52 protein-coding genes, 2 tRNA genes and 1 pseudogene (2 of these 55 cut by a window edge) are annotated in these 57,671 nt (G+C 47.6%); 23 read left to right on the forward strand and 32 right to left on the reverse strand.

All coding sequences use genetic code 11. The features are described from left to right. The 7 genes in view from CI959_RS00810 to CI959_RS21420 are tightly spaced (at most 49 nt apart) and all read left to right on the forward strand, a layout consistent with a single transcriptional unit that may run on beyond the window. Positions 1 to 633 carry the 3' portion of a TerY-C metal binding domain-containing protein gene (locus tag CI959_RS00810; RefSeq protein WP_032597359.1) on the forward strand. 414 nt of this gene lie to the left of the window's left edge, so only the last 633 of its 1,047 coding nucleotides appear in the window; its start codon lies beyond the left edge, outside the window; the stop codon is at positions 631 to 633. A gap of 2 nt (positions 634 to 635) precedes the next feature. Continuing rightward, positions 636 to 2,018 (forward strand): PP2C family serine/threonine-protein phosphatase, encoded by a 1,383-nt coding sequence (locus tag CI959_RS00815; RefSeq protein WP_004289460.1) that lies wholly within the window; start codon positions 636 to 638, stop codon positions 2,016 to 2,018. 12 nt (positions 2,019 to 2,030) lie between these two features. Next, entirely contained in the window at positions 2,031 to 3,509 is a 1,479-nt protein-coding gene (locus CI959_RS00820) for a helix-hairpin-helix domain-containing protein (protein ID WP_004289461.1), read from the forward strand. A 49-nt stretch (positions 3,510 to 3,558) separates the two neighbouring features. Further along, positions 3,559 to 3,879 (forward strand): hypothetical protein, encoded by a 321-nt coding sequence (locus CI959_RS00825; protein ID WP_004289462.1) that lies wholly within the window; start codon positions 3,559 to 3,561, stop codon positions 3,877 to 3,879. 46 nt (positions 3,880 to 3,925) lie between these two features. After that, positions 3,926 to 4,099, forward strand: a complete 174-nt coding sequence (locus tag CI959_RS21415) for a hypothetical protein (protein WP_004289463.1) — start codon at positions 3,926 to 3,928, stop codon at positions 4,097 to 4,099. 26 nt (positions 4,100 to 4,125) lie between these two features. Beyond that, a complete protein-coding gene (locus tag CI959_RS00830; RefSeq protein ID WP_004289464.1) occupies positions 4,126 to 6,816 on the forward strand; it encodes a calcium-translocating P-type ATPase, PMCA-type in 2,691 nt (896 codons plus the stop codon). A gap of 1 nt (position 6,817) precedes the next feature. Beyond that, positions 6,818 to 6,955, forward strand: a complete 138-nt coding sequence (locus tag CI959_RS21420) for a hypothetical protein (RefSeq protein WP_153882950.1) — start codon at positions 6,818 to 6,820, stop codon at positions 6,953 to 6,955. Positions 6,956 to 7,676: 721 nt separating this feature from the next. Here the strand turns inward: CI959_RS21420 and CI959_RS00835 are convergent. Together CI959_RS00835 and CI959_RS00840 are read right to left on the reverse strand one after the other, a co-directional pair. Further along, a pseudogene (locus CI959_RS00835) lies at positions 7,677 to 8,738 on the reverse strand (phage integrase SAM-like domain-containing protein); the annotation flags it as partial. A 31-nt stretch (positions 8,739 to 8,769) separates the two neighbouring features. Then, positions 8,770 to 9,993, reverse strand: coding sequence for a site-specific integrase (locus CI959_RS00840; protein WP_004289468.1), 1,224 nt, complete (start codon positions 9,991 to 9,993; stop codon positions 8,770 to 8,772). Positions 9,994 to 10,652: 659 nt separating this feature from the next. On the opposite strand from CI959_RS00840, the gene CI959_RS00845 reads away from it, so the two are divergent. The 4 genes from CI959_RS00845 to CI959_RS00860 are packed head-to-tail and all read left to right on the forward strand — an operon-like array spanning position 10,653 to position 14,711. After that, entirely contained in the window at positions 10,653 to 11,549 is an 897-nt protein-coding gene (locus CI959_RS00845) for a BatD family protein (RefSeq protein ID WP_004289470.1), read from the forward strand. 19 nt (positions 11,550 to 11,568) lie between these two features. After that, positions 11,569 to 12,282, forward strand: a complete 714-nt coding sequence (locus CI959_RS00850; protein ID WP_224200305.1) for a hypothetical protein — start codon at positions 11,569 to 11,571, stop codon at positions 12,280 to 12,282. Further along, complete coding sequence (locus CI959_RS00855) at positions 12,279 to 13,334, forward strand: SH3 domain-containing protein (RefSeq protein ID WP_004289472.1); 1,056 nt, start codon at positions 12,279 to 12,281, stop codon at positions 13,332 to 13,334. Before CI959_RS00850 ends, CI959_RS00855 begins: the two co-directional genes overlap by 4 nt. Positions 13,335 to 13,346: 12 nt before the next feature. Beyond that, positions 13,347 to 14,711: a WG repeat-containing protein gene (locus CI959_RS00860; protein ID WP_004289473.1), complete on the forward strand. Its 1,365-nt coding sequence runs from the start codon at positions 13,347 to 13,349 to the stop codon at positions 14,709 to 14,711. Positions 14,712 to 14,915: 204 nt separating this feature from the next. On the opposite strand, the gene CI959_RS00865 is transcribed toward CI959_RS00860, so the two are convergent. Beyond that, complete coding sequence (locus CI959_RS00865) at positions 14,916 to 15,830, reverse strand: hypothetical protein (RefSeq protein WP_004289474.1); 915 nt, start codon at positions 15,828 to 15,830, stop codon at positions 14,916 to 14,918. Positions 15,831 to 16,489: 659 nt separating this feature from the next. Here CI959_RS00865 and CI959_RS00875 point away from each other — a divergent pair. The 7 genes from CI959_RS00875 (at position 16,490) to CI959_RS00910 (ending at position 26,309) form a co-directional block, all read left to right on the forward strand. Next, entirely contained in the window at positions 16,490 to 17,149 is a 660-nt protein-coding gene (locus CI959_RS00875; RefSeq protein WP_004289476.1) for a recombinase family protein, read from the forward strand. A gap of 304 nt (positions 17,150 to 17,453) precedes the next feature. Further along, positions 17,454 to 18,716: a DUF3575 domain-containing protein gene (locus CI959_RS00885; protein WP_004289478.1), complete on the forward strand. Its 1,263-nt coding sequence runs from the start codon at positions 17,454 to 17,456 to the stop codon at positions 18,714 to 18,716. Further along, entirely contained in the window at positions 18,713 to 19,738 is a 1,026-nt protein-coding gene (locus tag CI959_RS00890) for a DUF5119 domain-containing protein (RefSeq protein WP_004289479.1), read from the forward strand. Before CI959_RS00885 ends, CI959_RS00890 begins: the two co-directional genes overlap by 4 nt. Before the next feature lie 85 nt (positions 19,739 to 19,823). After that, positions 19,824 to 20,918, forward strand: a complete 1,095-nt coding sequence (locus CI959_RS00895) for a fimbrillin family protein (protein ID WP_004289480.1) — start codon at positions 19,824 to 19,826, stop codon at positions 20,916 to 20,918. A gap of 271 nt (positions 20,919 to 21,189) precedes the next feature. Continuing rightward, a complete protein-coding gene (locus CI959_RS00900; RefSeq protein ID WP_224200307.1) occupies positions 21,190 to 22,170 on the forward strand; it encodes a fimbrillin family protein in 981 nt (326 codons plus the stop codon). 35 nt (positions 22,171 to 22,205) lie between these two features. Beyond that, positions 22,206 to 23,252 carry a FimB/Mfa2 family fimbrial subunit gene (locus tag CI959_RS00905; protein WP_004289482.1) on the forward strand — a complete coding sequence of 349 codons (1,047 nt, stop codon included), beginning with the start codon at positions 22,206 to 22,208 and terminating at the stop codon, positions 23,250 to 23,252. Between the two features lie 24 nt (positions 23,253 to 23,276). Next, positions 23,277 to 26,309, forward strand: a complete 3,033-nt coding sequence (locus CI959_RS00910) for a fimbrial protein (protein WP_224200308.1) — start codon at positions 23,277 to 23,279, stop codon at positions 26,307 to 26,309. A 295-nt stretch (positions 26,310 to 26,604) separates the two neighbouring features. Here the strand turns inward: CI959_RS00910 and CI959_RS00920 are convergent, their stop codons facing one another. The 7 genes from CI959_RS00920 to CI959_RS00955 all read right to left on the reverse strand — a co-directional run bounded on the left by CI959_RS00920 (position 26,605) and on the right by CI959_RS00955 (position 33,187). Beyond that, positions 26,605 to 28,095 (reverse strand): OmpA family protein, encoded by a 1,491-nt coding sequence (locus CI959_RS00920; RefSeq protein WP_004289485.1) that lies wholly within the window; start codon positions 28,093 to 28,095, stop codon positions 26,605 to 26,607. Between the two features lie 55 nt (positions 28,096 to 28,150). Continuing rightward, positions 28,151 to 29,608, reverse strand: coding sequence for a MobV family relaxase (gene mobV / locus CI959_RS00925; protein ID WP_004289486.1), 1,458 nt, complete (start codon positions 29,606 to 29,608; stop codon positions 28,151 to 28,153). Positions 29,609 to 29,829: 221 nt separating this feature from the next. Next, entirely contained in the window at positions 29,830 to 30,672 is an 843-nt protein-coding gene (locus CI959_RS00935; RefSeq protein ID WP_005777197.1) for a hypothetical protein, read from the reverse strand. A 2-nt stretch (positions 30,673 to 30,674) separates the two neighbouring features. Further along, positions 30,675 to 31,253, reverse strand: coding sequence for a hypothetical protein (locus CI959_RS00940; protein WP_005777186.1), 579 nt, complete (start codon positions 31,251 to 31,253; stop codon positions 30,675 to 30,677). Beyond that, the gene (locus tag CI959_RS00945; RefSeq protein ID WP_005777184.1) at positions 31,250 to 31,648 is read right to left on the reverse strand and encodes a hypothetical protein; all 399 of its coding nucleotides are present in this window, start codon (positions 31,646 to 31,648) and stop codon (positions 31,250 to 31,252) included. The genes CI959_RS00940 and CI959_RS00945 overlap by 4 nt, the downstream gene beginning before the upstream one ends. A gap of 10 nt (positions 31,649 to 31,658) precedes the next feature. Beyond that, positions 31,659 to 32,111: a hypothetical protein gene (locus tag CI959_RS00950; RefSeq protein ID WP_004289490.1), complete on the reverse strand. Its 453-nt coding sequence runs from the start codon at positions 32,109 to 32,111 to the stop codon at positions 31,659 to 31,661. Between the two features lie 26 nt (positions 32,112 to 32,137). Then, the gene (locus CI959_RS00955) at positions 32,138 to 33,187 is read right to left on the reverse strand and encodes a hypothetical protein (protein WP_004289491.1); all 1,050 of its coding nucleotides are present in this window, start codon (positions 33,185 to 33,187) and stop codon (positions 32,138 to 32,140) included. Positions 33,188 to 33,422: 235 nt separating this feature from the next. On the opposite strand from CI959_RS00955, the gene CI959_RS00960 reads away from it, so the two are divergent. After that, positions 33,423 to 34,055, forward strand: a complete 633-nt coding sequence (locus tag CI959_RS00960; protein ID WP_004289492.1) for a recombinase family protein — start codon at positions 33,423 to 33,425, stop codon at positions 34,053 to 34,055. 434 nt (positions 34,056 to 34,489) lie between these two features. Continuing rightward, entirely contained in the window at positions 34,490 to 34,771 is a 282-nt protein-coding gene (locus CI959_RS00965) for an HU family DNA-binding protein (RefSeq protein WP_005777181.1), read from the forward strand. Between the two features lie 181 nt (positions 34,772 to 34,952). On the opposite strand, the gene CI959_RS00970 is transcribed toward CI959_RS00965, so the two are convergent. The 10 genes from CI959_RS00970 to CI959_RS01030 form a co-directional block, all read right to left on the reverse strand. Beyond that, complete coding sequence (locus CI959_RS00970) at positions 34,953 to 35,267, reverse strand: hypothetical protein (protein WP_004289495.1); 315 nt, start codon at positions 35,265 to 35,267, stop codon at positions 34,953 to 34,955. 659 nt (positions 35,268 to 35,926) lie between these two features. Continuing rightward, positions 35,927 to 36,454, reverse strand: coding sequence for a hypothetical protein (locus CI959_RS00980; RefSeq protein WP_004289498.1), 528 nt, complete (start codon positions 36,452 to 36,454; stop codon positions 35,927 to 35,929). Between the two features lie 377 nt (positions 36,455 to 36,831). Then, positions 36,832 to 37,215 (reverse strand): single-stranded DNA-binding protein, encoded by a 384-nt coding sequence (locus tag CI959_RS00990; protein WP_004289499.1) that lies wholly within the window; start codon positions 37,213 to 37,215, stop codon positions 36,832 to 36,834. A 756-nt stretch (positions 37,216 to 37,971) separates the two neighbouring features. Then, a complete protein-coding gene (locus tag CI959_RS00995) occupies positions 37,972 to 38,205 on the reverse strand; it encodes a hypothetical protein (RefSeq protein WP_004289500.1) in 234 nt (77 codons plus the stop codon). A 36-nt stretch (positions 38,206 to 38,241) separates the two neighbouring features. Next, the gene (locus CI959_RS01000) at positions 38,242 to 38,529 is read right to left on the reverse strand and encodes an LPD11 domain-containing protein (RefSeq protein ID WP_004289501.1); all 288 of its coding nucleotides are present in this window, start codon (positions 38,527 to 38,529) and stop codon (positions 38,242 to 38,244) included. Positions 38,530 to 39,003: 474 nt separating this feature from the next. Continuing rightward, positions 39,004 to 39,261: a hypothetical protein gene (locus tag CI959_RS01010; RefSeq protein WP_004289503.1), complete on the reverse strand. Its 258-nt coding sequence runs from the start codon at positions 39,259 to 39,261 to the stop codon at positions 39,004 to 39,006. A gap of 4 nt (positions 39,262 to 39,265) precedes the next feature. Next, positions 39,266 to 39,562 (reverse strand): hypothetical protein, encoded by a 297-nt coding sequence (locus tag CI959_RS01015; RefSeq protein WP_004289504.1) that lies wholly within the window; start codon positions 39,560 to 39,562, stop codon positions 39,266 to 39,268. Positions 39,563 to 39,573: 11 nt separating this feature from the next. After that, positions 39,574 to 39,906 (reverse strand): hypothetical protein, encoded by a 333-nt coding sequence (locus CI959_RS01020; protein WP_005777168.1) that lies wholly within the window; start codon positions 39,904 to 39,906, stop codon positions 39,574 to 39,576. 14 nt (positions 39,907 to 39,920) lie between these two features. Then, complete coding sequence (locus CI959_RS01025) at positions 39,921 to 40,097, reverse strand: hypothetical protein (RefSeq protein ID WP_004289506.1); 177 nt, start codon at positions 40,095 to 40,097, stop codon at positions 39,921 to 39,923. 18 nt (positions 40,098 to 40,115) lie between these two features. After that, the gene (locus CI959_RS01030) at positions 40,116 to 40,409 is read right to left on the reverse strand and encodes a hypothetical protein (RefSeq protein WP_004289507.1); all 294 of its coding nucleotides are present in this window, start codon (positions 40,407 to 40,409) and stop codon (positions 40,116 to 40,118) included. A 789-nt stretch (positions 40,410 to 41,198) separates the two neighbouring features. On the opposite strand from CI959_RS01030, the gene CI959_RS01040 reads away from it, so the two are divergent. Both CI959_RS01040 and CI959_RS01045 read left to right on the forward strand, forming a co-directional pair. Then, positions 41,199 to 42,569 carry a YihY/virulence factor BrkB family protein gene (locus CI959_RS01040; RefSeq protein ID WP_005862013.1) on the forward strand — a complete coding sequence of 457 codons (1,371 nt, stop codon included), beginning with the start codon at positions 41,199 to 41,201 and terminating at the stop codon, positions 42,567 to 42,569. 25 nt (positions 42,570 to 42,594) lie between these two features. Then, positions 42,595 to 43,950, forward strand: a complete 1,356-nt coding sequence (locus CI959_RS01045; protein WP_008780858.1) for an MATE family efflux transporter — start codon at positions 42,595 to 42,597, stop codon at positions 43,948 to 43,950. Positions 43,951 to 44,047: 97 nt separating this feature from the next. On the opposite strand, the gene CI959_RS01050 is transcribed toward CI959_RS01045, so the two are convergent. From CI959_RS01050 to CI959_RS01070, 5 genes are all read right to left on the reverse strand, one after another. Further along, a tRNA-Met gene (locus CI959_RS01050) sits at positions 44,048 to 44,119 on the reverse strand. Between the two features lie 146 nt (positions 44,120 to 44,265). Continuing rightward, entirely contained in the window at positions 44,266 to 44,583 is a 318-nt protein-coding gene (locus tag CI959_RS01055; protein ID WP_005862009.1) for a chaperone modulator CbpM, read from the reverse strand. A 13-nt stretch (positions 44,584 to 44,596) separates the two neighbouring features. Further along, positions 44,597 to 45,511 carry a DnaJ C-terminal domain-containing protein gene (locus CI959_RS01060; protein WP_005862007.1) on the reverse strand — a complete coding sequence of 305 codons (915 nt, stop codon included), beginning with the start codon at positions 45,509 to 45,511 and terminating at the stop codon, positions 44,597 to 44,599. Positions 45,512 to 45,712: 201 nt separating this feature from the next. After that, positions 45,713 to 46,315: a riboflavin synthase gene (locus CI959_RS01065; RefSeq protein ID WP_005862004.1), complete on the reverse strand. Its 603-nt coding sequence runs from the start codon at positions 46,313 to 46,315 to the stop codon at positions 45,713 to 45,715. 119 nt (positions 46,316 to 46,434) lie between these two features. Further along, complete coding sequence (locus tag CI959_RS01070) at positions 46,435 to 47,460, reverse strand: DUF362 domain-containing protein (RefSeq protein WP_005862002.1); 1,026 nt, start codon at positions 47,458 to 47,460, stop codon at positions 46,435 to 46,437. 215 nt (positions 47,461 to 47,675) lie between these two features. Between CI959_RS01070 and CI959_RS01075 the strand changes: the two genes are divergently transcribed. After that, positions 47,676 to 48,725 (forward strand): linear amide C-N hydrolase, encoded by a 1,050-nt coding sequence (locus CI959_RS01075; protein ID WP_005862000.1) that lies wholly within the window; start codon positions 47,676 to 47,678, stop codon positions 48,723 to 48,725. Positions 48,726 to 48,834: 109 nt separating this feature from the next. On the opposite strand, the gene CI959_RS01080 is transcribed toward CI959_RS01075, so the two are convergent. From CI959_RS01080 to CI959_RS01115, 7 genes are all read right to left on the reverse strand, one after another. Continuing rightward, on the reverse strand, positions 48,835 to 51,162 hold the full coding sequence (locus CI959_RS01080; protein ID WP_057317611.1) for an ABC transporter permease: 2,328 nt from the start codon (positions 51,160 to 51,162) through the stop codon (positions 48,835 to 48,837). 31 nt (positions 51,163 to 51,193) lie between these two features. Next, complete coding sequence (locus tag CI959_RS01085) at positions 51,194 to 53,569, reverse strand: ABC transporter permease (RefSeq protein WP_057317610.1); 2,376 nt, start codon at positions 53,567 to 53,569, stop codon at positions 51,194 to 51,196. A gap of 12 nt (positions 53,570 to 53,581) precedes the next feature. Then, positions 53,582 to 54,832, reverse strand: a complete 1,251-nt coding sequence (locus CI959_RS01090; RefSeq protein ID WP_005861993.1) for an efflux RND transporter periplasmic adaptor subunit — start codon at positions 54,830 to 54,832, stop codon at positions 53,582 to 53,584. 47 nt (positions 54,833 to 54,879) lie between these two features. After that, positions 54,880 to 56,214: a TolC family protein gene (locus CI959_RS01095; RefSeq protein ID WP_057317609.1), complete on the reverse strand. Its 1,335-nt coding sequence runs from the start codon at positions 56,212 to 56,214 to the stop codon at positions 54,880 to 54,882. Positions 56,215 to 56,719: 505 nt separating this feature from the next. Next, a tRNA-Pro gene (locus CI959_RS01105) sits at positions 56,720 to 56,794 on the reverse strand. A 59-nt stretch (positions 56,795 to 56,853) separates the two neighbouring features. Next, entirely contained in the window at positions 56,854 to 57,594 is a 741-nt protein-coding gene (locus CI959_RS01110) for a murein L,D-transpeptidase catalytic domain family protein (RefSeq protein WP_005861989.1), read from the reverse strand. 34 nt (positions 57,595 to 57,628) lie between these two features. After that, positions 57,629 to 57,671: the end of a L,D-transpeptidase gene (locus tag CI959_RS01115; protein ID WP_057317608.1), read on the reverse strand. Its footprint extends 977 nt past the window's final position; only the last 43 of its 1,020 coding nucleotides appear in the window; its start codon lies off the right edge, out of view; the stop codon is at positions 57,629 to 57,631.

A 57,671-nucleotide genomic window follows, 5' to 3' on the forward strand; every position in this document is an offset into this window, starting at 1 on the left:
AATTTGGTTTGTATTTCAATCGGTGACAATACTGATACTAAAATGCTTGGAAAAATCTCAGACAATGTGTTGAGATTGAATGATACAGGGGAACAATCCTTCAAGGCCTTTTTCAAATGGGTTACGGCTTCAATCAAGTCAACAAGTGTTTCTGTTACCGATATGGGAACTGATGAAATCCAACTTGCTTCCACATCGGGAATTGACCTTGAAAAGGTGGATACGACTAAAGACTGCACTGTGGATGAGAACTTTGTCGTACTGCTCGGCAAATGTTCAAATACAAAAAAGGAATATCTTATCAAATACGCCAAGCGAGTAGGTAAAATACCCGGATTAGAGCAACTTGACGTAAAAGGAATAGACTACAAACTTGTGGGGGCTTATCCAATTGACGATAAGGCTTATGAAGAATTAAGCGATGGCAAGTCCAACCGCAACATCAACACCATGTCTTTGATAGGAGTACCCACTTGTCCTTGTTGTGGCAATCAATTCGGCGTAGTCGTATGCGAATGTGGCAACATTATGTGTTCAGACGGTCAAACTACCGCTTGTCCGTGGTGTGGAATGGAAGGCTCATTAGGAGCTATTGGTGATGGCGGTTTGGATATAACACGGGGAAGAGGTTGATTATGAACATAGAAAAAGCAATAGACCTCCTAAGCAATGGAGAATCTGATGAACGCATGAGTGGCTTCATCAAATATTATGCTAACAAGCTGTGGGCTGAATATAATGAATATCTTATGAATGAAATTGTTGTGATAGAGAACAAGGTAAAAGAACTGCCTATCGTTATACCTAATGCGTCTATCAGAAAGCCGTATAATGCGATTGTATCAATACCGTGCGAAGAAATGACCGACATAACATTATCAGGTCTCACAGAAGAAGTGCAAGGGCTTATAATTGAGAAGCAGGAGGATGGCAAATCTTTTAAGATAAGTGGAACTCCCAAAGAAAGCGGAACTTTTGATGTCACGTTAAGATACAAATATCGTGGTTTATCTGTTGAGCGTCCTTATCTGGAACGTATGTTACAAATTATCATCAATCCAGACCCAAGGGATTTATGGAAAGATATTCCTGTGCCCGAAGATATAGAGTATCCGAAAGATAATACGGCAAAAGAATATGTAAAAGTTGCTGCACTTTCCGATGGAACTCCGCAAAAAGATATTGTGGCTGCAAGCAAAAGAGGCCGTTCACATGCACAAGAAGGTAAGCCACGTGATGACGATTTCCGTTTGTATCATGACGAAAAAACGAATTGGTATGTCATTGCCGTGGCCGATGGAGCGGGGTCTGCACCCTATTCCCGTGAAGGTTCAAGAATAGCTTGCAATGTAGCAGTTGAGCATTGTAAAGAACAATTGGCTGATTCTGAAAATTTTGATGATGACATCAATCTCTATCATCTTGACCAAAAATCGGAAGCGGCAGGTAAAGCTATTAGTGCGGATATATACAAAATCGTAGGTAATGCCGCCTTAAAAGCGCATAAGGCAATAGCGGCAGAGGCTCAACCAAAAGGTCGCAAGACCAAGGAATACTCTACAACATTGTTACTGGCTATCTGCAAAAAATATGATTTTGGTTGGTTTGTTGCCTCATTCTGGGTCGGCGATGGGGCAATATGTCTTTACAACCAAGATAATGAAACTGCGATGATGCTCGGTATGCCTGATGAGGGTGAATATGCCGGGCAAACACGTTTCCTTACAATGCCTGAGATATTTTCGGATTCCAATAAATTCTACCAAAGAATGAATTGCCGGATTGTTCCGGACTTTACAGCTTTATTCCTTATGACGGATGGCGTTAGCGACCCCAAGTTTGAAACCGACGCTAATCTGAAGTCTTATGATAAGTGGAATGAATTATGGGCTGACCTTAAAGAGAATGGAGTGGAATTAACGGATGATAATGAGGAAGCTGCAAATCAGTTGTTGAATTGGTTGGACTTTTGGTCACCGGGAAACCATGACGATAGAACCATTGCAATATTGTATTAAACGTAAAGCATAATGGCAAATAAAATAACTCTGACAGCAAATGACGGAAGTATCGTTGAGTTTTATGATGAAATAAAAGCTCAAGGTGGGGTTAAGGATGTTTATTTTAGTCCTGACAAAACCTATGTTGTCGCTTTCTATCGCAAGCCAATCAATGCTAATGACAGAGAGCGTATCACCAATATTGTTGGTATCTATCGCCAGCGGATTTTCGATACTCCAGAGGGGAATTATTGGAAAAATCTGTTTGCATGGCCTACAAAAATGGTAGAATGGAATGGAAAGACAGGCATCATAATGCCATTTTATGACAAAAGGTTCTTCTTTTCTTCAGGACCATTTAAAGGTAAAGAAAAAGAGGGAAAATGGTTTGCTTCCGCTAAATTGCGTAACAAATTTTTGCCTGCTGACCAAAAAGGAAATTGGCTGACTAACCTTCATATGTGTATCAAGATTGCACGTGCTGTCCGACGACTCCATGCGGCAGGATTGGCACATTCGGATTTGTCTTACAAGAACATACTGGTTGACCCGATTACAGGAAGTGCATGTATCATTGATGATGACAGTTTAGTAGTTCCGGGCAAATTTCCTCCTGAGGTTATAGGTACACCAGATTTCATTGCCCCTGAAGTCATTGAGACCAAGCATCTTGCATTAGATGATAAACAACGGAAACTACCGAGTATCTATACAGACCGTCATGCATTAGCTGTCCTGATATATATGTACCTGCTTAATAGGCATCCGTTAAGAGGCGGCAAGGTGAATGATGTCAATGACAGTGGACGTGATGAGGAATTGTCTATGGGTGCAAAAGCCTTGTTTATTGAGAATCCAACAGACAAGTCCAATAGGGTTAAAGCCCAGCAACTATCCCCTGCCGAGTTGCCACAAGGCGACCCTGCAAAGATGCCATATACTATTTGTGGCCCGTATCTGAAGAAATTGTTTGACCGTGCTTTCGTAGAAGGTTTGCACGACCCGTCAAAGCGTCCGAGTGCAGCGGAATGGGAAGATGCCTTAGTCAAGACAACCGATTTGGTACAGCCATGCCAGAATCCTAATTGTGAAGCCAAGTGGTTTGTATTTGACAACACTACCAAGCCTAAATGCCCGTTTTGTGGCCAGCCATATCACGGACAATTGCCGATATTGAATTTTTATTATGCTCCCTCACATGGCAAATTCATATCGGAAAATTATCGTTTGATGGTATATGACAAGCAAACTCTGTACAAATGGCACGCAAATAATTTAGTATCTCCAAGTGAACGGACATCTGAAGCTGACAAAAAGCCTGTTGGGGATTTTCATTTCTTCAATAATCAGTGGATTCTGATAAATCGCAATCTTCCTGACATGATGGATGTTACAGAGAAGAAGCCTATCGCTATAGGCGAATATGTGCCGCTAACAGAAGGAAGGCAGATATTGCTTGACAAAGGACAGGGAGGACGACTCATTGTTGTTCAACTTGTTAACAATTAGAACGATAATAATCATTTATAAAATCACGAAGCAATAGATATAAAGCAAAATGAAAAAATCAATCGCTCTGCTAATTGGTATTGCATTAATTTTATTAGGTACGTTGACAAGAGGTAATTGGATTATCGGACTGAAATTATTGTGTGCCATATTTCTGGTTATGCTCGTACTTTATTGGAAAATAGCACCCTTTAAGCAACAGCTATTCCCTAAATATCAAAAGGCTTTTGGCATAACAGAAAGAATATTCATGAGATTGCAGAATATCTTAGGCTTTATTCCCAAAATACAAATGGGGCAACGTTTGCAACTTGACACTTCGTTGATTGTATGTATCTTTTTTACGCTTTTGATATTAGTTGTTTTGTGAAAACATTGACTGTATCAACCAAACTGGATAAATCGGAACTAATAATATGGCAAGGAAGAAAATCGTAAGAATACCGGGAGTAAGTTTTTCTTGGAAACGTGCGCTGGGCATAACACAGGCAAAACAGAAATTTGCCCGTCAAACCGGAATACCAACATCCAAGGCTGGATTGGAGCGTAAATTGGGAAAAGCTCTACTTAAAGTCCTATTTGGCAAATAATTATTAATCAATAAGTTTTTCAGTATATGCAACAGAAAAAGCATTACATTGGCTTGACAGATGCAGAAGTCTTGGAGAGCCGTAAAAAGTATGGAGTAAACATCCTTACTCCACCAGAGAAAGAACCGTTATGGAAACAATTTTTGGAGAAGTTCACAGACCCACTTATCATCATCCTGATGATAGCGGGCGTTTTGTCCATTGGAATTTCATTTTACGAGTATTTCGGGCTCAATGAAGGTTTTACTGTGTTCTTTGAACCCATTGGCATTTTTGTGGCAATTTTACTTGCTACCGGGTTGGCTTTCTATTTTGAATTAAAGGCGGATAAGGAGTTTGCCATATTAAACCAAGTGAATGATGACGAACTGGTTGAAGTCATACGAAACTGCAATGCAACTCAAATTCCCAAGAAAGATGTGGTTGTTGGGGATGTTGTCATCATTAATACTGGTGCAGAAGTTCCTGCAGATGGTGAACTGCTGGAATGTGTCAGTCTGAATGTAGATGAATCCACGCTTACGGGAGAACCGATGTGCCATAAGAGCGTTGACGAAAAGGATTTTGACCCAGATGCGACATATCCTACCAATCACGTTCTTAAAGGAACTAAGGTGATGGAGGGGCATGGTATATTCCGTGTGACTGCGGTCGGGGATAAAACAGAAAACGGCAAGGTTTTCGTAGCCGCGCAAATTGATGACAGTGTAAAGACACCACTCAACGAACAATTGGATGGGTTAAGTGACCTGATAACCAAATTAAGCTATGGATTTGCTGCATTAGTAGTTATCGGTCGTTTGTTGATTTACTTTTTGGGAGACAATTCAATGGAATGGGCACATATTACGGCATATGTACTCCAGACGTTAATGATAGCCGTCACTCTAATTGTCGTTGCTGTGCCCGAAGGATTGCCTATGGCTGTAACCTTGAGCCTTGCATATAGTATGCGTAGGATGTTGAAAACTAACAATCTTGTACGCAAGATGCACGCATGTGAAACGATGGGAGCCACAACTGTAATTTGCACGGATAAAACCGGAACACTGACCCAAAATCAGATGAGCGTTGAGGAAGCTCAATTCTACGGTTTGGCTAATCAGGCATTGGGGACAGATGAAACAAGCCGTTTAATAAAAGAGGGCATTGCGCTTAATTCTACGGCATCATTGGATTTAAGTAATCCTGACAAGCCTGTGGTATTGGGCAATCCCACAGAGGGGGCATTGCTTTTATGGCTTAGAAATAATGGCATTGATTACCGCAATCTGAAAGAAGATGCCAATGTAGTGGAAGAATTGCCTTTCTCGACGGAAAGGAAATATATGGCGACAGTTGTTGACTCTGCCCAACTGGAAGGAAAGAAAATCCTCTATGTTAAAGGTGCTCCCGAAATAATCCGCTCCCTTTGCAAGCAAATCGACAAGAATGTGAATATTGCCGATATTGACAGACAACTGACGGACTATCAAAATCGTGCAATGCGTACTTTAGGTTTTGCATACCAAGTATTGAATGACAGTGATATGGCTATCGCAGACGGTAAAGTGGTTGCTGATAACCTTACTTTCATGGGGATTGTTGCCATTGCCGACCCTGTCCGTAAAGATGTTCCAGCAGCCGTGCAAAAGTGTATGGCCGCAGGCATTAATGTAAAAATCGTAACAGGAGATACTCCCGGAACAGCCAAAGAAATAGGGCGGCAAATCGGATTATGGACTAAAAAGGATAGTGACAGTGCAATAATAACAGGAGCGGAGTTTGAGAAACTTTCAGATGACGAACTTGATAAGAAAGTGCTTGGATTGAAGATTATCGCTCGTGCCCGTCCATTGGATAAGAAACGTCTGGTTGAATCCTTACAAAGAAACAATCAAGTGGTAGCAGTAACAGGTGACGGTACGAATGATGCTCCTGCACTCAAGGCGGCTCATGTGGGCTTGTCAATGGGTGACGGCACTTCCGTAGCCAAAGAAGCCTCGGACATTACCATTATAGATAATTCATTCAGCAGTATTTGTCGTGCAGTAATGTGGGGGCGTTCGCTTTATCAAAACATTCAGCGTTTTTTATTGTTCCAACTCACGGTCAATGTGGCTGCATGTTTTATCGTGTTGGTGGGTGCATTCATGGGAACAGAATCTCCGTTGACCGTGACGCAAATGCTGTGGGTGAACTTGATAATGGATACATTCGGTGCTATGGCTCTTGCCTCATTACCACCTTCACAATCTGTAATGAAAGACAAACCTCGTGACCGTAAAGCCTTCATCCTTACCAAACCTATGATGAAAGACATTCTCGGTGTTGGCGGATTTTTCTTCTTGCTGCTTGTTGTGTTCCTTTATATATTCCAGCACACTGAAATCACGCAAATGACAGACCTGTTGCATTGCAAGCTCGGTGAAGCCAATGGATTGTCACCATACGAACAGACTCTATTGTTTTCAATTTTTGTGTGGACGCACCTTTGGTATATGTTCAATACCCGTTCATTTGAAACAGGAAAAAGTTTCTTCCAACTTAAGATGAGCAAAGAGTTCTTTACTATTGTCGCTATTATTTTCATTGGGCAGATAGTGATAGTTGAAGTCCTTTATGATTTCTTTAACTGTACTCCAATGAAACTTATAGACTGGGTGATAATAGTGGTTCTTTCCTCACTGGTTCTTTGGGCAAGAGAGTTATGGCACTTACTAACCAAAAGGGGATAAATTGCTTTTCAAGAAAACAAGTAAAGAGGATGTGGGGTATAAACCTATATCCTCTTTTTCAATATATACAGGTTGCCCGACTTCGGAGGAGCAGCCCGGCGGCAAGGCTTTCGGGAGTAACCCGAAAGGTTTCGAGTAACTCGAAACATACCTTGCTGCTGCCACTTTTCGGCAGTAACCGAAAAGCCTTCGGGTAACTCGAAGGACACCTTGCTGTGCTTTTGAGAGCACAAGAAATCCGTCAGCAAACGGATTTGAATTAGTGCTGTTATTTCGGATTTCAAAGCATCGTTTCCCGATGCCCAAGCTGCCCAAAAGAAGAAAGGAAATGAGGGTATAAGAGGGCATAAGAGAGTGGTTATATCCGCATGAATGCTTGCAAGCCAGACTGCGTGTGGGTTCTCGTGAATGCAAACACGTGCGGACATACACACACTGGCCTGCAAGCCTGCCCGCACTCCGACCTGCCAGCCATCCTGCTTGCCTGCCGACCGGTCTGCCTGCGTGCCTGCCTGCCGGCACACAGACAAGCGCGCAGGCAGGCTATTCGCAAACGATTAGGCTCAAATACAATGTGGAAACGGTATTGAATTAAAAGTAGGACAGTGCTACTGATTTTCATCAGCAAGATGTGCAACAAATGTACAATAATGACAAGATGTTTGATTTACTCTATTTTTCAGAGGAATAACTTTGGCAATAAGGAAGAAAAACACTACTTTTGCAAATGAGAAAAGCGTTCTTATGATTAGTGCAGAACATAGCAGAATATAGAAGCCTGCTGGTTTCCAAGTCGTTACCTGTCAAGCTGACAATCTTTGTAAGTCCCTTGTTTTCAATGAGTAAGAGAAAGTAATATGTCTTGAGCAATGAAAGGTCATGTCGAAGCCGTATGTCCGTCCCAGTTCTCTGGTGAGCTTGATGAGATACCCCCGGCAATAGAGGTTGAAAATCCTGTCACTTTTACGCTCGTGGCGGTATTTCTCGATGATCTGCAACGGCACGTTCAGCAGGCGGATGGCCGAGGGCGTTTCGGTCTTCTGGCGCCGGATGTGTATCCAGTACGTTCCGTCGTCCGACTGCGTGATGTCTTTTTCGGACAAGCGTTTCAGGTCGGCGTAGGACAACCCCGTGAAGGTAGCGAAGAGAAACCAGTCCCGCACCCGCTGGAGGTTGGGTTTATCGACGGGAGTTTCCATCAGCTTTTTGAGGTCTTCGAGTTTCAAATGGCGGCTCTTGCGCCGGGGCAGTTCCGGGTGCAGCTTCCCGTAAGGGTCGCGCCGGAGTGTACCCTGACTGACAGCCCGCTTGGTCATTTTCTTCAACCGGTAAAGATGCTCGTGTACTGTCTTGGGTTTCATTTCACGATCTGTACGCAGGAATATTTCAAAATCATCGTAGAACTCCCGGTCAAGGCTCCGCAACGCTACATCCTCCTTTTCCTTCCTTTTTTTCACGAAGGAGGCTAAAATATTATAGGAGTTCTCGTAACTTTCATAGGTTTCTTCCTTGCGATCCACGCCGACACGCTTGCGGAACTCCTCGTTATGCTCGCGGAACAAGGCAAGGAGGGTGAACGGTTTCTGCCCGATTCCTTCCACGGCGTTTTTGACCAGCTCGGCCGTCACGAAACCGAGGCTTTTACGAATATGACGGTAATGTCCGGTGATTTTTTCGGTCAGTTTCTCTATTGCCAGGTTTACCGTTCGGGCGTTCTCGCTTCGTCCGTTCGCCCTTTTGGTTTCCGGATTCCAAAGCGATGGATCGACAAACGCGTTGATATTGATCGGGGCCGACTTGGTGTCGATGCTTACCTTGCATAACAATTTACATGTTCCGTCCTTGCGGACTTTCGTGCGGTTGATGTAGAACAGCAGGGAGAACGTGCTGCGACGTTTTATCTCTTTATTATTCGTTTCCATAATCGTTGTGAATTTGATTGTCAATGATAGATTAAATAGCTACGGAGAAGCGGTCGGCAATCTTTTCCTCTAAAGACCGGGTATCCATGTCGATCTTGTCATCGGTCACTTTGGCGTAAATCTGCGTCGTGGAAATGCGGCTATGCCCCAGCATTTTACTGACGGTTTCAAGCGGGACACCATGCGAAAGCGTGATCTCGGTGGCGTAGGTATGGCGTCCGCAGTGAAAGACGAGCTTCCGTTCAATTCCGCAAATGGCGGCAATACGTTTCAGTGTCCGGTTGAGTTCGTTGTTGCTGTACATCGGCAGCAGTTTTCCTTCCGGGGCCATATCCCGGTACTTGTCGAGGATGAGCAACGGTATGTCGAGCAACGGCACTTCATAGTCGATTTTCGTCTTCTTGCGGGCGGTCTTGATCCATACCTCACCGTCCTCGGCCACTTCCAGATCCTCCGTCGTCAGGCGGCACATGTCCCCGTAAGGGATACCCGTGTAGCAGGAGAAGAGGAACAGGTCGCGGATATGGTAGAGTTTCGGGTCGTGCAGGGGTGTGGTCATCAGCCGTTGTAACTCCGCTGCGGTAAGGTATTTCTGTTCCCGCTCGGGATGTTCGGCTTCATAACCCGCGAATGGGTCGGCAGTGATAATCCCTTCCGCGATGGCTTCCCCGACAATCGTGTTCAACCGTGTGACAAGCAACACGATAGTTCCCAGGGCAAAGCGGCGCTCCGTGCGTAGGTAGAGGTCATAGTTGTCGATGAATGAACGGTTCAGGGCCGTGAAAGGAACATCCGACAACTTGTATTTCTCCTGGATGAAAGCAGCCACACAGTTACAAGCATAGCGGTAAGATTGCGCTGTTCCCTTTTCCCGGTTCACGCCGACACGTTTTTCGAAATGTTCGATGAACGTCCGGAAATAACCCAACAGGGTTTCCTGCCCGAAAGCCCTCCCCAACAACAGATTCCTTATTTCTTCAGCCGTTACATTCTCACGGGTGGCTGACAGTTCGTCATAAATGGAAATGGCTGAAGCTCGCAAATCGTCCAGTTGCCGGTTGATTTCCCGCGCGGCGTTACTTTTACCCGTGGCACGTCCGGATGCCCACAGTGCAGCGGGTACGGACATTTTCGCACTAAAAGCCGCTTCTGAAAATTTGCCGACAACAAGTTTCGCCATGACCGGGCAATGTCCCTCGTCATTCATTTCGCTCTTTTTGAGGTAGAACGTAACCGTTACATCCGTCTGTTTCATAACTCTATTTTTTTTATGTTGCAAAATTACTTGATATAGAGTTATTTACAGTTATGAAAATTATAGCGGAACAAAGAATAAAACCCCGGATGCCGGTAACATAACCTGTATTTCCATGAAAAACGGAAAAAAACGGTTATCTTTACGGGCAAAATATAGGGTTCTTTGCATGGTGAACGGTAAAACCGCGGGTGGTCAAGCGTTATTTTGCCGGATTATCCGGGGCTAAAAAAGGCAACGGATAAGTAGCAAATCTGTCTCTTAACCTTTCATTATCCTGCATTTTAGCGATTTGGAAAGGCATAGAAGAATTTGGCTTAACTCTCCTCAATACCAAACACTTACTTTATTTATCCAAATTTTGTCGTTTTTTTGCGAGTTCTTCGTATATTTGCAATCGGATTGAGACAACTCTATCCAAGACATATTTAGAAAAGAAAGAAGCGTTATGCTTATCTTGTAAATCGAAAACGTAGGAAATTTTCAGATGTAGTACAAGGAAGGCATAGTGGTTCTCACGCTATAGCGTGGGCTGCTATATCCATATCTGTACTACAGATTTCCTACGACCTTCGATTTAAGACGTGGTATTTGCAGTTCACGCTTTTATTATTTAATAACAGCCTTCTAAGGACTGGGAAGACATAAAAGAACTTAGGATGATGGATAAATTATCGGTTCACGCAAAAAAGACATTTCTTTCCCAACGACTTATTGCATGGGTATGTTGCTTATGCGCTATCGGAACAGCGGCAAAAGCATACGCAAATAATGATCCTACGTTTACAGTTTCTGCTCCGGAGAATATCGAAATTAATAAACAGTTCCGGCTGACATTTATTGTATCTTTCCCGGAGAAACCTGCTACTGTTGAAATACAGAATCTTGCTGTGCCCGAATTGAAAGGCCTTAAGGTGTTACTTGGCCCCACCAAAAGCAGTGCCACCAATGTGGAAAAAGTAGATGGAGAAATAAACCGGAAATATCAAGAGTCTTATACTTATGTGTTGCAGGCATTACAGGTGGGCAGGTGTTCCATTCCCTCTGCAAGTATTGTGGTGAACGGGCATCAGCTACATTCGCAGCAACTCGCAGTGAATGTCGTACCTGACGGGAAATTACCTCCTTCTTCCGACCCACAACCAAAACCGGATGTCTTTATGACAATGAACGTATCAGAACGCTCTCCTCGTATAAATGAACCCGTCGTGTTGGAATGCAAGTTATATACCACATCCCTTGCAGATAGCCTCGCCAATATGGAACAACTCATCTCTTCGGACGATTTCAAAATAGAACCGATAGATTTGCGGGGCAGCGCATGGCAAATAGAGCATCGGAATGGAAAGAATTATCAGGTGGCGGTGTTCCGGAAGTTATTACTCTATCCCCTACGGGCGGGAGAACTTCGTATAGGAGACCTGTACATGGATGTTTATATCAGGCGGTACAATCTTTCTTCAGACCCGTTTGAAGCATTTTTTGAGGACGGCAACCACCAATTCGTAAAACAACGGGTGAACTGTCAGGGCATCACTCTCCATGCACACGAATAAACAGCTAAAACTTATGGATATGAAAACGAAAACAATTGTAACCGCAATGCTGCTGGCTACGGCGTATGTGCTGTTAGTCAATCTGATGTTCCTGTCCGGTTTCGGTAAGGATGAAATGGTAAAGGTTGGTTGGTATAGTGAGTTCGGAGGAAACAGCACGACTACCCTATATCCTCTTTATGTGTGGCTTAACTTTCCTTACACAGTTTGCTTTTATTTCTTCACGACGCTTTTCTTCGCCAAAGTGAAAGTACACGTAAACAAGTGGCTGGGCGAAACGGCTTTTGTGCTGTGGTGTGTCAGTCTCGTTCCGATTTTGGTGAATACCGTTTACGACTTGTATATGGTATCCAGTTTTGACGGAGATGAAATGTACCGTTCTTTGGAGAATTATTGGGAAACGGAAGGCAAGTCTGATTATCCTTTTATGTGGCTTCTGCTTTCGTCCCGTGTAGGGAATAATCGGAATTGGATGAACGATTTGAATTATTACGGTAATTGGGCGCTTTGGGCAGCTTTCTTGGCATTTGCCATTGTCTTTGCCTTACTGTTTAAGAAAGACAAAGTATTAGGCATTGCGGGTGCGACAGTTATGGTGGTATCTATCCTGCTGAACATGTTTCTGCTGCCATGCGGGTATATTGCCATCGACCTGTGTTGGATTGCATTATGTGCGGCAGTCTTATGGAGATTGCGCCAGTCGTCATTTGATAAACCGTTCGTTTTGCCATGAGAAGATTTTTATTAATACTGGCGGTAGTCCTTTTTGCGATGACCGCTTTTGCCGCCATTGCTCCCGGTCTATATCGGGTAAACGTTAACTCCACGCTCAATGTGCGCAATGCACCGGGTGGGGCTAAAATCGGATCGTTGTCCAATGGAGATCTCGTGCAGGTGACGGCGTGCGAAGATGATTGGGCACAAGTGTCTTTGAATGACGGTCGCACGGGCTATGTGCATGAACAATACCTTGAGCCTTTCTCCACTCTGGCTGCTCCGGCTGGAACATCTTACTCCACAGTCGGTCTTTCCGAACTCCGGCATTATACCCCTTTTGCCATATTGCTGTTTGCCGTCATTGCCTTCATCGGACTACGTACAGATACCAGATCGTTGTTCCACGCAGGTTGCCTTTTATGGGGCGGGGCTGAACTGTTCATGTTCGGAGCTGGGAGTGACAGCGCACTCGTCTGGTTCTGCGACCCTTCGGATGTAGGATGGATATTTACTATTATCAATTTTTTTGTAGCTATTGGCATCCTGTTCTTCCAGTACACTATTTACCGGGAGTTTACGGGCAGTCTTTTCGATGGCTTTTGGAGAAAACTTCTGTTTGGTATCTTTATCATTGTAGGAGTAATCCTGTTCTTAGGTATTTTTAATTACAATAGATACGACAGTATCACCCCTGATTCGCCAGAAACTCCGTTCTTTAACGAGACTTGGCATTTCGTACTTGCTTTCGTTGCCTATATGGCAGTATTGCTCTATTTGTTAAGAGATTGTGGTATTTGGATGAGCCTTTCGTTCACGGTGTTTGCTTTTGGTTTGGGAATTTCTTTTCTTGGAATGTTGAGCACCTTGATACTTGGAGCTTTACTGTGGCTGGGGCTGGCAGCATTCTCCGGCAGTGGAGGGAGCAATGGAAGTCGCGGAAATATCATAATTGAAGATTATGACGGTACGTATGAAGCCTACGAACATGGCTTTGGAATCTACAAAGATGTAACAGGTTCAGGCAAGACGTGGCGAAAGGAGGATTCTCAATATATCAGAATAAATTAAACATCGTCCATTATGAAAACGATCAGAAGTATGCTCAAACATTTATTCTTGGCTGTTCCGCTTATGCTCATAGTGTCATGTAACAGTCAACCACCATCTACCCTTATACCGCACCGTTGCGAAAACGGGAAATTCGGCTATGTCGATGAAAAAGGCAAGGAATGTATAGAAGGCAAATACGATTATGCCGAAGAATTTTCCGAAGATTTGGCAGTAGTGCAAGTGGGCAGGTACTTTGGGTACATAGACCGTAAAGGAGAAATCGTCATCCCGCTACAATATACTCAGGCTGCTTACTTCCTCCAAGGCAGGGCATTGGTGGCAAAAGAGGAACTGTATGGTTTCATCGACAAGGAAAACAGGGAAATCATTCCCTGTATTTATGAACGTATCACGCCGTTTGCCTCACACGAAGCCTATGCGGTAAAGAACGGAAAGACAGGCATCATCGATACGGAGGGTAAAGTGCTCGTGCCGTTTGAATACGATAAAATAGAACAACTGAAAAGCGGGCTATTCGTTGTTAACCAAGCCGGCAGGGAGGGTTTCCTCAATGCGCAGAAACAAATGATTCTGCCCTGCCAATACGGTTACTATACCATAGAGGATAAAGAAGGCAAGCCCCTGATAGTGCTGCGCACAAAAGACGACACTCCCTATTACCGCATCTCGTATAATTCCAGATACGGTCTGATGGACTTTGAAGGCAATGTACTGACACCATGCAAATACGAGAAAATAGGTGCGTTTACAGACGGAAACCTTGCCCATGTCATTCTCAACGACAAGGTTGGCTACATTGACTCGAACGGAAAAGAGGTCATTCCGCCCATATACGACTATTCGAGAACGCTGCCGGGAAACAGGTATGCGCTTTATAAAGACGGTCTTTGTTATCTGGTGGATAACCGGACAGGCAAGCAAGTCACATCCCAAGTTTATAACAAAATAGAGCAATATAGGGACAACCTGCTCAAAGTTTCCCTTGATGGGAAATATGGCATGATAGACCCGGACGGAAATATTGTGCTCGAACCAATCTATGATGAAATGTATGTATATGACGATTGGCTGAAACTTTATATCAAAGGAAGCGGAAAGGATGGTTTTGCCGGACGTGCTACCGTAGAAGAAGCCAAGTTGGTTATTCCTTGTGACAGATATGTCCGCATTGAAAGCTTCAACTTGGGTGGCGGCCAGTATGCCGAAGCGGTCAAAGCTGTCGCCAAATACACGTACCGGAACGGTGTTGTCAACCGGCAGGGAAAAGAGGTTGTCCCTTGCCAATATATCCACATTTACATGATAGAAAACGGAAAATGTCTTGTCATGGAGTCTGGTACTAACCAGCGAAAGTGGGTAAAATTGAATGAATAGCAACATTAAAGTATACACAATTATAATAAAAATCATAGAATAAAAAATAATTCGGCTGAATATAAAAGGAATAGAGTACCGGCTTAAACAAGGAAGCTGCCGACATAGAAAGACAACCGGAGAAATGACCGTGCAGAATAAAGTCTCCGAAACCTGTTTTACAGGATCGGAGACTTGTACTGCAAGACAATCCTCTGCCGGGGATTAGCGTTTGCCATGTGTATGTCTGCAAAAATAGTTTTGCAGGGATTGGTAACGGTTCGGAATGACCGCATTCTCATTGAAACCGTTCAGGCAATGAAGCAATGCTTTTTCGAGCGTGATGTATCGGCGACTGAAAGTCTGTACATTATCCAAGCAACAGGCTTCCAAAGCGTATTTGAACGGTGCAAGATTTTCAGGTTCTCTCCGAATCCGCACATACCACAGGAAGAACAACTGAATCGTGAAACTGTCGGATTCACCTGCTTTCATCAAATGTTCTTCATCAAGCAGCCGTCGGACAAACTCCGGGGTAAGCTGACAATCATTTTTCCGATAATACTTGCGTTTTGCCGTATTATAGGCTGCAAACTGTTCGATGTCCTGTGCCGTCAGCCTATATACTTCCGAGTAAAATGCACGTACTTCTTTACCTGTAACAACGATTTTCTCGTCTCCGAACTCGTATTCATACGCTTTTTCATCGGAGATTTCCTCTTCTGTAAAGGTCTTGAACCCGTAACATTCCGTTACGATGAACGGTTCTTTTCCGAACTTCGCCAGAGATTCGAGGGCATGGAGGCTGTTGCAGGAGAAGAACATGTCGTTTCCAATACTTTCACCGCTTTCCAGCAGCCGGATTTTTACGTCTTCGGAATCGTTGGTGTACTTCCATACTATCCGACAGCTTGCATAATGGGGATTCCTGCCGTTTGCCTCGACAAATCCGGCAAATCCGCTCTTGATGGCGGCCTTTGTCTTCTCTACATCCGTCAGGACGCTTCGTACCTTACAAGTTTCGCACCGGCCGAATTGCAAAGAATCGTCGGAAATTTCCGTTATCACTTTAGTGTTGGGGTTTATCGTGGCTTCGCATACTACCTGCGTGCCGCCACATCGTGTACATATTATACTCATATTTTGATAAGATTAAAAATTAATATATCCTTCTATCCGCTATTTTGAACTTGTCGATAAGGTTCTACCAACAGCTGCAATTCCTTTTCAACCAAACAGTTTGTCCAAATTCTGCTTAAAGCATAGCATTCGGAGACACTTCCTATCCGTCCCAAATTTTCCTGTCCGTAATTTGACTAACATTTGTACGCATAATACATAAAAGTTAAATTAAACATCGTTTTTCTTTTCCCTCTCTTCGGAAGCTTTTCGGCTTTCCTTGCCGGGAGAGATTTTACATGCAAGTCAGACAGTAGGGAAAGGACGGAAAGGCAAGCAAACGACCGGGGATTTCACGGAATACCCAACCCGACAGGTACGACATGGCGGGGGACTGAAAGGACATCTCTGATTTGGGAAGGCTGCCGGGCAAATCCACGAGCCGTTAGCATGGCGGTGCTTGACGCCGGACGACTGCTGTACCTTTGCATGGAAAAATCCAACCGGCGAGAGAATGTTAACGGGAAGAAAAGGGAAAAGGGTATAGCGGAAAGATATAAAATAATTGTAAAATAAGATGTTACGCCTACAATTATATACAAAATCCTTTCATATCGAACCATCATGCCTTATTTATACCGGACGGGAGCAATGTCGCTCCCGTAAAATAATTAAGGACTATGATAATAGGTTATTTAAGGGTCAGTACGGGCAAACAGAATCCGGCTAACCAGCAAGACGAGATCCGGCGTTTCGCCGACAGTAGAAATCTTTCCGTCAGCCAATGGGTAACGGAGGTCGCCAGCGGCAAGAAGAAGGAGTGCGACCGCAAATTAGGAGGGCTGATACGGCGCATGAAGCATGGCGACACGCTGATTGTCACAGAAATATCGCGTCTAAGCCGCACGCTAACGGACCTCATGGCCATCATGGGCAAATGTCTGGAGAAAGGAATCAACCTTTACACGACCAAGGAGGGGTATTCGTTTGACAACTCCATCAACAGCAAGGTGCTCTGCTTCGCTTTCGGCTTGGTAGCGGAGATTGAACGCAATCTAATTTCGATGCGCACCAAAGAGGCGCTCGCCCTGCGGAAAGCCGAGGGTGTCGTCCTCGGACGAAAAAAAGGCAGCTACACGAAAATGAATGTGCTGATCGAAAACCGGAAAGTCGTCGTCGGCATGTTGAAACGGGACTGCACGATTGCCGATATATGTAGGCGTTTCAACATCTCGCGAGATACATTTCTGAAATTCCGCAGCCGCTATAAAGAAATAGATAAAGCCATGAAAGAAAAAGAGATAAGACGAAAAGGAATGTCACAAAAACGGACGGTATGATTTTACGTTGGTTAAATCGTTGGTTAAATCGTTCGTTTTCAGCCACAAAATTACAAAAACATGAGCTATCCACAACAAAAATCTGCAAAAAATTGCGTTTCAGCTCTTTGAGTAGGGCGAATTTTCCCGGAGTGTCCGAATAATACGACCTTTTTTCGATAGCTTTTTTAATGAACAAATAAATCGGCATAACAGACAGTTATCAGGCTGATTATTTGTTGGTTTGGTGTTTTTTTGCCTTTAAATGAAAAGGCATGGCACGAGAGAATTGAATAAATAGCTGATATATAAATAGGCATAGACTATGACAATGAAACGAATACTGTTATTATTTCTCTTGTTCTGCGGCGGGTATGTTCATGCACAAGAGTTGGACTCGGTCCGTATCTATTACCGGCAGGGCCACAGAGAAGTGGACGTGCTCTTCAGGGATAATCGCGCGGAATTGGAGCGTTTTATCCGCATTCTACGCGAAGAATACGGGGCGAACCGACTTGAAGGCGTTGTGGTACGTTCGTGGTCATCGCCCGAAGGTGTGAACCATCTCAACGAGGTGTTGTCAGATCGCAGGGCCGATTCCCTGAAAACCTATCTCGTGCGCCACGCCGAAATTCCCGACAACTTGGTCTGTATACATGGCGAGGGCATCGCATGGGATATGTTGCGCCGGATGGTCGCCGCATCGGATATGCTCTATAAAAAAGAGGTATTGCACATCCTCGACCATACACCGGTATGGGTGTTCGACAAGGCGGGTCGCGTAGTGGACGGACGAAAAAAGCAGCTCATGGACCTGCGCGGCGGTATGCCGTACACCTACATGCTGGAGAACTTCTTCCCAGATTTACGCTCCAGCCTTTCGGTGGTCTGCTACCGGAAACCCGAACCGCCTGTAAAAGTCATTCCCCAAAAAGAGTCGGAAGTGAAAGAACCGGAACCGGTCCTGCAACCCGATAGCGTGGCGGAAACGACCTCCGAACCAGCAACGGTGCGGCAGGAAGCGACCGTGCAACCTCAGAGAGCGATGGTGCAGCGACTGGCCATCAAGACCAACCTGCTTTACGATGCGATACTGATGCCCTCGCTCGAAGTAGAGTACCGCATCGCCGACCGCTGGACGGTGAACCTTGAAGGCGAGATGGCATGGTGGAAGAACGACGGCAAGCACAGGTATTATCAAGTGGCAACAATCAGCCCGGAGGGACGCTGGTGGTTCGGGCAAAAGCAAGGCAGCCCGTGGCACGGCCACTACCTCGGCGTGTTCGGAGGCTTCACGTGGTACGACCTCGAAAACGGCAAGGAGGGCTATCAGGGCGAAGCCGAAATGGTCGGAGTCAGCTACGGCTACATGTTCCCCATCGGACGGCGGCTCTCCTTAGAAGCCGGTATCGGCGTGGGGTACATGCACAGCAAGTATGAGGTGTACGACCCGATACCTTATCTGGGCGGCACACATTACGTCTATCGGCAGACCAGCAAGCTGGACTACTTCGGGCCGCTGAAGTTGAAACTGACGCTCGTTTGGCGTTTGTGGGACACGGATAAGAAGAAAGGAGGCGCACGATGAGACGCACACCGCTATATATGGCATTATACGCCGCCACGCTTCTGTTGTTGGGCGGTTGCCGAAAGGATCTCTGTTACGACCACCCCGACCATGCTTTCTCCGTTCAGGTAAACCTCACCGCCACGTGGGAGCAGGAATGGGAACGCAGCTACCAGACCGACTGGCAGTCCGTGTGGAACCCTGCATGGCCCCAACGCTATGACGACCTTCGCCCCGACGTGCCCACCGGCATCCGTGCACGCATCTATACCGGCGGCACCGCCGAGAACGAGGGCAACCTGTCGCCCGAAGGAGGCCGTCTTTATATGAACGAAGGTACGCACGACCTGTTGTTCTACAACAATGACACGGAATACATCGTCTTCAACGACATCGCCGCACTGGCTTCCGCAAGTGCCACCACCCGTAGCCTGACGCGGGGGGCTTTCGAAGCCCTGCACGCGGGGGAACGTACCGTGAACCAGCCCGACATGCTTTACGGCGCATACATAGGCAGCTACGAGGCCCTGCCCACGCAGGAGACTGTCGGTCTGCCCGTGCGTTTGCAGCCGCTCACCTATACCTACCTCGTGCGCTACGAGTTCCAACAGGGGTTTCAGTACGTGGCCCTCGCACGCGGAGCATTGGCAGGCATGGCCGAGAGCGTCTATCTGAACGACGGACACACCGGACCGGAAGCGGCTACCGTGATGTTCGACTGTACCCTGCGTGACTACGGTCCGGAGGCCACAGTGAAATCCTTCGGCATTCCCGACTACCCCGGCGACCACTACGGCGACGGCACCCGCACCACGGAACGCTCCTACCACCTCAATCTCGAAGTGCGTCTGCACAACGGCGCGATGAAGACCTTCGAGTTCGATGTGACGGACCAAGTGAAGGCCCAGCCCCGTGGCGGCGTGATTATCGTCTCCGACGGCCTTGTCATCACCGACGAGGAAGGTGCGGCAGGCTTCGACAGCGGTTTCGACATCGACGTGGAGGGATGGGGCGATTACATCGACATCCCCCTGCCATTGTAAGAAGGGTGACCTGTATAAAACAGATGTATTGATAACTAAATGATTAACCAAACAATAATGTATTTTTAATTTAAGCTTTTGCATCATGAAAAAGAGTTTATTTTTGCTGGGAGTCGCCGCAGCGGTGTTCTCCGGCTGTAGCAATCAGGAAGTGATGGACGTGGCCGAATACGCCAACCAGCCCATCGAGTTTACAACTTTTGTGGACAAGACCACCCGTTCCGGTGATGTCACATCACAAAATTTCCAGAAGTTCTGGGTATTCGCACAGAACAAAGGCACAGGCGACCAGAACTGGGCAGACGCCTTTACCAACGTGCAGGTGAGCAAAGCAGGCGACAACGAATGGCTACCCATAAACACCTACTACTGGGAAAAAAACAAGGAATTCCGCTTTGCGGGCTATGCCAACGGGGAAAGCCAGCTTAACAAGTCGATTGTCAGCTACGATGCGGGCTCGCAGAGCGGAGGATCGACCTCCGGCCTGCTGACTTTCACGGCGTACAGCACGGACGGGAAGAACGACCTCGTAGCCGCAATGGGCAACGAGTCCAACTACACATGGGACGGCACAGCGTCGGGCGAAGCCCCGAAAGTAAGCATGACGTTCCGGCACATGCTGTCCAAGCTGACCTTCACGTTCAAGACCAAGATGGCCAACACCTACACCGTGGCTGTGAACAACCTACGGATAGAGAGCGCAACGACCAAGTCCACGGGAACGTACCACAAGGCCAACGAAGGCACAATCACGTGGAGTACTGACCAGCTCTCAAACACTACGGGCACATACACTTTCGACAACATCACCGACGTGACTGCCGACGCTGCCAACGAACAGGGATACTTCAGCCAGACATGCGCACCGCTGTTCGTTATTCCGCAGACCTGCGGCACGTTGAGCGTCCAATTCACCGCAGTGGTAAAGAACGCTGCCCAAGAAACGATAGGACAGCAGGATTTCAGTGCCACATTGAGCTACAATCCGAGCAACAGCGAAACCAGCTTGCAGAAGAACACATGGACAGCCGGGTACTACTACAACTACACGGCAGAGCTGAAGATGGAAGACATCAACACCGACCCGAACGCCAAGCCTATCAAGTTTGATGTAACCGTAGATAAGTGGAAAGATACTACGCCGGGTGATGACCTTAATTTGACTGATAAAAAGAACTAAACGCTTACCGTACCAGCCAATCCGTTTCCGTGAGTTGCGCGACCCACTTCCGTGAGTTGAGCAACTCAGCGCGGCGAGTTGAGCAACTCACCATGACGAGAAACTTAACTCAGCGAAACGAGATACGCAGCTCGGCCGGTTAGGCCAATCGGACCGAAGAATACAGGCCGGGCGGGGTTGAATGTTCCCTTCCCGGCCACAATGATACAGGACAGACCGCACACATGCAGCTTTCCTGCAAGAACGGAATAACCTTTATATGATGAGATATATGAACAGAAGAAAGAACACCCTCGGAATCCTGCCCCTGCTGGCGACGGTGCTGTTGTCAGCGGCTTCCTGCACGGAAAGCGTGGTGCAGGACATGGAGACAGCCGGAGACAGCGGGGCGATACGTTTTTCGCTACCCACGCTGACACGCTCCGCCATCGGGAGTGCGGACGACCTGAACACCGACGGCCAGTCGTTCAGCGTGTGGGGCAGCTACCGCCACACCAGCGGCACGGACAACGACGTGCAGATATTCGACAACACGACCGTGACCTACGGTTCCGGTACAGGCTGGACCTACGGAGGCGGCCTGCTGTACTGGCAGTCGGGCAACACCTACGACTTCTACGCCCTCTATCCGTCCACCGGAACGCTGGGCGATGCCGTGTCCGTCGCCTGCACGGACGGCACCTTTACCGTCAAGAACTTCGTCGCCACGAAAGGGCACGACCTGATGACGGCGGAACGAACAAATATAGTAATCGAGGCAGACAAAGCCCCCGAATCTGTCAGCTTCAAATTCTCCCATCGGCTCACAAGGCTGGCCTTCAATATCAGGGCCGTGGGGCGCGGTGTAACGGTTACTTCCTTCAAAGTGAACGGCGTGACTTACAAAGGCGACCTTACTTGGAATGCCTCCGGTGGAAGCTCGTGGAGCAACACCGCCAAGACAAACGACAGCGATGCCCTGTTGGCCGCAAAGGATATTTCCATCACAGCCGGCGAGACCCGCAACATGCTGGGCGACGTGCTGTTACTCCCGCACACCGACCTGACTGGTACCGAAATCGCCGTGAGCTACCGTTTCGAGGGCGAGACCGCCGACCGGAATTCCACGGTCAACCTCTCTGGCGGGAATGCGAAACAATGGGATGCAGGCAGCCAATATGCCTACACCCTGACCGTTTCGGCCGCTTCGCTCGCAATCAACGTGAAGGTTCTCGACTGGGATGAACAGGACACCTCCGTGTCATGGCAATAAAATGAGAAATTTATAGACAACAATACATACGGTGTATGAAAGCATATATAAAACGATATTTACCGCATCCTTTCTCCCTGCTTCTGCCAGCCGCCCTCGCATGGGCTGCCAGCCTGTTGGCCGGCTGCACGGACCGAGTGGACGAATGGATACCCGACGGACGCACAGCCTCCGTTACCCTGCACGTACCAATGGCCGATATACGTTCCACGCACACCACGGACGAGGAGTACAAGGCCGCTGAAGAGAAGATAAACACCTTGCGCATATTGGTATTCTCGCAGGACAAACCTGTCATCAACAAACAGTTCAAGGAAGCCGACCTCTCCGGCGGCAGTGTCACCATCGAGGGTGTGCCGGTAGGTACTGTGGACATCTATGCCGTGGCCAACGAGGCCGCCCTCGGCAAGGACTATTCCGACATGGCAGACTTCGAGGACAACCTCGTGCAGGTCGGCAACACCAAAAAAGCTTTGGTGATGGATGAACACCGCACGCACTTCCCAAAACGCTTTACGGAGCAGGAAATCGCACAACACGGCCTACCCATGAGCTGGCATCGCGATGTGCAGATAATTCCATCCGACGGCACGCCGCAGACCATCGAAGTGGAACTGGAGCGCTCCGTGGCCAAGCTCAACGTCATTATGAACAACACGCTGAGCCACCCGATTACCATCACTTCCATGACTTTCGGCGAGTTCTTCGGCGACCGGCTCTACCTGTTCCGCGAGCAGACCCTTGACGTTCCCGACGACACGGAGTATGATGTTCAAAACTACGAGAGCCTCTCTGTCGAAATCGGAGGTTACGGCAGCAAGACGCTGGCCCTTTACATCTATCCCTCATACGCATGGACGGATGCAAGCAAGAACTCGCCATATACCATCGGTTTCACCACAAGTACAGCTCCCTATGACGCCATACCTTTCATCAACGAATACGGCGGCGCTCTGAACTCTATCGCCCGTAACAAGCAAGTGAACATACACGCCACACTCAGTTCGGAGGCCAACCTCACGCTAAAATTTGAAGTAAAGGACTGGGATACGGAAGAGATAACCGTTCCCCCGTTCAATTAAACGAAACTGCATGTCATTTGAGTTATGAGAACAAGACATAAAAACATATTGACCTTGCTGGCGGCCATGCTGCTGGCGGTAGGACTGTACTCGTGTACCGAGGACCCGTTGTTCGAGGAGCGTGCCCGCGTGGCAGAGGGGCTTCCCGCACGTGTAATGCTGGACTTCCGGTCCGAGAAGAGCTGCGTGGAGACCCGTGCCGCGCAGGACGCTACCTACGAGAACCGTGTGAACAACCTCTACGTGTTCATCTTCAACCCCGCCGGGGAGGTGCATTACCGCAATTTCTTTACTGACGACATCAGCTATAACGGAGACTACAGCAAAGGTTCCGTCATGATAGAGACCACCTCTCTGAACAAGGTACAGATAGTCTGCATCGCCAATCTATCTACTGAATCCGTAAGTTCCGGCTATGATGTCAAAAAATCGGACATGGAGTCTATAACATCGCGGTCAGACCTCGAAGCCTTCGTAATGAAGATGGACGAGCATACCGTGGAACGCTCCACGCAGTTCATGATGACAGGCTATGCTTACGATGATAAAAATTCCACGAGCAACCTTGTCAACATTCCCGGTACGGAAAGCGGTCCCGCCTCGCTGGAGTGTACGCTGCGGCCCGAGCGGACGGACGCGAGGGTGGAGTTCGTGGTGAAAACCGAGAAACCCTCCGATAAGAACTGGACGGCACTTGACTTCCGTCCGCGCGGCTGGCGGGTGGTGAACGTGCCGGCCCAGTCGTTGCTGCTGCCCCACGGGACAGGCGATGCCGATGGTGACGGTTGCACCTACTTCACAACCGAGGAGATGCCTTTCGAGACTACCGAGCGGGATGACAATTACCTCTACACTTCCGGTGGCTTCGTGTTCTACATGCCGGAAAACCGCAAGACTCCCAAACAGGCCATCTCCGGCGAAGGGCTTAGCGCTGCGGAACAGTACGCCCTACGCGAGGAACGCGAACACAAAAACACGGGCGACTATACGGACAAACCCGGTCAGCAGTTCGAGAACGGCGACTTTGCCTACGCCCCCGCCAACGCCACCTACGTGGAAATGTCCGGCACACTGTCCTATAAGGATGACAAAGGCAATACCGTCAATGCCGACGTGACCTTCACCGTACATCTGGGCTACGCCGACGGCAACCCCAACGACTACGACACCCGCCGCAATACCCGCTACATCTACACCGTCACCCTGCGTGGTATCAACGATATACGGCTTGAAGTGGAGTCCGATGGGGAGGAGAACGAACAGAGGCCCGGCTACGAAGGCAACGTGATATTCAGTCAAGATGGGCTGTACGAGCTGGATGCACACTACGACCGCGAGCTCATTACGATAAACCGAAGCATGGTTCCAACCATGACATGGGGCGTGCAGACAGCTTTCGACAAGGCCATCTATGCGGGCGGTTTCGGCGAAACGGACAGTCCGGAAAGTACAGGTATCCATGACTACAAGTGGATCAAGTTCGCCATCAACGAGGACTATGGCCAAGACGACGAGCTGTTCGTGAAATACCCCGGTGACCAGAACTACAAGGGCGGAAAGAACCAACCTTCGGGGTATGACGGACATGCGGGCCATTCTGACGCCCGCCTACTCGACGTACACCAGTTGCTGCAACGCCTGAAGCAGGAGTACGAGGAAGGAAAGACCACCGGTACGGTTACCGTTACCGCTTTCATCGACGAGTACGTGTACGTGCGCGAGCCGGATGACCCCAATACAGACGAGGACAATACCCCGCTTTTGTCGCAGTGGCGCCGATACGTGGAGGCCGAAGACCGCCTGCTCTATTTTATCAACGGAGACAACTCGCATTACAGTCCCGATGGCGCGTCGAGCGTGGTGGAAGCCATACAGACTTTCAAGCAGAAGTCCATACGCACGGTGTACAACGTGAAAAAGAGCGAGAATGAATTGTCCACCGCATGGGGGCTTGAAAGCCGCATGGAGGGCACGCGTTGGAAGGAAGGTGACGTGAGAAACAGTACTTCCTCCAGCAACGGCCGGCTCAATACCATACGTTGTATTCTGGGCGAAAACTATGTATCCAACAGATCCCTGCATTGGACGGAGGTGCTCAACCCCTCCGAGCACTACGGTCTGACCGATGACCACCAAGACGCCCTGCACGCTGTGCTGTTGCGTAACCGCGACCTGAACGGCGACAACATCGTGCAGCCTAACGAAATACGCTGGTATCTGGCCGCCATCGACCAGCTCGTGGATCTCTATATCGGCGAATATGCGCTGGACGACGCTTCGCGCCTCTATCCCCAAAATCCCGCGGACAGGGATTACCAGACCTATTGGCACTATACCAGTAGTTCCGCTGACGGCGACCATTCGTGGGTGTTGTGGGCAGAAGAATGTGCCGCATTGGGTAACTACGACGGCTCGCACAACACCGTGGGCGGACAATATGCCTACCGTTGCATACGCAACCTCGGTATCGGTCTTGACGATCCGAATGTTGAACCCACACCACTCATTCCCAAAGTGACACAGGCCGAACCCGACGGTACCTACCTGATTGATGTCTCCAACCTTAGCGAGAAGGCACGCCGCCTAAGCTATGAAGCCAGTTCGTTGCCCACGCATAATGACCTGTCGCCTTATAACCGACCGTATGCCAAGTTCCGGGTAGCGGCAAATGACGCAGACTATCCTACACCGAGCATAGATGTGGATGCACTAAATCGTTGGAGTTGGGAAGGCGTTCAGGATTGGAGATGGTATCAGACCGCTTCTATTACACCGAGCGGCTATCGCGTGCCCAACTTGCGCGAGCTGCTTATCATGGGTACCCGCTTACCCGATGACGCATGGCAAACGTATGAGGGTCGATGGCTTCTTTACAGACATGAGAGCAAAGCCATGTACATGACCTATACCAGCTTCAGCCGCGGAACTTATGACGGAGACGGCTCCATTTCAGGCAAGAACGGCGGTTTCCGTTTCAATGCCCAAGACCACTCCAACGGTGCGACCAGTTCAGATGCCGACGGCGGGTATGTACGCGGCGTGAAAGACGAACAATAACATAGTAAGCCAGTCGATAAAAGAAACGGCTCCGTTCCTATCATCGGGACAGAACCGTTTCTTTTATCTTGTATCTCGATTTCGAGTTAACGGAAGAAGACAGAAAGGCAATTCGCCGTCTGGACACCGGCAAGTTGAAAGTGGACCACAACAACCCTGTACTGGCAAAGTTCCTTTTGGATTACGACAAGAATTTCAATCCGGACAACTGATACGGTCTGCTTAAAGAATCCGGGATACAGCACATAACAAATAAAGAGAGTACCGATATTTATCATCGGTACTCTCTTGCTTTCTACCTGTTTACGGACGAACATTCGTTTTCTTCACATTTGCCGAAGAACAGTTCCACCCTTGTATGTCGGTTGGCTTCCGTGGGGGCGTAATCGGAAATGCCACCTTCGCCGGTCTTGGTCATCCTGTCGGGCGACAAACCCCGCTTGTTCAGCTCCGAGGCGATATAGTCGGCTCTCGAAGCACTCAAGGCATTGTTGATACCAATTGTTCCGGTCGCACTATCGGCCGCTCCCGTGACTTTAACTTTCAGACCGTATTTCTTTGCCACCCGTGCCAGTTCGTCGAGATTGACCAATTGGGAGGGGTCTGTCAGGTGCGACGTGCCGAGTTCGAAGAAAAAGAAGATGGGAGCACCGATGCATTCCCGTCCGGACTGCATCCGAACGGCATAGTCTGCCAAAGTGCTGTCGGGAAGATTCTCGAACTGTCCTGTTCCGAGACCAGGCACGCTATCCGGCCAGTGCTGCAGGCTGTCTGCCCGGCCATTCCCATTCGGGGCTTGTCCTTCCAATGGTGATTTTCCGTTCCAATGCTTGTTCTTCAACCTTGCCCGCAGGGAGTTCAGCCCGCTGTAATTGTTCCTCGGATAACCTTTGCGCTCGATAGCATCGTCATCATCGAAGAAATGGCTGTACGTGTCGAGCAATCCTTCGATTTCCAGTATCTTCTTCAGCTCGGCCAGCGTCCGGCTATCCTTGTCATGCTGTCCCGCGTAGCGGCTGTTCTGTTCCGACAGTACATTGATATAATCGACGAGCTGCCGATCGCGGCGGATATAGGGGCTTGGGTCTATGGCCCGTTTCCAGCCGACCTTGCCGATATGGAAAGAGAATCCGGCAGTGAGTGAAAGCATGTGGTCGCCTAACCGATTCGCCTTGCCATACCCGTCGAAGTCTTGGAAGGTGGTCGTACCGGAGAGTTCCATGAGGGCGCTTACCCTTTTGGAAATGCGATACTGCCCTTGTATGCCGTAGGAGATTGCAAACGGGTTATGCCCGTTGGTCGCATGGTGCAGCAGTCCGATACCCGCAAAGGGTGCCAGATGCCAGCGCACCAGTTTCTGCCGGACATAGCTACCGCCAAGCACATTCCACAGCAGATCCGCATGGAGATAATGGTACTCCTGCACGGCCAGCGTGCCGTCCTTGAACTGCAACCCGTTGTAATTTATGCGTGCACCTACCCACGGGGTAAACCACTTGCCGAGGGCAAGGCTGTACGAGGGTTTCAACCTCCCGAACAGGTCTTCGCAACCGAGCGGCGTGCCGAGAAAGGCTGTCGCACCTCCGGCGATACTGACAAACCAATTGCCGTTTCCCCGTGCCGGAACGACCACTCCGTCAAGGTATAAGGGCTGTAACGGCTGCAGCAGTTCTGTGTCATCGTAACGGTACGTGCGGTGTACAGTATCCCTTTCCGTAGGTTGTACATCCGCACGGGCTTGCAGCGAACAAAGCGCCGCAATAATGAAAATGATATTTTTCGTCATATTCTTATATCCTTAATTTGTTGTTTATCTGATTCTTTATTATAAACCTTGCCATTCAACGCTTGGGCTTCTTGCCGATGGAAGGGCGCATCATGCGGCTCGCCATCCTCATGCAGCGAAGCGCCCATGCCCGGTTGTCCTCGTCTTCATCACGTCCCCATTTGAGGTCGCTTCCGCCACCTCCTCCGCCACGTGTTTCGGCAAACGTAGTGGCATCATCGACCATACCGAGAAAGAGCATCGTGGCGCAGCGCATGACTTCCGCTCCCCGTTCCGCCACGGAACGCACGAGTGTGTCGTCGAAAAGTTGCCGTTCGGAAGGCTTCATCCGCGCCGACAGTTCCCTCCACTCATCGACCATATTTTCCAGCATGACGTCCTTGAGTAGGCTGTCCACTTTGGAGTGGACATCACGGGAGTATTCGTAGGCTTCCTCCTTGAGCTGTTCCGTGCGTTCCTCAATGGCATCCATGTTTGCCTTGAGGTCGGAAAGCTGTCGGTCGGCGGTTTGTAGCTTCTCCTGTTTGTCTGCCAGTTTCCCTTGGATAGCAGTCAGCTCTTTTTCGAGCTTTTCTTTCTCGGCAGATAGGGTCAAAGCATCACCTTTCCGGGTATCCATATCATTTTCGAGTGCCGACAATTGAGCCTCTTTTTCGCTCTTCTCCCTTTTCAAGTTTTCCACCATCGAGGTCAAACCTTTGACTCTGCGCTCTGCCAGCCGAATGTCCGAATGGAGGGCGGACAGGACTTCCTGATGTCGGCCAATCTGTTGCTCAATGGTGGTACATTCTTCCGAGAGCATACGGCGGTATTCTTCCGTCGTCCTGTGCCGTGCGCCGGTCTCGGCGACGCTCCGGCCTCTCTCCATTCCCCACTTCGTGTTGACCTCGGCGAAAAAGTCCGTATGGAGCTGTTTCATCCTCGCGCTATATTCGAACTTGTCCTTTCCGGCGAATATCTCCTTGTACGCAAACCTCCCGTCTTTGATTGGCAGAAGCGTACAATGCACGTGCGGATTTAATTCGTCGAGGTGTACAATGAAGGCGGCTATATTCTGCTCGCCGTATCTGCCGCAAACGAATGCATAGACATCCTTCGCCCAACGTTCGATGTCGCTCTTCCTTTTGATGCGGGTATTGTCCGCACCTTTTTCAAAATCCACCTTCTGCGTGCCGAAAGCGAGTTCGTGCATCCGCTTCCGCGAACCGCCGAAAATGATGTTTACCACCGTGCGGTATTTCGGTTCAACCAATCCCTCGTTGGGGTCTTTGATCCCGCGACGGCCCAATATGTCCGCTATCCGTTCCGGGATATTGCGGCTCGTGTCGATGGGGCGAACCTTGCCTCCGGGCACAATCTCGAAGTTCAGATGTTTGCGGGTGGGGTCGTAGTTGCCCTTGCTCATGGCGTACTTCTCCGCCTCTTCGCTGCGATTACGCAGGTGTTCGTTGCCTTGGGCGGCGGTGATCCCTTTCGATACCTGAACATCGAGAACCTGTTTTGCATTTGCCATACTGTTTTCGTGTTGTTTCGGACAATTCCCCGTGTCCCAGCTTGCTGCTTGCTTGGACACTTCTCCCTGCGACGTCAGTCAGCAGGGGTATTAGGCTCCCCCTTCCCTTTGTTCAGTGGCAGACGGGCAAGCCCGGATGCCTGCTATAACTGGAAGGATATTTGAACCTGAACTGGGGAGAATTGCCCGTGGTTATACAATCTCTGTCCGCGAATCCCCGTTCAGCTTTCCTCCTGCGCCTTCGCCAGAAGCGATAAAAAGGGTTTGCGAAGCGATTCAAGGCGTTCCGTCTCTTCGTCCGTACCGAAGCCTGTCCCGTCCGGTTTTCCGTCGATAACAAGCTCTGCAAGCTCTTTCGAGGCCTCGATGAACGCCGCCCATTCCCCGCTGAGGTCGAGCCGGAAGAACTGCACGAGCGGCGAGCCGTCGTCGAACCTCGATTTACGCAGAACCCGCCAGAGGGCGGCATGGGCAATACATTCCAAGACGGTCTCACACAGCTGTTCTTCCGACCGGACGGTCTGTGCCGATGCCGTGTCGGAATGACTGTCCGGATAGATACGACTGTCCCGTCCGGCTATCTCCGTCAAGGTCTGGCGCATGATTTGTCCACATGATTTACCCACATCGAAAGAGGTTGCTTTGCCGATTATCCAGTCGTACAATGCTTCCTGTATTCTTGTGGCAAAGTCCGCTTCTTCCCGTCCGCTGTCCGGCATGGCAGGCGTGCCGGTCCGCAGGGGCATGGTAATGACGACGCTTTTTGCCAGCCGGATGCGTTCTAACTGTCCGAGCGCTTCGAGCGTGTCCAGAAACGAGCGGACAGTAGCCCGATGCCAATGCCACTCCGATGCAAGGTCGGAAACGGTTACATGGCACTGGCAGGGAGAGAGGTCGTAGTCCTGCCTTCTTAAAAACGGGGAGACGAAACCTGCCAGCGATTTATCCAACAAATCGCAGTAGGCTTCCGTTCTCGTTTTCCGCTCGCCGACTTTTTCTTTCAGGTAGTCGAACACTTCCACGTTCGCCAGTATGGCGGCGGGCGCTTCATTTCTATTTCTCATTTTCATTCTGTTTTTGATGATTCATAATGTGCGGATAGTTTCAGGTTGCCATTATCCGCATTATCGTGGCAGCCTCGCGTGATGATACTATGATAACTGTCGGCTAATGCTCCGGGACATTCCAGCCATTCGAGGAATTTGCGTATGTCTGTCTTTTCGGACATGACCCTTGCCGACGGGTAGAACAGGGCAGCCAAAAGAACAAAGGCGATTGTTACGGCCATCGTGTACAGATGCGGCACGAAGCCGATGACCAATGCCAAGAGCGCAAACCAGACGAAACGTTTCGGCCGGTCGAGCAAGCCGCGCATCCATCGGTCCGCCCGCCTGAAAGAGGCCCATGCGGCACACACGATGGTAGATGGCACGATACCGAACTCGCCGGGGTGTCCACTCGTATAGACATAATGAAACAAGAGTAATACGATAAGCAGCACATGGGCGTACAGCCTGCGGGCCTTTTCGCTCCACACCATTTTATCGTAGAATCTTGCCATGAAGCAACGCCTGCTTCTGTACAACAGTGCCGGAAGGACGACAGGCATTGCAAGAAATACGAATTGTAATATAATCCAGGTCATAACAGGTAATAGGGTTTTGAAGGTATATGAACGGGCCGTACCACGAGTTCCAATCGGACAATCCCGTGGGTGGCCAAGCGGATAATGTTCTCGGTGTCTTCGGCTGTCAGGGACGACGCGCCTTTCTTCATCCGGGATTTGAATGTGCCGTTCTGCTTACGATATGTAGCCAGTGCCGTGTCCAGATCATGCTCCGGAATCGTCCACGTCATGCCCTTTTCGTATGGACCATGCGGTTTGTAGGCCCGCAGTACCAGCGTGCGGGTCACAAGGAAGTCGGTCCGGGTGTTTCTCGAAATGACGTGTTCCTTGTAGAGGTTGTCATCGGCCACTTCTATCCACGTGCGGTACGTGTCGATACAGAAAACCATTTGGCGGTATATCGTGTTTCGCATAGGGGTTGTTTTACATGAAATCCAACAACACGTCTTCCTGATTCTTTTTGTACTTGAAGCTGCCGTTCCCGGCGTGGAGTTTCAGATCGAGACACAGGTCGCCGTACATCAGCTCCAACGAATCGTAAATGGTCGCGATGATACGGTTTACCTTGCCGTCCGCGTCTGTCCGGGCGTTCATCTTGAACATCTGCCCGAAAGCGGGATTGGAGTAGGCACAGGTGCTATGACCGGATTTCTCCAGTCCGACCGGCACATGGTGGTAGAGTGTAATCAGCTCCATGTCGTCCTCGAATATGTCCATGACCTCCTCCAGATCATAGGGGTCCCGCAGCGGGAATGTGAGCAGAACATAGTCACCGTAGAACTGCGGCTCCTCCATCGTTGCCACATTGAGAAGCTGCGGCATTTGCAGGGGTACGAACGACATGAAGTCATCCAGAAAGTGTCGTAACATAATCATATATCGTTTATTTTGTGAATAGGCTTTTACAACGAGGCGATGAATATCTCCATGAGCATACCGGGCAGTTCGTCCAACCGGTCGCCCTCCGACGGCAGGATTCTGCGCAGTTTCTCGAATGCGGCGGGTGTTTCTGCGGCCATCCTGTAAAGGGTTTCCTTATCTTCCGGGGACAATAGCGTCATGCAGAGGCCGTCCAAGGAAGCGTAGGGCTGTAGAATCATCCAGACATAGGCTTGTGCCTGTTCGGGCGTTACGACCTTTCCACGGCGTATGTTGTCAAGACAGGCACGCACGTTCTGGATCAGCCGACGGTCGGTACGTAAGGCCATGTATATCGTGGCGTCCTTGTAAGTGATTTCCTTGCGCCCAGCGGCGAAAAACACCTCGGAGCAGCATTTCTCTGTGTCACGGGTGATGTCGGCCATATTCGCTTCGCCAAGCTCGTGCAACCCGGACAGGAAAGCTCGAAAAGCGGCATCCTCCCTTTCGATGAATTTTTTGAGGTCGCCGTTCCCATGTATTCCATTGTTCAGGGTTTCGGCAAGCACGTTACGATATGCTGACAGAATTTGCTCCTTGTTACCCCGACAGGCCGGACGTTTATCCAATTCTGCGAAAAACGGACGGATTTCTTCGGCGGAACGATGCAGTTCCACGTCTCCGGTATAGGAAGAGAAACGTTCTTTCAGAATCAGCACTTCTTTATAGGTGCGAGGTTTCGACATCGCCAGCCGAGAAAGTTCCGCACGGACGGAATCGTGCAGCAGAATGCACTCTTCACGTATGTCGGAATGTGCCCGATAGGTCGTGTCCCGGCGCATGGTTGCGGTCACGGAATCTTTCAAGGTCTGCCACTTCCCGATATACGCGGTCAAATCCTCAAAGGAAAGTTCTTTTTGCCCGCGTGTTTCGGACAGATACTCCCGATACAGACCGGCTGGAGTAGGTTGGGCTTCAACCAGTGATTTGACGTTCGAACCGTCGCACGATGTAAGTGTGAAAATGGCAATCGGAACGGCAGAAAGTCCAGCAATCGATAGTACAATTTTTAAGTATTGATTTTTACAATTCATAGTTCATTTTGTATTTTACAGCACAAATCTAAGTATTCTTTTCAAGATGACAAGCGCCGAAAATCGTTTTATAAACCATTTTTAACATTGCACTTAATAGTTTGATTTTCAATGAAAATAAGTGAAAGAAACGAAGGACACAGAAAGCCCTTCATATCATTTTCGTTCAAAGTATGGTTTAGTTTAAAATAAAACTCTTATATTTGTACTTATTCTTATAGAAGTGCACAATGATATGGCAAAAGTAGGTTACATATTCAAGGCGGATCGTTACGACGGATTCGAGGCTGATAAAGAGTGGATGCAGAAATACGGTTGTGTACAAGTGATAGAGGAACTTGTCGAAAACGAGGCTCTGCGCCCCAGATGGAAACAGCTTGTAGCGAATCTCGAAAGAGGTGACGAGATTGTCGTGGCCAAATTCAGCAACGCTCTCCGTGGGTCGCGCGAATTGTCCGCGTTTATTGAGTTGTGCCGAATCAAAGTGGTGCGTATCATTTCCATCCATGACCGGATCGACTCGCGGGGAAAACTGTTCCCCGAAACGACGGCAGCCGATGTACTGGATATGTTCGGGGCGCTACCCGAAGAGGTGGCGGTATTGCGGTATTCGTCCGCACATGTCATGAATCTGCAACAGAAAGCGAAGGTCCCGAGAAAAACGATGAAGGCGATGGATAAGGCCGACCGGGAGAATACCATCGTTGATATGTATGTCAACGGTCATTCTTTCGAGGACATCATGGCGGTAAGCGGGTACAACAGCCGGAGTTCGGTGTTCAGTGTGCTCAACCGGCACGGGGTAAAGCTCAATAGGGGAAAATTCAAAGGACCGTTGGGCAAGCGTAAGCCGAAAGATGGGCAATGAGCTTTCGTATTAGCCGGATTGAAATGGATTTTTTTGAGAATCAGGGCTATATGTTTTCTGTTCTCGTTGATTTTTAGTATCTTTATATTAACTTTAAGTAGTATAGAATATGGGAGAACTTATCGTTTTTATAGTGGTTTTCTATGTTATCGGAAAGATTCTGAAAGCTATATTCGGTGGTTTCAGCAAGAGTGATTACCATCATGACCGATAAATGGTGATCGGGTGTTTGCCTGCCTTGACTACAGGATACGGATTTGTATGTTTTTTATGTTTCTCTCCTTTTATCGGGGCTTTCCGATTGTCTGGTTCGTGCCGAAGGAACACCGTGAGATAAAGGTGGATTATCGTTTTCCGTAACATTATCAGGCTGGCAATCCAGACGACAAAGAGATATGTTATTATCTTTGCAACGGATTTTATAATAAAACAGTCTGACAAAAGCAGATATTATTGCCCGGATCGCACAGGAGACCGGAATAGAAAAGTCGGTAGCGACAACTGTAGTGGAGGCATTCATGGAGAGTGTCAGGGAGTCGATGATTGCCGGGAACGAGGTGTTCCTGCGAGGATTCGGAAGTTTCATCATCAAACAAAGGGCAGAGAAAAAGGCTCGTAACATTTCAAAGAATACGACCATCGTGATTCCGGCTCACTCTGTTCCTGCGTTCAAGCCTGCAAAGACATTCTTAGATGCGGTAAAAGAGGGAAAATAAAGAAAGTATAAACGGTTTTCTTCATAGTGTTTCGGGAGACCGTTGACAATGGTTATACAGGATAACACGATACCGCGACTGTCTTTTGCGGACGGTTGCGGTATTTGTTTTGCCGTATGCTATAAAAAAGGAAGTGGCACAAAGAGCCGCCGATGAAAGCCGACTCTTTGTGTTCCCTTGCTTAATCCGTCACCTCGTAATAATAACTTAACTCGTCATCTTTCAGGTTCTCTACCGCATATTGACCTGCCTGTTCCCAAAGGGTATTGTAAAGTGTCGCAAATTCCGGTTTCGTTTCATAATACTGCCAGATTTTATGATTGAGTACCAATATCAGTTCCGTGAGGTATTTATAGTTATTTTTCCATTCCTCGAAAGCACGTTTGAAAGTGTCTTGTATAGCTGACAGACCGAATCGGTCCGCTATTGAGAAGTCCTCCCAAAAAGTTGTCTGTAACTCGTAACCGTTTTCTCGCATAAATTCTCTAAATGTCATACGCTTTAAATTTTAAGTTTGAACTATTTTTTGTTTTTCCCTTTGGTACAATCTCGTACCGAGAGGCTGGTTATTTTTCTGCCACAGGATTGACGGTCAGTCCAGACAAGGAGGCAACGGGAAATACGCTCTCCAACGAAGTCGGAGAGGAAGATTTTCCGGTTGCAAGCGCCAGCGGTCCTTGCCGGGACTGGCAGCCGGCAATCGAACTTTGCAGAAAAAATAAGCGGGCTTTCGGCATGGAGTGTGTCTGGGGAACGGCTGTAAGGAGTAAAATGGGGAAGCTAAGGTGTTATAAGAGGATTGCTTTCCGGTTGGTTAGCCGGAGTACAATGGGGTACGGAATACGCTTCGATAAAAGGGAAAGAGTCATGAAGATATAAAAGGGTAATTCCGGCAAAAGGATTCAGGACACATCCATTGCCAATGTATCCCGAACCCGTACCTGTCATTATCTGTACCGAATGTTTAGGAGACCCACTCGTAACCTTCGTCCGTCAGTTCAAAATATTCGTCCATTCCCGGTTTCACAAAAAACATGAGATAAAAAAGGAACGAAGCTGATTATAAAAGGTGATGGTTCTGTATTTCAGTCATTCAATAAAGGATACCGCAACCACCTCTGGCGGGTGCGTTGCGGTATTTTGCGGGCAGCATTTTTATGCGGCCTTGTCCGGCTTGCGCTGCCTTGTTTTCCAGCCGTACACGGCGGCTACATACGGATAGAGGGAACGTGTTCTCCGGCGGAAGCCTTCTTCGTCGATTTCACGGTTGTAAATCTTATCGGCGATACGTTCCGCTTCGTCACGGCCTTTGGCGATACGGTATAAGGTATAGTTCGTACCGTCATGATGGTCCATCCGTCCGCGAATGTTGTAGCCGTCGCCGTACCATTCTGCATCGTCGCACTGGGATTTCAAAATATCGGCAATGGTGCTGCCCAATATTTGATAGCCTCGTCTCCGGCCGTTCCATAATCCCAAGTTGCCGAACACGACAATAATGCCGTCCACTTCTTTATTCAGATTGCTTCGTTCGTCGTCCAGCCGGCAATATACTTCTTCTGCCCATTCTTCATCGCTGACCTCGTAACTGTCATCGTCCAATATTTCCCGCTGGGAATTTTGATATTCTTCTTTTGCCGTTTCGTCCAACAGGTCATAGCTTGACCAAATCATCTGTTTCATACATTTTGAATTTTAAGTTTGACTTTCGTTTTTATCCCTGCTTTCGGAGGGTTTCCCTCGTCCGGCGGGATTTGATTTACGTGCGGGCCACAAGGCGGACAGAAGGGAAATAAGGCAAGGAGGAAGCGGATAGTCCCGTGGACGATTTCATTTGTGTTGAACAAGTATTGACGAGCTTGCGAGTTGATGGTTGTTAACGACAAATGAAGCCGCGCCTTGCCGATTCCCGACCGCCTTAACTTTGCACGGGAAAATCAATGGACGGCGGCGGACTCTTCGTGTGGAGTATGAAGGAGTATAAAAGTGTGGACGTTCCGGAACGGTAACGAGTAAAACAAAAGCGGCTTTCAAGCCGCTTTGTCCGGATAAGGCAGGAATTACTTCTTGCCTTTTTCCTGCTTCTTTACCGGTTCCGCAGGAGCTTCCTCCTCTTTCTCGACAGCGGGATAGAACTTGACGGCGACCGTTACGATGCGGTTGTGCAGCACGCCGTCTTTGTCGGTCCACTCTTCGGGCTTGAAGTAGCCCTCCACGGTAAGCAGCGTGCCCTTGGTGAGCTGGTCGAACGACCCGGTATTCTCGTTCTTGCGCCACGCTTCAATGTTCATGAAAGCGGATATGCGCTTGGTTTCTTCGCCGTTCTTCTCCTGACGGGCTACTGCCAGCGGGAAACGTGCGACACTTGTGGTGGTGAACTGACGGACTTCGGCATCTTTTGCCACGAATCCGGTTACTGCGAAATTGTTCTCGATCTTTTTCATTGCGATTGCTTTTTGAAGTTAATAAATCAGTTTTACGGTGCATAAAAAGTAGGTGCAGTAAAGGGCTGCACCAAGGATAGCGCATAAATACTCTTTATTTTGGAGGCGAAGCCCCAAACCGCAGGCCCGATAAAGGAAGATTTGTGCGATACGCCATTGGTCAAGACCACCAGGTCGCGCCCGTCTGCATACTAACTTTGCAACGAAAAACGATATGGCGACTTCAAATAGAAAGCGGTCGCGAAAAAGTCGAGGCGAAACAATCCGCAGCGGATTCGGAGACATGAAAGACCTGTCCGTCCACTGACACAAGACCGCTCCCGTTCCGGCAGGTGGGCGGGAAGAACATCTGGCAAGAAAGCGTATCGGTTGTTTGGGGTTGAAGCGGCAAGAACGATATACCGTTTATACAACCATGTACGCTGCATAGTGGAAAGGGGGCCCAAACGAAGAGCCGACAAAAGATGTATGCAGCGTATTGATGTCGCTGTCTCTATCCGGCAAGAGAAATGAGGGAAAGAAGAGGAAAAGGAAAAAGGGCTGAAGTCTGTCTTGAAACAAAGCGGAGGAACCGCCTTCGCACGAACGGACGTTTTCTACAAAAGGATATAGCCTGCCAAAAGGTATAAAAGGTTATTTCCGAAGGAAACGGTATGGATGTCTGTTACGGAGATAAAAAAGGGATTCCCGCCGGTGTGTACCTGTTTAGCCGGTATAAGCGGGCTGAAACCGATGCTACGTTCAGCCCGCTTGCTTTTACCTCTTTTCTGTTTCGGTCTGCAATTCCACCGGTTCATCATCCCATGTCAGCTCCTTACCGAGTAGTTTGTAAACAGACCCCTTGGGGAGTTCTATCTCGATTGATACGTACCCTTGCTCGCTCTCGACGTACACTTTTTCCGAGTACTCCCAATGCCCGCACCAGCCTCGAACGGGCTTTCCGGGCATTATCCATTCTGTTCCGTCTTTATTTACTGCTAACCATGCCATAAAATCACATTTTTAGTCTGTTCCTTAGTTGTAATTTTATTCTTCTTGAGCTATCATTTTCTTGCTGTATTCTAAAATCTCATCCATCGTAAGCCATTCTGGTTTTTCGTCCTCTTTGAAACTCTCATGCAGTTTTATCATAAATTCAATTTGCAATTTTTCGTCGCCAGCCCATAAGGATTTCGGGTGTCTGTTACCGTAATTAAGGTAATACTCGCAATCTGACCGTAAGCGGTCTAACAGTTGGTATCTGAAAACCGAATCCTTGTGTATTACTTCGTCTGCCGTTACTCGTCCATTTGAATTTGTTACATCGTTTGCCATAATCTATAAAATTTTGAGTTTTCTTTTTTCCCTCTTGTAGCACCAGCTACTTTCGGGCCTGATTTAATTATGTCGCCTCGAAAGGTGTCATGGCTCTTTATGCAAGGTTTCACGATTAAATACTACCCGTGCGGAGCGAAGGGTGGAGATTTTGTCGTGAACCGTCAGTCTTTGACCTTGCATACAAGAATGACATGACAAGTACCTTTGCGACACAATTCATATCAGGCAGCCCGAAAGCGACGTGCGAACACAGGGAAAAGAAGGTCTCTTGCAAAAGGTTCGATAGCTTATATAAAAGGGTTGCAGCGAAAAGAAAATATAAATGGGCCTCCGGGTTGTATAAGAATTTTAATTATGAGGATAAAAAAGGTATTGCGCCGGCATGTCTGCCGAGAGAAAAAGAAACGGGCTGAAACTGGCAGTTCCGGTTTAGCCCGCAAAAGTACATCGGAGGTCTCTTGCCCGTTCCCGTCAGAAATGGGCTACCATAATCCGATTTTTGAAAATTCTGTTTTTATCACTCGGTCGCCGTTGGTTTATCCAGATATGGTGTGCTCCGTATCCGAATATAAAATACTCATCGAGTGAGGTCTCGTTCTTCAAACGTTCCATACTTGCACGAAGTTCGGTTTCGTCAGTTGCAAAAAGAATCGTGTTCATGATTCGGAAATAGATTTCTTCCGCTTCATCGCTATAGCGGCAAAAGACGTGTTCGATTGTTACGTTCATGGTTCTATTGGTTTGATTGAGGTGTTTTAGGTACATTGGTCATTATTGATTCTCCGTCTTCGTTGAAAATCTCTATTGTCGGGTTGCCGTCGTTTTCTTCGGGGAGCATAGATTCCGATGTATCGGTCAATGCTTGCCACTCTTCATAGCAAAGACGGTTGTCAATGATGTTCGACACGTCCTCACAGTTCCATGAGCGGACGATTGCCTCGGCTTCTTCGTAACTATTTGCTTTTACACTGAAATAATCCCGTTCCCAACTTGTAACCTTACGGTCTTGATAAAATTTGTATTCTCCCATATCCTTGTTGTTTAACTGTTTACTTCTACAATATCCTCGATTCTGCCGTACAGTATCGAGCGTAACGCTGTTTTGTCAATCGCATAATACTCGTGAATGCTTCCGTGCTGTTTGACGAAATACCGTTTGAGAACGTCGGAAAAATCAAAATGATAACCGCTCAAGGCAATTCCACGTTTGAAATAGATGCTTTCCCACACGTTACGGGTAATCCAGTTCTTTTCTTCCCGGTTTAACTTGCCTCCGTTGTTCAGGTGTACCCGCAATTTGTAAACCTTGCTGTCCTGTAATGTCGCCAGTTCGGGAATATCCCATTTGACGAATTTTGTTGCTATCTGTGTCATACGTTTGCTATCGTTTAATCATGGATAATCACTTCATCACGGTATTCTGAAATTTCCTTGCCGCTTTCAAGGCGGACAACTATGGTGTTACCATAGTTGCCCACGATTGTACCTTCCGTGTAACCTTTGTATGGATTGAGCAGTGTGCAAGACAAACCGATAATATCGCTGTCTTCTTCGTATTCGTACATAGTGAATGCGTTTTTAGGTTACAGCTTAATGTCCCACTTGCCTTGCGAGAATATCCGAAAGCTCACGTATTCGTCCTCTAACTCGTATGTCAGTATGCGGATATAGATTTTATCTTTGGCTTCCAAAGAAGCTACCAGTTCGTCGATTTCTTTTTCTGGGTATTCCCAACGGGAAGAAAATTCTGCATCTACAGTGTCGCCATACCGATTGACAAAACCGTTGAAATTATCGTCCAGAAATGCCTCTATTTTATCGAGGTCTTGCTTGTTTTCCGTACTTGCGTGAAAAATGTTTGTTGCATAGTTCGCCATAATCTTAAATTTTGAGTTTTCTTTTTTCCCTCTTGTAGCATCAGCTACTTTCGGGCTTGATTTAATTATGTCGCTTCAAAAGGTGACATGGCTCTTTATGCAGGGTTTCACAACCAAATACTACCTCCGCAAAGCGGAGCGTGGAGATTTTGTCGTGAACCGTCAGGCTGTGACCTTGCATACAAGAAAGACATGTCAAGTACCTTTGCGACACAATTCATATCAGACAGCCCGAAAGCGGATGTGCGAATACAGGGAAGAGAAGATCTCGTGTAAAAGGTTGATGGTTTATAAAAAGGGAGTTGCAGCGAAAAGAAAAATATGCCGTGGAATCTTTTTTTCTTTTGGCTGCACAATGGGACCAGAGTGTTTTACGAAGTTCGGGAAAAGGTTTAGTTTAGTCCATTAGCCTATATATATGCTAAATCAAAGTAAACTATATTTAGGCAGACAAATTTGCCTGCCTATAAGTTTTTCCTTATCTTTGTATGAATTAAAGAAGGCTTGCTTTTCTTTTGGCTGCAATGGTTCTTGGAAGTTCAAATACAACCGTCGGACGAGGAAAAAAATTCTGGTAGGAAGCTGGTTCAAGAAGTCCCGATTATAAGTAAGTGCAAGGAAAGAAACAGAGTGAAAACAAAAAATCGGGAAATGCCTTTAATTAGCAATTTTGTTTCTTATTTGTTCCTCAATTAAAACTATAAAATTTTCAACACACTGAATTTCAAATCATTATATATACTATTTTTGAGAGATTGGATTTATTTGCCAATTAAATCATGTGCCGATATGCCCAAAAACAAGCCACGGGAAGAAAAGAAACCTATTGGAGAACGGATCAGCGCATTATTAGCACGAACCATCCGTTTCGTTACCTACGACATTTGGCGGATTACCGAGAATGAAGTTAGTGGGCTGAAGGAGATTTATATCAATATCATCAAGACGGTCATACTCGCCGTGCGGGGTTTCCAGAGCGAGAACCTGCAAACCAAGGCGTCGGCGCTTACCTACAGCACCTTGTTATCTATCGTACCTTTGCTGGCCGTATTATTAGGTATAGCTAAGGGCTTCGGTTTCCAAGGGACGGTACGGCAGGAGTTGTTCGATTATTTCCCCGGGCACGAGATGGAGCTGAACAAGGCGTTCGAGTTCGTGGAGAGCTATCTGGCGCAGGCGCAGGGGGGAGTGATCATCGGGGTCGGTTTGATTTTATTGTTTTATACGGTGATCAACTTGATCTCGTCCGTGGAGGATACGTTCAACGACATCTGGCAGATCCAGAAATCCCGTCCGTGGTACCGGAAGATATCCGATTATCTGGCCTTATTCCTCGTGCTGCCGGTGCTGATGACGGCATCCAGCGGTTTGTCCATCTTCATGTCTACCTTGCAGAACTCGTTCTTGGGGCAATACTTGTTTTTTACGCCACTCGTAGAGCTGTTCTTGCATATAGCGCCTTATATTATCACGACATTGGCTTTCACGGGGCTGTACGTCTCCCTGCCGAATACGAAAGTAAGGTTCGTGAACGGGTTGGTGGCAGGCTTTATCGCTGGTTGCGCCTTCCAGTTGTTCCAATTTATTTATATCAGTGGGCAGATTTGGGTGAGCAAGTACAACGCTATTTACGGTAGTTTTGCCGCACTGCCTTTGTTGTTGCTTTGGTTGCAGCTTTCTTGGTTGATTTGCTTGTTTGGCGCAGAGCTGTCGTACGCCTCCCAGAACGTGAAGAAATTCAGCTTTGAGAGGGACAGCAAAAGTATCAGCCGCCGGTACAAGGATTTCTTGACCTTGCTGATCGCCTCGCTGATCGTCAAACGGTTCGTGAAAGGCGAGAAACCCTATACGGCCGACGAGCTATCCGACGCTTACCGCATCCCTATCCGCATAACGACACAGATCTTATACCTGCTCACGGAGTTGAACATCATCATCGAGGTGAACTACGGGAATGACGACCGTGTGGCATACTACCAGCCGGCGATCGATGTCAATAAGATCACGGTCAGCTACCTGCTGACCCGCATGGACGAGTATGGCTCCGAGAACTTTAAGATTGACACGAGCAAGCTTTTCAGCAAGGAATGGAAAGCCCTGCTGAAGACACGTGAGGATATGATAAAGGCAAACGACAATATCCTGCTGAAAGACCTATAGGGAATTGAAAATTGAGAATTGAGAATTGAGAATTAATACAGGAAATAGGGATTTGACGAGTGGGGCGGTATGGAAGGTGATCCTGCGTTTCGCTTTCCCTTTGCTGATCGGCAATCTGCTGCAACAACTCTATAACGTGACCGACAGCGTCATCGTCGGGCAGTTTCTGGGGAAAGAGTCGCTGGCGGCGGTATCGGCTTCCTTCTTCATCTATTACTTTATTATCTCGCTGGTGATCGGTATCGGGAGCGGTACGTCGGTGGTGATCTCACAGTTTTTCGGGGCGAAGGAGTTCGATAAGGTGCAGAAGGCCTTCTCCTCTTTCTTTATCTTCATGTTGGTCGCAGGGGTATTGCTGTCCATAGCGGGAATTATTTTTGCCGAGCCGATGTTCAGGCTGACGAACACACCGGAGGACGTGATCCCGCAGGCGGTCGCTTATTTTAGGATTTATGTAGGGGGTACGTTCTTGTTTGTCACTTTCAATAGCATTATCTCCATATTGCGGGGTGTCGGGGAGTCCGTGCGCCCCATGCTGTTTATCCTGCTTACCACGATTTTGAATATAGCCTTGGATTTACTCTTCATTGTCGTTTTCAAATGGGGGATCGAAGGGGCGGCACGGGCTACGGTGATCGCCCAAGGGATCGGCATGTGCGTGGCCCTAGGCTACGTGAACAACACCCATCCCCTGCTCTCTATCAAGAAACAGGATTTATTGTTCGATATGGGACTGTTCAAGGAAGGGCTCCGCATCGGGCTTCCCTCCAGCGTACAGCAATGTGCCATCTCGCTAGGATTGATTGCCTTACTGGGGATCGTGAACAGTTTCGGCACGGATACGCTCACCGCTTACGGGGCAGCGGGAAAGATCGACACGATCATCATCCAAGCGGTATTGACCCTCTCTGGGGCGCTAGCTGCTTTCTGCGGGCAAAACATCGGAGCTGGGCACTTGGACCGGGTACGTGACGGGGTACGATTCGCCATGCTTGTCAACCTATTGCTGGGTCTAGCAACCTTCACGGCCATCTATTTCTTCGGGGACAAGATGATGCTGGCTTTCACCAAGGACCCGGAGGTGATCCGGATTGGCAAGGAATATTTATTGATCATGGGAGGATTCTTTATCGTACACGGCGGCTTGAACGTCTTCAACGGGGCATTACGGGGAGCTGGCGATACCCTGTTCCCAATGGCAGTAAGCATCACTTGTCTTTGGCTGATACGCATTCCCCTCGCCTATTGGTTTAGCTCTATCTGGGGACGGAGCGGTATCTGGTGGGCCATCGGCGCCAGCCTTTGCATCGGGCTTACAATCACCTATATCTATTATAAATTGGGATTCTGGAAGAACAAAGGGCCTTTACGGAAGAAATAAGCATAGCTTATTATTCGTTTCCATCGGGGTCGCATCGCCCGATCGCTTGATTGAATAGAGAAAAAGTCCTCAAGTCAATGACTTGAGGACTTTTTAGTTGCGGAGGCAAGACTCGAACTTACGACCTTTGGGTTATGAGCCCAACGAGCTACCACTGCTCCACTCCGCGATATAGTCGCTATCATTTCTTGATTGCGAGTGCAAAGGTATATATTACATTCCAAACTTCCAAACATTTTCAAGAAATATTTTCAATTTGTTTGCGTACACCCTTCGCTATCGGGCAGTGAAGCCTTGTTAAGCAGCAATTTGACACTAGAAATTCTCGATCGTATCAAAACCGAATGGTTCATATAAATGCAGACGGTTTCTCAACGATTGTATCTCCGCCTGCAAATTCCGCATCCGGTCCAGCATATGATGAATGGCCTCGATTCCCTCGATGTTAATAGACAAGTCGTAATACATACGTGTGTATTGTTCCAGATCACGGAGCTGGGAAGAGAAGAGATACCTCTCTCCATCCGTGATATTAATGTCTATCAAACCTCCCTCTTCCAGCAAAATGATGAACGAAGGGTCTATATGGCATTTCTGGCAGTATTCACTGACAATAACTAAATCTGTTTGCATAATACACCTGTTTTTAATTTAGACTTTGTATTTCCCGGAACAAATCCTTCTGTTTCTCCGTCAAGTTGGTCGGCACCTCGATCGAGTACGTGACAATCAAGTCACCAAACTGCCCCTCCTTCTTGTAAACAGGGAATCCCTTACCTTTCAACCGGACTTTCGTATTGTTTTGCGTGCCCGGTTTTACTTTCAGTTTCACCTTGCTATCCAAGGTATCGATAATCTGCTCGCCACCCAAGACCGCCGTATAGAGGTTCAAGGGGACGGTCAGGTACAGATCGTCTCCCACCCGTTTGAAACGGCTGTCGTCCGGAATAATGAACGTGATGTACAAATCACCGGCAGGTCCTCCATTCATGCCCGGCCCGCCTTGGCCTTTCAGCTTAATGGTTTGCCCGTTGGCTACGCCGGCGGGAACCGTGATACGCAGGTTCTTGCCGTTCACGGTGATCACCTGCTTATGTGTCTTGGCCGCATCCATCAAGGATAAGTGCAATTCGGCCGTGTAATCCTGTCCACGGAATCCATGATTAGAACGGCCACCGCCACCCCGGCGGGAACCAAACATAGACTCAAAGAAATCCGAGAACTCTCCATCATCGCCGGAGGAGGACCAATACGTACCTCCGCCGTTCGAGAAGCCACCGCCAAAGCCGCCACCTTGCTGGCCATACTGCTTCCGTTGAGCCTCGAACTCATCCGCATGTTTCCAATTCTCCCCGTACTGGTCGTATTTCTTACGCTTTTCCGGATCGCTAAGCACCTCGTTCGCCTCATTGATCTCCTGAAACTTACGATGGGCGTCGGGATCGTTCGGATTCAAGTCAGGGTGATATTGCCGAGCCAACTTCTTATAGGCTTTCTTGATATCATCCTGAGAAGCGTCCTTGTTCACCCCCAAAATCTTGTAATAATCGATATAGGCCATAATCTGATATGTTTAGTCTATTTTTCTCATATAATTATATAACAATAAACATACCAAGGATAGTTTTGGTTAGTGAAAATTTACTTAAAACGTTTTTAATCGTACACGCACGGAATTAAGATTGTCCGTAGATAGAAAAGGCTCTAGCCGGGATCATCAGATACCGCTAAAGCCTTTTATGGATAGGAAATTCTTCGAACCTTATTTAAACTGCATCATCTTGCTGATATACTTCCCGACAATATCGAACTCTAGGTTCACTACCGTACCTTTCTCGATCTGGCAAAAGTTCGTGTTATCGTGCGTATAAGGGATGATAGCGACTTGGAAACTGTTTTGCTGGGAGTTGCATACCGTCAGACTGACGCCGTTCACGCAAACGGAGCCTTTCTCCACGGTCATATACCCCTGCCGGGCCATCTCCTTATCAAAAGCGTACTCGAACGTATAGTACCAGCTGCCGTCCGCCTCCTTCACCTCCGCACAAACGGCAGTCTGGTCCACGTGCCCCTGTACGATATGCCCGTCCAGACGGCCGTTCATCAACATGCTACGCTCCAAGTTCACCTTATCGCCCACTTTCAGGTTCCCGAGGTTCGAACGTTCCAAGGTCTCCTTGATAGCGGTAACCGTATACGTATCTTCCGTCATGCTTACCACCGTAAGGCAAACGCCGTTGTGAGCCACGCTCTGATCTATTTTCAGCTCATTCACGAATGAGCACTTCATCGTCAGATGAAGGTTTCCTTTATCGGATTGGAGGGCTACTACCTGAGCCGCTTCTTCTACAATACCTGAGAACATAATCAAATCGTTTTTAGTTTGTACTCCCAAAACTGTTATTTATTCATGGGCAAAGATAACGCCTTTGAGGTAATAAGCCCGATAAAAAGGAAGTTATTAAATGTTTTTAATTTACGATATTATTTATCGTCCAAGGAGACCAAATCATACCGCTGGCTTCCCATACCCAACGCCTCCGCATGCTCGACGATATGGATGCCATGGCGGGATTCCATGCGCTCGATCAAGTGGACACGGCCAGGGTCCGGCGAGGCGTAAACCAGATCTACGCAAGCCTTATCCAAGGCCACGGGATCGAGTGAGGCTAGCATACCGATATCCGCCATTTTCGGCTCTTCCGGGTTCGAATCGCAATCGCAATCTACGGAGAGTCGATTCATTACGCTGATATAAAGTATATTTTCGCCACAATGGGTAGTCACGGCCTTAGCCGCCTCGGCCATTGATTCCAAGAAATGATCCTGTTCGGGAAGGTTGTTCCACAAGTCGGTTTTCGTCTTACCCGCCGTATGTATCCAAGCCTTTCCGGCGGATGAGGCTATACCGATAGAGATATTTTTCAGCGCTCCCCCGAAACCGCCCATGGCATGTCCCTTGAAATGGGAAAGGACGACCGTAAAATCATAATCCAGATAATGGGAGCCTACGAAATCCTCTTTCAGGTGTTTACCGCCTTGAACCGGAAGAGCCACCTCGCCGTCGGCATCCATGATATCCACCTTAGCGATGGCCGTGAAGCCATGATCGGCGGCGGCTTTCAAATGGCTGTCGGTATCCGCGCGTCCGCCTCCGTAAGCCGTGTTACATTCCACGATCGTACCGTTTACTTTCTTTACCAAGTCTTTGATAAGTGTAGGTTGCAGGAAGTTATGGCCTCCCGGCTCTCCGGTAGAGAGCTTCACCGCCACTTTCCCCTTGGCCTTCCGTCCCAAGGCGTCGTAGAGACGGATCATGTTCTGAGGAGTGATATCTTTCAACATATATACCTTCGAAACTCCGGCAGAGGATTCGCTTTTCGCAATCTCCGGCCTCACTTCGCCTGCGATACTCTCTACAGGTATAGAACCTGCCACCATCCATGCGCCACCCATAACGACCGAACTCCGTATGAAGTTACGGCGTGACATTTTTTGTTTTGCTGTCATGATATAGAATTTAAATTCATATGTTTCTTATTTAATCGATACGCGAAGTTCTTTAAAAACTTGAAAAATAAGACTCCTTTACGAACAAAACGAATTTTGAAAGCCTAAAAACGAAATGGGGGTTGTTCACACGGCTCCGTATCCCGTATATCATTCTAAAACATTCCTTAAAGCCACTTGTTTCATAAATAGATTATCCTAATAATATAGATCTTATGAAATCAAAGAATTTAACACTGGCCTCTCTTTTCGCCGGCTTGTTCATGTTCATGAACCCTATGGGAAGCGAGGCGTGTACAAGGGCCGTTTACCTCGGGCCGGACGATATGGTCGTAACCGGACGTACCATGGATTGGAAAGAGGACCCGCAATCCAACCTGTATCTCTTCCCCCGGGGCGTACAGAGAAGGGGAGCGATATCCGATAATACCATCCAATGGACCTCGAAATACGGAAGCGTGGTGACCGCCGGGTATGATATCGGTACGTGCGACGGCATGAACGAGAAGGGACTTGTAGCCAACCTATTGTTCCTCACCGAGTCATCTTATTTCCGACCGGACGATAACCGCCCGGTTATGGGGCTTAGCATCTGGACGCAGTATGTACTCGATAATTTCGCCACGGTAGATGAGGCGGTTGCCGAGTTAAGCAAGGAGGTCTTCCGCATCGACGATCCGGATCTTCCGAACGGGGCGAAATCAACCTTGCATCTCTCGATCTCGGACGCATCAGGGAATAGCGCTATCTTCGAGTACCTAAATGGGAACTTGGTTATCCATGAGGGACGGGAATGCCAAGTCATGACGAATTCCCCTACATACGATAAGCAACTAACCTTAAACGACTACTGGCAACAGATAGGTGGCTTGGTCATGTTGCCGGGTACGAACCGGGCTTCCGATCGTTTCGTGCGTGCCTCTTTCTATATCCACGCCATCCCGCAGACAAGTAATTTCCGGGAAGCGGTAGCCGGGGTATTCAGCGTAATGCGTAACGTATCGGTACCTCTGGGAATCACGACCCCGGATCAACCGAATATCTCCTCTACCCGCTGGCGTACGGTAGCCGACCAGAAGAATAAGGTATATTACTTCGAGTCTACTTTAAGCCCGGATATCTTTTGGGTCGATTTCAAGAGCTTGGACTTCAAGGCAGGTACACCTATCAAGAAACTAACGCTCACAAACGGCGAGATTTACGCCGGAAACACCGCCAAAGATTTCAAGGACAGCAAGCCGTTACCGTTCTTGTTCGGGATCTGAAGGGCTAGAAAAACAGACAAGAATAAATAAGGGGAGGTATCAAAAGTCGGTATTTACTCCCCCCTTATTTTTAAACAAGCGTTATTACCTTTTATGATATGCTTAACAATTAAAGCCTATGCCTAAAGCTATCCACCGGATTCGACGTGGCAGCCCGGTAGCTCTGGAAAAAGACAGAGACAAACGAGATCACGAGGCAGAATAAGCCGGCAGCGATAAATATCAGCGGACTTAAACTAATACGATATGAATAATCAGACAGCCAATCTTTCATAAAGTACATAATAATAGGTATGGCGATCACGAAAGCGATCAACACATAGTTTAAGAACGTGAATACGAGCTTAACCAATATCTGCCGGTTGCTGGAACCAAATACCTTTCGTACGGATACTTCTTGCAAACGCTGTTGGATAAAATAAGTGGACATCGCCAATAAGCCTAGCAAAGAAATAAGGATGGCGATTATCGAGAATACGATTACGATCTTTGCCAAACGGATTTGCGAGTCGAATGAGTTTTGTAAACGCTCATCCATGAAGTAAGCCTCAAACTCAAGTCCGGTCACTTTCTCATATACTTTACCGATAGCCTCCTTTGCGGCGAAAGGATCACCTTGTGTCTCGATCAAGATCATCCAAGGATCTTCATTATCTTTCAAGAAACGGAACATGACAGGGTTCATCCCTGTCGTCACATTTCCAAAGCAATAGAAATCCCGGACGATACCCGCTATCGCTATCGGTCTTTCTTGCCTGTCCAGCATAAAAGAGGCCGCATCCTCCGATAAGTTCATCTCACGCATCGCTTGCTCGTTTAGGAACCAGCCCTCTGTCGTTAAATGGTTATCACGCAAAATCTCCAATCCCAGCATATCGTAACACTCCTTATCCATAACGAATTGCTGAAAAGATATATTTTGCCCCTGATAAGTAGCAGTCCAATTATTACTACCGAATAAAGGCAATCCTTGAGTCTTCCCGACCCTATCTACGCATGACAAACCTTTCAACTCACCGACAAAAGCGGATAACTGCCTTTCATCCACCGACCGCATAGCCAATAAATTCTTCGTTTTATATCCGACAGGAGCGTTGATCATATGAACGATCTGACAAACCATCGTGATAGAGGCGGCGATCATCGTGATCGTGATCACATTTTGGAATACGATAAAGAACTTACTGAATACCATTTTCGTCTTAGCCCGGAACGTACCCCTTACCACCTCGATCGGTTTAGAAGAAGAAATAATGATAGCAGGCAGTAAGCCGGATAAAACTCCCACGGCAACCGTTAATGAAACCAGAGCCAATAGCCAGACAGGTCTACCCAATACATTCATATCGACACGTGTCTGCAATAAATCATTGACAAACGGCACGACCGCCAGCGCAAGGAGAACCCCGATAATCAAAGAAATAAACGTAAGTAAAGTGGACTCCAGCATCAAGCGCATGAATAACTCGCCCCGTGAAGAACCCAAAAGGCGCCGGGTAGCCATCTCCTTCGCCCTGAAACCCGCTTGGGCGACCGTCAAGTTAATATAATTAATGACCGCGAAAATCAAGATAAGGAAACCTACGGACATCAGCACGATCACGAAACGCCAATCTCCCTTTCGCAAAGAAGAGTAAGAAGCGGCTTTCGCAAAATACTGCTCACTAAGCGGCAATATGCGTACCTCCTTTGCCGTCCCATATTGATACGGCCAATAAAACTCCTTGAACCAATGGGCCATATCCTCCGCACGAGAAGGGAAATCACTACCCTCACGCACCAAGACAAAAGCCGATGTACTTCCAGCATTCCCCAACTGATCCGGGGCTAAGCTGGGGTTAAAACAGCTAACCTGCTCCCAACGCACGATCACATCCGCTTCGGGAATAGAGGAATGAAGTAAATCCTCCACCACCCCGTTTATAGTAGCCGATATGGTATCTCCCACCACTAACTGCCGTCCCATCGGATCATCCGTTCCGAACATCTTACGGGCGAACGAAGAGGAGACCACCGCATAGTTCCCGGCGGCCAACGCTTGCTCACGAGTGCCTTGTAACAGCCGGAAATCAAAGAAATCGAAGAACGTGGAGTCCGCAAACATCACGTTCGCCTTTAGTTTCCGATCACCGGAAACTACAACTATATTGCTTGAATTATCTGCCACTACCGGGCAAACTTTCTCTACCTCCGGATAGCGTTCCTTTATCTTATAAGGAATGGCGGCTCCAGTGGCCATCCAATTCTCATTCCCGACCAGATAGATACGATCCGCCTTGGTATGGAATTTATCTGTAGACATCTCCTGTACCGTATAGACCGCTATCAATAACACAAACATCAACGATACAGACAGACCAAACACGTCTATCAGCGTATAAGCCTTATTCCTTCCAAGGAACTTTAAAAAGGACTTAAAGTTCAATAAATTATTCATGAATTATCAATTTTCTATTATCTATTTTCAATCACTCAGATTTTAAGCAATTCACCGGATTATCATTAGCCGTCTTGCGGGCATCCAGACAAACCACGGAATATATAATCAATAATACACATACGCCGCAACCCAAGAATATGTACCATGACAAAGGAACCTTCTCCGTGAATTGCTCTTGCCACTTTTGCAAGACAAAGTATGCTATACCACCGCCTAATATGACCGCATAGATACAGATATATCCGATATCCTTTATGAACAACCTCAATATATCCCATAAGGTAGCCCCATTCACCCGGCGAACCGCTATCTCCTTACGACGACGGCTCACCTCATCATTCGTATAGCCTATAAGTCCTATCAACGTAACAAGAAGCGTGACCAAACCTCCGATCATCACGGAATCACGGAATTGACGGGAGTCCTTATATAGATCCATGATCTCGGAACGGAAAGAGATAGCGTTCAGTTCACGATCCGGAAATGTCTCGGATATCTTCTGCTGTAAACGAGCCATACTATCGTTGCTCAGCTCATGGAACTTCACCTGCAAGGTATACATGGGCTTATGCGCATAGAATAATACGGAAGGCCGCATATCTTGGTTCGAGATTCCTCCCAGACGGATATTCTCATAAACACCGCAAATCGTGAATGGCTCCTCATTCCATTTGCTATGCTCGGTGACGCAGATATCCTTCCCGATCACATCATCCGTCCAACCCGCTACCAATTTCATTTTCTCCACGAAACGGCGGTCTACCATCACCTCTCTTGAATTGGTCACATTTTCCGTGAACGAGCGGCCTTGGATCACGGGAATCTCCATCATGTCCAAATATCCGTTACCTACCCAATAGAGATCGGCGATATTAAAAAGCTCTTGAGTCTCACCCGGTAAAAGAATATTATTACCGGAAGCATGCTCGAAAGGCAATTGATAGACGGTGGTAGCCGCAACGACCCCCGGAAGCCGCATCACCTCATCCAGAATCTTGGCACGAGAGGTAGAGTCCACGCCAGCTAACCCGCAGTAGGCAAGGTTCTCATAGGCATATCCCGGACGATCGTTCACCATAAACGTATATTGACGGGCAACGAAAACAAGCATCGTTACCAAAAAGCCCGTGGCTACAAACTGGACAAGCAACAAGGCTTTCTTCCAGATACGCTTATTCTCCCGGTAATTACGGAAAGCGGAGGCCACCGGAATCCGAGCGTATAATGATCCCGGCATAAAACCAGATACGAAAAACACCAAGATACATATCCCTAGCAAGACCAAGCTACCATTAGACAAGAGCAAGGAATCTAACGAAGTCGCCAACAACTCCTCTACCGTACCTCTAAACGCAAGGATCAACAATAAGGCCAAGATCAGTGAAAGCACTATATGTACCAACGCCTCACCAAACATCATACCATGAATATTATTCTCGCTTGCCCCATAACATTTATGGACAGCCACCTCCTTCGAGCGATTTACGATAGAGGATATCACGATCAAGATATAGTTCATCACCGCCGTGAAGATCAAAGCGAAGGCCAGTAAGGAAAGTATCCATGTCATTCGCTTGACTTGCGGCAACTCCTTGTGTAAGCCATCCAGCTCATGAAACGAGAAACCAATGTTAAACCCTGTCTTTTGCTGTTCCTCCGGAGGGAAATAAGAATTCACGAACGTATGCACCTGTTCCTCCAAAGCTAAAGGATTCACCCCCTTGTGCAATTTCACGTAGCTTATGTAACGATCATTTCCCAACATATTAGTAGGCGAACCCTCCCACATGAACCGACCCGCCGAAGCCATAGAAACAATCACATCGTAACGGGAATGAGAATTTTCCGGAACTTCCTCAAAAACGCCACCAATAGTCATAGTACGTCCCGGCGAACTGTCTACCGTGAAGTTTTTCCCGATAACATCGCCTCCGATATTTTTCGCTATACGACTTGATATCAATACGTACATCGGGGTGGAAAGAACCTCTTTCGCATTTCCGATCAACATAGGACGAGGAAGAATATCAAAGAAACAACTATCCGCTATGATACAACGACCGGAGTATTTCATCTTGGTGTCGGTCATCGTAAAGGTCCAGTCTCCAAAACTCGTGTATCGGGTGACGGTCTCAATCTCGGGTATCTGTTGTTGCATAGTTGGAGCGATGCCACCGCTTGTTTGCGGATAATCCTTCAACTCCCCTCCATTTTGCTGGTATTTCGCCCATACTTGATAGACCCGGTCTCTATCCGGATAAAAATCATCATACGATTGTTCGAAATAGACTTTAGCGATCAATACCAAACCTACCGCTAAACCGATTCCCAACGATACGATTTTCATCACGTTATGCCGCCCTTTCTTAAAAATGGAACGAATGGCGATTAGTATGTTTTTCATATTATATCGATTTTATTCCAGCACCAGCACTTCATTATCCTTATAACTCTCATAACTGGACACAATCACCTTCTCACCGGCTTCCAGACCTTCAAGAACCTCATAATATTGCGGGTTCTGACGGCCGATCTTGATAGAACGCCTGTAAGCTTTCTTTCCATCCGGATCAAGAACAAATATCCAGCTTCCGCCCGTGCTCTGGAAGAAAGTTCCCTTCGGGATAATGATACTCTCGGTAGGTTGCCCCAGCTCCAAGTTGATATAGTAGGTCTGTCCACTACGGATATTATCCGGACGCTCACCCGTGAAAACGAAATCCGTACGGAACTTACCATCACGAACCTCGGGATAAACTTTGCGCACCGTTAAGTCGAAAGACGAGCCTTGACGCTCGAAAGCGGCGCTTAAGCCCGGTTTCACGCGGTCTATATAATGCTCGTCGATCATGGCCTCTATCTTATAATCGGAAAGGTCGTTAATCTGGCCGATCTTTTGTCCGGGATTGATGCTTTGCCCCAATACGACATCCAACAGTCCCAACTCACCGTCAATCTGGGAACGGACATTCAAGTTTTCCTTACGTTCGCGGATCAACAGGATATTCTTCCGCATATTCGCCAAGCTGGCCTCCATCTCATCCATCTGGATCGTGCGGGAGATAGAGTCTTGGCGCAAGCGCTCGGTAATCAAGGCGTGCTTTTGAGAGGCTAACTCGAAGTCCTCCTTCGCTTTCAGATAATCCTCCTTGGCGATCAAGTTCTCTTTATACAACTGTTCTTGTTGGTTGAACGAGCGGCGGGCCCGGTTCATGTCCATATCGTATTGAAGTTTCTCCATCTGATTGGTCAGCTTATCCTGCTCCATGGTAACCTGCGTATTACGAAGGAAGTTCTGCTTCTCCGCCAACTCGGCCTCAGCGTTCAATATCTGCAAATCCAAATTTGAGTTACTCAGACGAACAATGATATCGCCTTTCTTCACTTGGGCGCCCTCTTCCACGACTTTCTCCTGTACGATACCGCCCTCCTCGGGGCTAAGCTGCACGACCGTGATAGGTTGCACCTGACCATCCATACGAAAGAAGTCATTGAATTGCTCACGGGTCACATTACCGATGCTAATCCCTCTCGCGTCCACTTTCAACGTAGAAGCATGATCACCAAAGATAATCCATCCCAACAAGATAACGAACAACACGCCACCCGCTACATAAGGAATATGCTTCTTCTGAAGACCTTTCTTTTTCTCTAATTGTATATCCATCGTATTCTATATTTTTTATTATCATCTAAATTCTATGTTCTCAATTCTTATTCATTGATAAGAGGCTTGCCCTTATAATAATCCACCAGCTTGCTTTTCAATAAGTACATCAATCGCTTTTGAAGCAGATTGGCCTTGGACTCCAACAGCGTATTCGCACTTGTCTGTACATCCAGCGTGCTCATCAGGCCTTCCTCGTACTTCCGTAGGGTAACACGATAAGCCAACTCATCCGATCTCACCTTCTTATCCATCTGTATGGCCTCTTTAGCGTATCCCTCACGATCCAAGACGGATTGCTCTACCGCTGTCTGCAACTGGCGAAAGACCTCTGTTCTTGTCTCCCGTGCGATCCGCATATTGTTACGGTAACGACGAGCGTTCGTTAATCTGCTCAAACCATCGAATAAGGGGAAACTAAGGCTAAAAGAGACATATTCACCACGGTTATTCTTAAACTGATCCTTGAAACCTTCCGGGGCATTATCAGACTTCAGGTTCTCGAAATAACTCGTAGAGATTCCGGCATTCAAATAAATACTCGGCAGCAACTTTCCTTTATAAATACGATATTGGTATTTACTTTGCGTTAATTGATACTCGGCTTGCAAGGCGGTAGGGTTATTCCCGGACGCATAAGCGAAAATCTCCGCCACGTTCTCTACTTCCGGGACATAATTGATATCCGGTAATAAAGTATCCACCTCCAGTTCTAAATCAGATGGATAATTCATACATTCCCTCAAGGTAAGCAAGGCCGTATTGAAAAGATTCTGCTGGTGGGTCAATGTATAATCATCGGCCGCTACTTGAGCCTCGAATTGAGCTACATCCGCTTTCCCTTTCAAACCCAGCTCTTCTTGCCGGCGAGTCTTATATAAGGTACGGTTACTCTCCTCCAATTTCTCGGCCGCCATACGAATCGTTCCTTTATAATACACCACATCCATATAAGCCTGCATGGTTTTCATCGCTAAATCATCTTTCGCTTTCTGTATGTCATTAACTCCCATACGGCGATTGGATTTTGCCATCAACCATTGATTGATCAGCTGTCCGCCCGTAAAAATAGGAATAGAAGCGTCGAGGCCATAGTTATTATTAAACGTAGAAGTATTCTCATAGGTATTGGTCGCAGGGTCAATCGAACGGCCAAAACTATATTGCGCTCCGACCTTAGCCGATGCCGCCGGGAAAAAAGAAGCTACGGCGGCATTCCGTTCCGCCTTATACGTATCTGATGTATAAACTTGCTTTTTAACCGATGGGCTGTTTTCCACGGCATAGCGCATACATTCATCCAAAGTCCAAAGTTTCTCTTGGGCCACCGTCGCCGTAGCGAAACTGAGAGAAAGAACTGTTGTAAGTAATATTTGTTTCATTGCTCTATTATTTTCTACCTAAATAATAGCAAAGAACGTGCCAAAACACATAAACAACTAAACAACAATCAGATAACAAAAAGCTATTCTTTTAGAACTGTCCAATATTTTGACAACGCTGTCTAATTGTTTGACACTATTCCCACTTTGACACGTAAGAGCGTCTCCTCTTCTCCCTAAGTAAAAAACGCTCTACTCCTATATGAATTCTTGCTCGATAGCCTATGAATTCTTATGCGCATACTGTATAATTCTATAAACCACGACGTGGTCTGTACAGATCAAGACGTGGAATATACAAATCACGACGTGGTCTATATATTCCACGGCGATAATCTGGAAATAGATGAGATAGTAATTATATTTGTATATAGTAAGAAGAATGTTTTTTACTTGAAGGTACGAACAATTGTTTTGATTACAATCGTTGACTATCCTTTAGATTTAAGGGCAGGACACAAAAAAAGGGAAACAGCTGAATACCAACCATTTCCCTTTTTCTAAGTCGGGGTACCAAGATTCGAACTTGGGACCCCCTGCTCCCAAAGCAGGTGCGCTAACCGGACTGCGCTACACCCCGTTTTGCAATTCATAGTGTTTATCTCTGATTGCGGTGCAAAGGTACGCCTTTATTTTAAACTACAAAACTTTTCGGTAACTTTTTTCATGAAAAATATCATTTTCTTGTTGAGTGGATAGAATGGAACTTTGCGTCAGATAGTTCTTATCGTTGGCGTAAATAAATAAAAGGGTTCCATTCTTTATCGTATTAATAATTGGCTTACTGACAGATACAGGCAACGCAGGGCAACCAAAGCTACGTCCTAACCGACCCGAGGAAGCTGCCACAGAAGGATCGGAATAAGAGGCGCCATGAATTACAATCGCCCTTTGCTTAGCCAAATCATTTATTCCTTTTTCCAATCCATTTAGGATAAGCGAATAGCCATTCCGGCCTTGGTACGTATTTTCCGTCAGATAAAATCCTAAAGAGCTTTTATGGGAACCGTTCTCGTTCGAGAAAGAGGTCGCATAATTCCCTCCGCTATTCTTACCGTGAGAAACCAAAGAGGTGTAAAGTATTCTCTTTTGCCGTATATCCAATACAACCATACGCTCCGCCGTAGAAGGTTTAGAGAAATCGATCAATGTAAGGATATCCTTATTTTTCCGATCAATCTTCTCGGAACCTCTAAGCCCCTGCATAAACGCATCGAAACAAACCCATTGATCCAATCGCATCTCCTCATATAATTGGCGCCCCATAACCGCCACAGACGTTGATCCCGTTTCCGGAGATAGGGCACGCAAAACGCCACCGGTTGAAATTGAACCTACAGACAAGACAATAAAAAACAAATACAAGAAAATCCTTCGCATACTAAAAAACAATAACGCCGCAAAGTTATGATTTTTATTCTAATACAAAAACAATCGTCTCATTAACAGGCGCCCAA

Source organism: Parabacteroides sp. AT13, from assembly GCF_002272965.1.
Lineage (GTDB): Bacteria > Bacteroidota > Bacteroidia > Bacteroidales > Tannerellaceae > Parabacteroides > Parabacteroides distasonis.

Bases quoted from the DNA above. Each gene is read 5' to 3' on its own strand.
- CI959_RS00830 (WP_004289464.1), top strand. From the start codon at position 4,126: ATGCAACAGAAAAAGCATTACATTGGCTTGACAGATGCAGAAGTCTTG.
- CI959_RS00860 (WP_004289473.1), top strand. From the start codon at position 13,347: ATGAAAACGATCAGAAGTATGCTCAAACATTTATTCTTGGCTGTTCCG.
- CI959_RS00950 (WP_004289490.1), bottom strand. From the start codon at position 32,111: ATGATTATGTTACGACACTTTCTGGATGACTTCATGTCGTTCGTACCC.
- CI959_RS01090 (WP_005861993.1), bottom strand. From the start codon at position 54,832: ATGGATATACAATTAGAGAAAAAGAAAGGTCTTCAGAAGAAGCATATT.
- CI959_RS00995 (WP_004289500.1), bottom strand. From the start codon at position 38,205: ATGGCATGGTTAGCAGTAAATAAAGACGGAACAGAATGGATAATGCCC.
- CI959_RS00875 (WP_004289476.1), top strand. From the start codon at position 16,490: ATGATAATAGGTTATTTAAGGGTCAGTACGGGCAAACAGAATCCGGCT.
- CI959_RS00825 (WP_004289462.1), top strand. From the start codon at position 3,559: ATGAAAAAATCAATCGCTCTGCTAATTGGTATTGCATTAATTTTATTA.
- CI959_RS01020 (WP_005777168.1), bottom strand. From the start codon at position 39,906: ATGACACAGATAGCAACAAAATTCGTCAAATGGGATATTCCCGAACTG.
- CI959_RS01000 (WP_004289501.1), bottom strand. From the start codon at position 38,529: ATGGCAAACGATGTAACAAATTCAAATGGACGAGTAACGGCAGACGAA.
- CI959_RS01040 (WP_005862013.1), top strand. From the start codon at position 41,199: ATGCCCAAAAACAAGCCACGGGAAGAAAAGAAACCTATTGGAGAACGG.
- CI959_RS00890 (WP_004289479.1), top strand. From the start codon at position 18,713: ATGAGACGCACACCGCTATATATGGCATTATACGCCGCCACGCTTCTG.
- CI959_RS01010 (WP_004289503.1), bottom strand. From the start codon at position 39,261: ATGAACGTAACAATCGAACACGTCTTTTGCCGCTATAGCGATGAAGCG.
- CI959_RS00920 (WP_004289485.1), bottom strand. From the start codon at position 28,095: ATGACGAAAAATATCATTTTCATTATTGCGGCGCTTTGTTCGCTGCAA.
- CI959_RS00840 (WP_004289468.1), bottom strand. From the start codon at position 9,993: ATGAAACAGACGGATGTAACGGTTACGTTCTACCTCAAAAAGAGCGAA.
- CI959_RS01065 (WP_005862004.1), bottom strand. From the start codon at position 46,315: ATGTTCTCAGGTATTGTAGAAGAAGCGGCTCAGGTAGTAGCCCTCCAA.
- CI959_RS01095 (WP_057317609.1), bottom strand. From the start codon at position 56,214: ATGAAACAAATATTACTTACAACAGTTCTTTCTCTCAGTTTCGCTACG.
- CI959_RS00905 (WP_004289482.1), top strand. From the start codon at position 22,206: ATGAAAGCATATATAAAACGATATTTACCGCATCCTTTCTCCCTGCTT.
- CI959_RS00895 (WP_004289480.1), top strand. From the start codon at position 19,824: ATGAAAAAGAGTTTATTTTTGCTGGGAGTCGCCGCAGCGGTGTTCTCC.
- CI959_RS00855 (WP_004289472.1), top strand. From the start codon at position 12,279: ATGAGAAGATTTTTATTAATACTGGCGGTAGTCCTTTTTGCGATGACC.
- CI959_RS01070 (WP_005862002.1), bottom strand. From the start codon at position 47,460: ATGACAGCAAAACAAAAAATGTCACGCCGTAACTTCATACGGAGTTCG.
- CI959_RS00935 (WP_005777197.1), bottom strand. From the start codon at position 30,672: ATGAGAAATAGAAATGAAGCGCCCGCCGCCATACTGGCGAACGTGGAA.
- CI959_RS00980 (WP_004289498.1), bottom strand. From the start codon at position 36,454: ATGAAACAGATGATTTGGTCAAGCTATGACCTGTTGGACGAAACGGCA.
- CI959_RS00955 (WP_004289491.1), bottom strand. From the start codon at position 33,187: ATGAATTGTAAAAATCAATACTTAAAAATTGTACTATCGATTGCTGGA.
- CI959_RS00960 (WP_004289492.1), top strand. From the start codon at position 33,423: ATGGCAAAAGTAGGTTACATATTCAAGGCGGATCGTTACGACGGATTC.
- mobV (WP_004289486.1), bottom strand. From the start codon at position 29,608: ATGGCAAATGCAAAACAGGTTCTCGATGTTCAGGTATCGAAAGGGATC.
- CI959_RS00910 (WP_224200308.1), top strand. From the start codon at position 23,277: ATGAGAACAAGACATAAAAACATATTGACCTTGCTGGCGGCCATGCTG.
- CI959_RS00970 (WP_004289495.1), bottom strand. From the start codon at position 35,267: ATGACATTTAGAGAATTTATGCGAGAAAACGGTTACGAGTTACAGACA.
- CI959_RS01055 (WP_005862009.1), bottom strand. From the start codon at position 44,583: ATGCAAACAGATTTAGTTATTGTCAGTGAATACTGCCAGAAATGCCAT.
- CI959_RS00945 (WP_005777184.1), bottom strand. From the start codon at position 31,648: ATGCGAAACACGATATACCGCCAAATGGTTTTCTGTATCGACACGTAC.
- CI959_RS01015 (WP_004289504.1), bottom strand. From the start codon at position 39,562: ATGGGAGAATACAAATTTTATCAAGACCGTAAGGTTACAAGTTGGGAA.
- CI959_RS00815 (WP_004289460.1), top strand. From the start codon at position 636: ATGAACATAGAAAAAGCAATAGACCTCCTAAGCAATGGAGAATCTGAT.
- CI959_RS00940 (WP_005777186.1), bottom strand. From the start codon at position 31,253: ATGACCTGGATTATATTACAATTCGTATTTCTTGCAATGCCTGTCGTC.
- CI959_RS01085 (WP_057317610.1), bottom strand. From the start codon at position 53,569: ATGAAAAACATACTAATCGCCATTCGTTCCATTTTTAAGAAAGGGCGG.
- CI959_RS00990 (WP_004289499.1), bottom strand. From the start codon at position 37,215: ATGAAAAAGATCGAGAACAATTTCGCAGTAACCGGATTCGTGGCAAAA.
- CI959_RS21415 (WP_004289463.1), top strand. From the start codon at position 3,926: ATGGCAAGGAAGAAAATCGTAAGAATACCGGGAGTAAGTTTTTCTTGG.
- CI959_RS00900 (WP_224200307.1), top strand. From the start codon at position 21,190: ATGAACAGAAGAAAGAACACCCTCGGAATCCTGCCCCTGCTGGCGACG.
- CI959_RS01080 (WP_057317611.1), bottom strand. From the start codon at position 51,162: ATGAATAATTTATTGAACTTTAAGTCCTTTTTAAAGTTCCTTGGAAGG.
- CI959_RS01075 (WP_005862000.1), top strand. From the start codon at position 47,676: ATGAAATCAAAGAATTTAACACTGGCCTCTCTTTTCGCCGGCTTGTTC.
- CI959_RS00885 (WP_004289478.1), top strand. From the start codon at position 17,454: ATGACAATGAAACGAATACTGTTATTATTTCTCTTGTTCTGCGGCGGG.
- CI959_RS01110 (WP_005861989.1), bottom strand. From the start codon at position 57,594: ATGCGAAGGATTTTCTTGTATTTGTTTTTTATTGTCTTGTCTGTAGGT.
- CI959_RS00845 (WP_004289470.1), top strand. From the start codon at position 10,653: ATGATGGATAAATTATCGGTTCACGCAAAAAAGACATTTCTTTCCCAA.
- CI959_RS01030 (WP_004289507.1), bottom strand. From the start codon at position 40,409: ATGGCGAACTATGCAACAAACATTTTTCACGCAAGTACGGAAAACAAG.
- CI959_RS00865 (WP_004289474.1), bottom strand. From the start codon at position 15,830: ATGAGTATAATATGTACACGATGTGGCGGCACGCAGGTAGTATGCGAA.
- CI959_RS00850 (WP_224200305.1), top strand. From the start codon at position 11,569: ATGAAAACGAAAACAATTGTAACCGCAATGCTGCTGGCTACGGCGTAT.
- CI959_RS01060 (WP_005862007.1), bottom strand. From the start codon at position 45,511: ATGGCCTATATCGATTATTACAAGATTTTGGGGGTGAACAAGGACGCT.
- CI959_RS01025 (WP_004289506.1), bottom strand. From the start codon at position 40,097: ATGTACGAATACGAAGAAGACAGCGATATTATCGGTTTGTCTTGCACA.
- CI959_RS00820 (WP_004289461.1), top strand. From the start codon at position 2,031: ATGGCAAATAAAATAACTCTGACAGCAAATGACGGAAGTATCGTTGAG.